The organism is Vibrio sp. Vb0937, from assembly GCF_033338855.1.
Genome location: NZ_JAWOTK010000004.1, coordinates 4,881 through 62,551, shown reverse-complemented (window position 1 = coordinate 62,551; position 57,671 = coordinate 4,881). Strand labels below are relative to the sequence as shown.

47 protein-coding genes and 5 tRNA genes are annotated in these 57,671 nt (G+C 45.1%); 19 read left to right on the top strand and 33 right to left on the bottom strand.

Features of this window, described 5'->3' with window-relative positions:
• Nucleotides 1-46: 46 nt before the first annotated feature.
• The 4 genes from acnB to hrpB all read right to left on the bottom strand — a co-directional run bounded on the left by acnB (nucleotide 47) and on the right by hrpB (nucleotide 10,199).
• A complete protein-coding gene (gene acnB, locus R7P67_RS08615) occupies nucleotides 47-2,644 on the bottom strand; it encodes a bifunctional aconitate hydratase 2/2-methylisocitrate dehydratase (protein WP_005380009.1) in 2,598 nt (865 codons plus the stop codon).
• 268 nt (nucleotides 2,645-2,912) lie between these two features.
• On the bottom strand, nucleotides 2,913-5,243 hold the full coding sequence (locus tag R7P67_RS08610; protein WP_005380018.1) for a patatin-like phospholipase family protein: 2,331 nt from the start codon (nucleotides 5,241-5,243) through the stop codon (nucleotides 2,913-2,915).
• A 122-nt stretch (nucleotides 5,244-5,365) separates the two neighbouring features.
• Nucleotides 5,366-7,738, bottom strand: coding sequence for a penicillin-binding protein 1B (gene mrcB, locus R7P67_RS08605; protein ID WP_262653543.1), 2,373 nt, complete (start codon nucleotides 7,736-7,738; stop codon nucleotides 5,366-5,368).
• Complete coding sequence (hrpB, locus tag R7P67_RS08600; RefSeq protein WP_318085935.1) at nucleotides 7,731-10,199, bottom strand: ATP-dependent helicase HrpB; 2,469 nt, start codon at nucleotides 10,197-10,199, stop codon at nucleotides 7,731-7,733. The genes mrcB and hrpB overlap by 8 nt, the downstream gene beginning before the upstream one ends.
• 66 nt (nucleotides 10,200-10,265) lie before the next feature.
• On the opposite strand from hrpB, the gene sfsA reads away from it, so the two are divergent.
• The 7 genes from sfsA (at nucleotide 10,266) to panC (ending at nucleotide 16,212) form a co-directional block, all read left to right on the top strand.
• On the top strand, nucleotides 10,266-10,982 hold the full coding sequence (gene sfsA / locus R7P67_RS08595; protein WP_005380023.1) for a DNA/RNA nuclease SfsA: 717 nt from the start codon (nucleotides 10,266-10,268) through the stop codon (nucleotides 10,980-10,982).
• 136 nt (nucleotides 10,983-11,118) lie between these two features.
• Nucleotides 11,119-11,565, top strand: a complete 447-nt coding sequence (dksA, locus tag R7P67_RS08590; RefSeq protein WP_005386584.1) for an RNA polymerase-binding protein DksA — start codon at nucleotides 11,119-11,121, stop codon at nucleotides 11,563-11,565.
• Nucleotides 11,566-11,660: 95 nt separating this feature from the next.
• Nucleotides 11,661-12,524: a tRNA glutamyl-Q(34) synthetase GluQRS gene (gluQRS, locus tag R7P67_RS08585; RefSeq protein ID WP_149192419.1), complete on the top strand. Its 864-nt coding sequence runs from the start codon at nucleotides 11,661-11,663 to the stop codon at nucleotides 12,522-12,524.
• A 102-nt stretch (nucleotides 12,525-12,626) separates the two neighbouring features.
• The gene (gene pcnB / locus R7P67_RS08580) at nucleotides 12,627-13,994 is read left to right on the top strand and encodes a polynucleotide adenylyltransferase PcnB (protein ID WP_005386589.1); all 1,368 of its coding nucleotides are present in this window, start codon (nucleotides 12,627-12,629) and stop codon (nucleotides 13,992-13,994) included.
• A complete protein-coding gene (gene folK / locus R7P67_RS08575) occupies nucleotides 13,991-14,476 on the top strand; it encodes a 2-amino-4-hydroxy-6-hydroxymethyldihydropteridine diphosphokinase (protein WP_017635910.1) in 486 nt (161 codons plus the stop codon). The genes pcnB and folK overlap by 4 nt, the downstream gene beginning before the upstream one ends.
• Before the next feature lie 24 nt (nucleotides 14,477-14,500).
• On the top strand, nucleotides 14,501-15,295 hold the full coding sequence (gene panB, locus R7P67_RS08570; RefSeq protein ID WP_005386592.1) for a 3-methyl-2-oxobutanoate hydroxymethyltransferase: 795 nt from the start codon (nucleotides 14,501-14,503) through the stop codon (nucleotides 15,293-15,295).
• Between the two features lie 11 nt (nucleotides 15,296-15,306).
• Complete coding sequence (gene panC, locus R7P67_RS08565) at nucleotides 15,307-16,212, top strand: pantoate--beta-alanine ligase (protein WP_005380005.1); 906 nt, start codon at nucleotides 15,307-15,309, stop codon at nucleotides 16,210-16,212.
• Between the two features lie 53 nt (nucleotides 16,213-16,265).
• Here panC and R7P67_RS08560 read toward each other — a convergent pair whose 3' ends face one another.
• The 4 genes from R7P67_RS08560 to R7P67_RS08545 all read right to left on the bottom strand — a co-directional run bounded on the left by R7P67_RS08560 (nucleotide 16,266) and on the right by R7P67_RS08545 (nucleotide 20,931).
• Nucleotides 16,266-17,195 carry a Kdo(2)-lipid IV(A) acyltransferase gene (locus R7P67_RS08560; protein ID WP_151515104.1) on the bottom strand — a complete coding sequence of 310 codons (930 nt, stop codon included), beginning with the start codon at nucleotides 17,193-17,195 and terminating at the stop codon, nucleotides 16,266-16,268.
• A gap of 127 nt (nucleotides 17,196-17,322) precedes the next feature.
• Entirely contained in the window at nucleotides 17,323-18,093 is a 771-nt protein-coding gene (locus R7P67_RS08555) for an ABC transporter permease (RefSeq protein ID WP_005386598.1), read from the bottom strand.
• Nucleotides 18,094-19,011, bottom strand: a complete 918-nt coding sequence (locus R7P67_RS08550) for an ABC transporter ATP-binding protein (RefSeq protein ID WP_025768187.1) — start codon at nucleotides 19,009-19,011, stop codon at nucleotides 18,094-18,096.
• 249 nt (nucleotides 19,012-19,260) lie between these two features.
• Complete coding sequence (locus R7P67_RS08545) at nucleotides 19,261-20,931, bottom strand: SulP family inorganic anion transporter (protein ID WP_005379997.1); 1,671 nt, start codon at nucleotides 20,929-20,931, stop codon at nucleotides 19,261-19,263.
• A gap of 281 nt (nucleotides 20,932-21,212) precedes the next feature.
• Here R7P67_RS08545 and can point away from each other — a divergent pair, with 281 nt between their 5' ends.
• On the top strand, nucleotides 21,213-21,881 hold the full coding sequence (gene can / locus R7P67_RS08540) for a carbonate dehydratase (RefSeq protein WP_005379996.1): 669 nt from the start codon (nucleotides 21,213-21,215) through the stop codon (nucleotides 21,879-21,881).
• A 78-nt stretch (nucleotides 21,882-21,959) separates the two neighbouring features.
• Here can and hpt read toward each other — a convergent pair whose 3' ends face one another.
• On the bottom strand, nucleotides 21,960-22,490 hold the full coding sequence (gene hpt / locus R7P67_RS08535; RefSeq protein ID WP_005379995.1) for a hypoxanthine phosphoribosyltransferase: 531 nt from the start codon (nucleotides 22,488-22,490) through the stop codon (nucleotides 21,960-21,962).
• A gap of 319 nt (nucleotides 22,491-22,809) precedes the next feature.
• Between hpt and opaR the strand changes: the two genes are divergently transcribed.
• A complete protein-coding gene (opaR, locus tag R7P67_RS08530; protein ID WP_154205052.1) occupies nucleotides 22,810-23,424 on the top strand; it encodes a transcriptional regulator OpaR in 615 nt (204 codons plus the stop codon).
• Nucleotides 23,425-23,570: 146 nt separating this feature from the next.
• Here opaR and lpdA read toward each other — a convergent pair whose 3' ends face one another.
• From lpdA to ampD, 5 genes are all read right to left on the bottom strand, one after another.
• Nucleotides 23,571-24,998 carry a dihydrolipoyl dehydrogenase gene (gene lpdA / locus R7P67_RS08525; RefSeq protein WP_005379993.1) on the bottom strand — a complete coding sequence of 476 codons (1,428 nt, stop codon included), beginning with the start codon at nucleotides 24,996-24,998 and terminating at the stop codon, nucleotides 23,571-23,573.
• 267 nt (nucleotides 24,999-25,265) lie between these two features.
• Nucleotides 25,266-27,164 carry a pyruvate dehydrogenase complex dihydrolipoyllysine-residue acetyltransferase gene (gene aceF, locus R7P67_RS08520; RefSeq protein WP_005386611.1) on the bottom strand — a complete coding sequence of 633 codons (1,899 nt, stop codon included), beginning with the start codon at nucleotides 27,162-27,164 and terminating at the stop codon, nucleotides 25,266-25,268.
• 19 nt (nucleotides 27,165-27,183) lie between these two features.
• Entirely contained in the window at nucleotides 27,184-29,847 is a 2,664-nt protein-coding gene (gene aceE, locus R7P67_RS08515; RefSeq protein WP_005386612.1) for a pyruvate dehydrogenase (acetyl-transferring), homodimeric type, read from the bottom strand.
• A 48-nt stretch (nucleotides 29,848-29,895) separates the two neighbouring features.
• Entirely contained in the window at nucleotides 29,896-30,663 is a 768-nt protein-coding gene (gene pdhR, locus R7P67_RS08510; protein WP_005379989.1) for a pyruvate dehydrogenase complex transcriptional repressor PdhR, read from the bottom strand.
• Nucleotides 30,664-31,068: 405 nt separating this feature from the next.
• On the bottom strand, nucleotides 31,069-31,620 hold the full coding sequence (gene ampD / locus R7P67_RS08505; protein WP_167415436.1) for a 1,6-anhydro-N-acetylmuramyl-L-alanine amidase AmpD: 552 nt from the start codon (nucleotides 31,618-31,620) through the stop codon (nucleotides 31,069-31,071).
• Between the two features lie 92 nt (nucleotides 31,621-31,712).
• Between ampD and nadC the strand changes: the two genes are divergently transcribed.
• From nadC to yacG, 8 genes are all read left to right on the top strand, one after another.
• On the top strand, nucleotides 31,713-32,600 hold the full coding sequence (gene nadC, locus R7P67_RS08500) for a carboxylating nicotinate-nucleotide diphosphorylase (RefSeq protein WP_017820396.1): 888 nt from the start codon (nucleotides 31,713-31,715) through the stop codon (nucleotides 32,598-32,600).
• Nucleotides 32,601-32,861: 261 nt separating this feature from the next.
• Entirely contained in the window at nucleotides 32,862-33,320 is a 459-nt protein-coding gene (locus R7P67_RS08495; protein ID WP_064368760.1) for a prepilin-type N-terminal cleavage/methylation domain-containing protein, read from the top strand.
• Nucleotides 33,320-35,005, top strand: a complete 1,686-nt coding sequence (gene pilB / locus R7P67_RS08490) for a type IV-A pilus assembly ATPase PilB (protein ID WP_262653552.1) — start codon at nucleotides 33,320-33,322, stop codon at nucleotides 35,003-35,005. Before R7P67_RS08495 ends, pilB begins: the two co-directional genes overlap by 1 nt.
• 23 nt (nucleotides 35,006-35,028) lie before the next feature.
• Nucleotides 35,029-36,252 carry a type II secretion system F family protein gene (locus R7P67_RS08485; RefSeq protein WP_017635918.1) on the top strand — a complete coding sequence of 408 codons (1,224 nt, stop codon included), beginning with the start codon at nucleotides 35,029-35,031 and terminating at the stop codon, nucleotides 36,250-36,252.
• A 64-nt stretch (nucleotides 36,253-36,316) separates the two neighbouring features.
• On the top strand, nucleotides 36,317-37,186 hold the full coding sequence (locus tag R7P67_RS08480) for a prepilin peptidase (RefSeq protein ID WP_130545012.1): 870 nt from the start codon (nucleotides 36,317-36,319) through the stop codon (nucleotides 37,184-37,186).
• Nucleotides 37,187-37,801, top strand: coding sequence for a dephospho-CoA kinase (gene coaE, locus R7P67_RS08475; RefSeq protein ID WP_017635920.1), 615 nt, complete (start codon nucleotides 37,187-37,189; stop codon nucleotides 37,799-37,801).
• A 27-nt stretch (nucleotides 37,802-37,828) separates the two neighbouring features.
• Nucleotides 37,829-38,569 carry a cell division protein ZapD gene (gene zapD / locus R7P67_RS08470; RefSeq protein WP_005373086.1) on the top strand — a complete coding sequence of 247 codons (741 nt, stop codon included), beginning with the start codon at nucleotides 37,829-37,831 and terminating at the stop codon, nucleotides 38,567-38,569.
• Between the two features lie 158 nt (nucleotides 38,570-38,727).
• Nucleotides 38,728-38,922, top strand: a complete 195-nt coding sequence (gene yacG / locus R7P67_RS08465; protein WP_017635922.1) for a DNA gyrase inhibitor YacG — start codon at nucleotides 38,728-38,730, stop codon at nucleotides 38,920-38,922.
• Between the two features lie 825 nt (nucleotides 38,923-39,747).
• Here the strand turns inward: yacG and rplS are convergent.
• The 5 genes from rplS to ffh form a co-directional block, all read right to left on the bottom strand.
• Entirely contained in the window at nucleotides 39,748-40,101 is a 354-nt protein-coding gene (gene rplS, locus R7P67_RS08460; RefSeq protein ID WP_005379971.1) for a 50S ribosomal protein L19, read from the bottom strand.
• Nucleotides 40,102-40,142: 41 nt separating this feature from the next.
• The gene (gene trmD / locus R7P67_RS08455) at nucleotides 40,143-40,904 is read right to left on the bottom strand and encodes a tRNA (guanosine(37)-N1)-methyltransferase TrmD (RefSeq protein WP_005385420.1); all 762 of its coding nucleotides are present in this window, start codon (nucleotides 40,902-40,904) and stop codon (nucleotides 40,143-40,145) included.
• 27 nt (nucleotides 40,905-40,931) lie between these two features.
• Entirely contained in the window at nucleotides 40,932-41,480 is a 549-nt protein-coding gene (rimM, locus tag R7P67_RS08450; protein ID WP_005379964.1) for a ribosome maturation factor RimM, read from the bottom strand.
• Between the two features lie 29 nt (nucleotides 41,481-41,509).
• The gene (gene rpsP / locus R7P67_RS08445) at nucleotides 41,510-41,758 is read right to left on the bottom strand and encodes a 30S ribosomal protein S16 (RefSeq protein WP_005379962.1); all 249 of its coding nucleotides are present in this window, start codon (nucleotides 41,756-41,758) and stop codon (nucleotides 41,510-41,512) included.
• A gap of 209 nt (nucleotides 41,759-41,967) precedes the next feature.
• Complete coding sequence (gene ffh / locus R7P67_RS08440) at nucleotides 41,968-43,350, bottom strand: signal recognition particle protein (protein WP_005385423.1); 1,383 nt, start codon at nucleotides 43,348-43,350, stop codon at nucleotides 41,968-41,970.
• 224 nt (nucleotides 43,351-43,574) lie between these two features.
• On the opposite strand from ffh, the gene R7P67_RS08435 reads away from it, so the two are divergent.
• Both R7P67_RS08435 and R7P67_RS08430 read left to right on the top strand, forming a co-directional pair.
• On the top strand, nucleotides 43,575-44,369 hold the full coding sequence (locus tag R7P67_RS08435) for an inner membrane protein YpjD (RefSeq protein WP_005379950.1): 795 nt from the start codon (nucleotides 43,575-43,577) through the stop codon (nucleotides 44,367-44,369).
• A 124-nt stretch (nucleotides 44,370-44,493) separates the two neighbouring features.
• On the top strand, nucleotides 44,494-45,774 hold the full coding sequence (locus tag R7P67_RS08430; protein WP_005379948.1) for an HlyC/CorC family transporter: 1,281 nt from the start codon (nucleotides 44,494-44,496) through the stop codon (nucleotides 45,772-45,774).
• A 67-nt stretch (nucleotides 45,775-45,841) separates the two neighbouring features.
• Here R7P67_RS08430 and luxS read toward each other — a convergent pair whose 3' ends face one another.
• From luxS to R7P67_RS08360, 14 genes are all read right to left on the bottom strand, one after another.
• Complete coding sequence (luxS, locus tag R7P67_RS08425; protein ID WP_017820391.1) at nucleotides 45,842-46,360, bottom strand: S-ribosylhomocysteine lyase; 519 nt, start codon at nucleotides 46,358-46,360, stop codon at nucleotides 45,842-45,844.
• 84 nt (nucleotides 46,361-46,444) lie between these two features.
• Nucleotides 46,445-47,050, bottom strand: coding sequence for a hypothetical protein (locus tag R7P67_RS08420; RefSeq protein WP_005379943.1), 606 nt, complete (start codon nucleotides 47,048-47,050; stop codon nucleotides 46,445-46,447).
• Between the two features lie 23 nt (nucleotides 47,051-47,073).
• Entirely contained in the window at nucleotides 47,074-48,642 is a 1,569-nt protein-coding gene (gshA, locus tag R7P67_RS08415; protein ID WP_206970625.1) for a glutamate--cysteine ligase, read from the bottom strand.
• Between the two features lie 156 nt (nucleotides 48,643-48,798).
• Nucleotides 48,799-51,642 carry a M16 family metallopeptidase gene (locus R7P67_RS08410; protein ID WP_017820389.1) on the bottom strand — a complete coding sequence of 948 codons (2,844 nt, stop codon included), beginning with the start codon at nucleotides 51,640-51,642 and terminating at the stop codon, nucleotides 48,799-48,801.
• 9 nt (nucleotides 51,643-51,651) lie between these two features.
• Nucleotides 51,652-52,113 carry a YqaA family protein gene (locus R7P67_RS08405; protein ID WP_262653555.1) on the bottom strand — a complete coding sequence of 154 codons (462 nt, stop codon included), beginning with the start codon at nucleotides 52,111-52,113 and terminating at the stop codon, nucleotides 51,652-51,654.
• On the bottom strand, nucleotides 52,107-53,057 hold the full coding sequence (locus R7P67_RS08400; protein WP_262653558.1) for an NADP-dependent oxidoreductase: 951 nt from the start codon (nucleotides 53,055-53,057) through the stop codon (nucleotides 52,107-52,109). Before R7P67_RS08400 ends, R7P67_RS08405 begins: the two co-directional genes overlap by 7 nt.
• Nucleotides 53,058-53,180: 123 nt before the next feature.
• Complete coding sequence (locus R7P67_RS08395; RefSeq protein ID WP_005379935.1) at nucleotides 53,181-54,311, bottom strand: sodium ion-translocating decarboxylase subunit beta; 1,131 nt, start codon at nucleotides 54,309-54,311, stop codon at nucleotides 53,181-53,183.
• A gap of 9 nt (nucleotides 54,312-54,320) precedes the next feature.
• A complete protein-coding gene (gene oadA, locus R7P67_RS08390; RefSeq protein ID WP_225474072.1) occupies nucleotides 54,321-56,105 on the bottom strand; it encodes a sodium-extruding oxaloacetate decarboxylase subunit alpha in 1,785 nt (594 codons plus the stop codon).
• A 31-nt stretch (nucleotides 56,106-56,136) separates the two neighbouring features.
• The gene (locus tag R7P67_RS08385) at nucleotides 56,137-56,394 is read right to left on the bottom strand and encodes an oxaloacetate decarboxylase subunit gamma (protein WP_005379932.1); all 258 of its coding nucleotides are present in this window, start codon (nucleotides 56,392-56,394) and stop codon (nucleotides 56,137-56,139) included.
• Nucleotides 56,395-56,947: 553 nt separating this feature from the next.
• Nucleotides 56,948-57,024 (bottom strand) — tRNA-Arg (locus tag R7P67_RS08380).
• 52 nt (nucleotides 57,025-57,076) lie between these two features.
• A tRNA-Arg gene (locus R7P67_RS08375) sits at nucleotides 57,077-57,153 on the bottom strand.
• A 53-nt stretch (nucleotides 57,154-57,206) separates the two neighbouring features.
• Nucleotides 57,207-57,283, bottom strand: a tRNA-Arg gene (locus R7P67_RS08370).
• 85 nt (nucleotides 57,284-57,368) lie between these two features.
• A tRNA-Ser gene (locus R7P67_RS08365) sits at nucleotides 57,369-57,460 on the bottom strand.
• A gap of 29 nt (nucleotides 57,461-57,489) precedes the next feature.
• Nucleotides 57,490-57,566: transfer RNA gene (locus tag R7P67_RS08360), tRNA-Arg, on the bottom strand.
• Between the last annotated feature and the right edge of the window lie 105 nt (nucleotides 57,567-57,671).

The following is a 57,671-nucleotide window of genomic DNA, read 5'->3' as shown; positions in this document are numbered from 1 at the left end:
AAAAAAAGCACCTCATGTGAGGTGCTTTTGAATTGTGCATTTCTGATTATGCCGGTTCTTGGAAGATCACTTCGTCCGCTTTCTTGGTGTATTGATCCATTTTATGGAAGTTCAAGTAGCGGTACGTATCCGTTGCCGTAGCGTCGATTTGCTTCGCGTATTCTAGGTATTCTTCTTTGGTTGGAATCTTACCTAGGATTGCACCTACTGCAGCTAGCTCAGCTGACGATAGGTAAACATTCGCACCAGTACCCAGACGGTTCGGGAAGTTACGCGTTGAAGTCGACATTACTGTTGATTTATCTGCAACACGCGCTTGGTTACCCATACAAAGTGAACACCCTGGCGTTTCAATACGAACCCCTGCACGTCCGAAGATACCGTAGTAGCCTTCTTCAATCAGTTGGTCTTTATCCATCTTTGTTGGTGGCGCTACCCAAAGGCGCGTCGCTAACTGGCCATTGAACTTATCAAGCAATTTACCTGCTGCGCGGAAGTGACCGATGTTCGTCATACAAGAACCGATGAACACTTCATCAATCGCTGTGCCTTGTACTTCAGACAACAAACGAGCGTCATCTGGGTCATTCGGTGCACATAGTACTGGCTCATTGATTTCAGCCATATCGATTTCAATCACATGTGCGTATTCAGCGTCTTTATCTGCTTGCATCAGCTCAGGGTTTGCTAGCCACTCTTGCATTGCAGTAATACGGCGCTCGATAGTACGGCGATCACCGTAGCCTTCAGAGATCATCCACTTCAGCATCACGATGTTAGAGTTTAAGTACTCTTCGATCGACTCTTGAGACAATTTCACAGTACAACCTGCCGCCGAACGCTCTGCAGATGCATCAGAAAGCTCAAATGCTTGCTCAACCGTTAGCGTTTCTAAGCCTTCAATCTCAAGGATACGGCCAGAAAATTCGTTGATCTTGCCCGCTTTTTCTACCGTTAGTAGACCTTGCTGAATCGCGTAGTAAGGGATGGCATGAACAAGATCACGCAGTGTAATACCCGGTTGCATCTCACCTTTAAAACGAACCAAGATTGACTCTGGCATGTCTAGCGGCATAACGCCTGTCGCAGCTGCAAAGGCAACCAAGCCCGAGCCAGCTGGGAATGAAATACCCAGAGGGAAACGAGTATGTGAGTCACCACCCGTACCGACAGTATCCGGTAGTAGCATACGGTTCAGCCATGAGTGGATAATACCGTCACCAGGACGAAGAGATACACCACCGCGGTTCATAATAAAGTCCGGAAGTGTATGGTGAGTGTTAACGTCTACTGGTTTTGGATAAGCCGATGTGTGACAGAAAGACTGCATGACAAGATCAGCAGAGAAGCCGAGACACGCCAAGTCTTTAAGTTCATCACGAGTCATAGGGCCAGTAGTATCTTGCGAGCCTACTGTCGTCATCTTCGGCTCACAGTAGGTTCCAGGACGGATGCCTTCTACGCCACATGCTTTACCAACCATTTTCTGTGCAAGCGTGTAACCCTTGCCAGAATCTGCGATTTCACCAGGTTTACGGAATACATCCGAAGGCTCAAGACCTAGCGATTGACGCGCTTTGTCTGTCAAACCACGACCGATGATCAATGGGATACGACCACCAGCACGAACTTCATCAATCAGTACTTCTGTTTTTAGCGAGAACTCAGCTAGAACCTCACCAGTTTCGTGGTTGCAAACTTTACCTTCATATGGGTAAACATCGATAACATCGCCCATGTTGAGCTTAGTTACGTCAACTTCGATTGGTAGTGCGCCAGCATCTTCCATTGTGTTAAAGAAGATAGGGGCAATTTTGCCACCAAGCACATACCCACCAGCTCGTTTGTTTGGAACGTAAGGGATATCATCACCCATAAACCAAAGCACTGAGTTTGTTGCCGATTTACGTGAAGAGCCAGTACCAACAACATCACCAACGTAAACCAATTGATGACCTTTGTCTTTTAACTCTTCAATTTGCTTGATCGGGCCAATAGTACCCGGTTGATCAGGGTTTATTCCTTCACGCTCGTTTTTAAGCATCGCCAGTGCGTGTACTGGGATATCAGGGCGAGACCAAGCGTCAGGTGCAGGTGAAAGGTCATCCGTGTTCGTTTCACCTGTTACTTTAAATACGGTTAGAGTGACTTTTTCTTCAAGCTTAGGCTTAGAAAGGAACCACTCAGCATCAGCCCATGATTGAAGTACTTTCTGTGCATGCGCATTGCCTGCTTTTGCTTTCTCTTCGACGTCATAGAAAGCATCAAACATCAGCAGCGTATGAGACAGCGCTTTTACTGCGATCTCTGCCAGTGCTTCATCATCCAATAGCTCAACTAGCGGTTCGATGTTGTAACCACCTTGCATAGTGCCTAGCAGTTCAGCCGCTTTTTCACGACTCACTAATGGTGATTTAACTTCACCTTTTGCTACTGCTGTTAGGAAACCCGCTTTTACATAAGCAGCTTCATCAACACCTGGAGGGATACGGTTTTCAAGTAGGTCAAGAATGACTTCTTCTTCACCTTGCGGGGGATTTTTCAGAAGTTCTACAAGTCCAGCAACTTGTTCTGCGTCTAGCGGTTTAGGAACAACTCCTTCAGCAGCACGCTCTTCGACGTGTTTACGGTAGGCTTCAAGCACGACTTTTTCCTCTCATTGCGGTTCCTCCTCTATTATTACTATTGTTAAAGTAAAGGAGTGAACATCCTTGGAAACTTGGCTCTCCATTGCCCTTGTTTTCATTCAATTATGATTGAGAAACAGCGCCGTAGAGGCCAAACTGTGGGCAAAATAATAGCAAATTTAACCTTAAATTAAAATCTTATCATTTTGACCAACATAGCAACTTACGACTAAAGTTCTGCTAATTTTGACCAAATATGCCAAGTTTTTGCTTTCTCATACCCGATTAATTAAACGATGTTCCTACGATCAAATACACAGCATCCAAATCTTGCTCGGTACGACCGTATGCCAACATTATTGGTCCTATTGGTGAGTCAACACCAAAGAAGATGGAGCCAGCATTGTAAAGCGGCGCTTCGTTTAGTTTCAGATCATTATCAGACCAAACACCGCCATATTCGACCGATGCGCCCAGGTAGACTGGAGCTTCAAACAATCCGAAATCATTATCAAACCACTTATATCGGTACACCAAACTGCTGAAAAATAAGTTCTGTCCGATCAGGCTATTTCTTGGGATTCCCGATAGGCTTAAGAAGCCGCCCAACTCTCTGGGATCAAGCGGTAAAGATGAGTTTTTACTCTCTACAAAACTATATTCAGCATGTCCGACTAAAGTATGACGCTGATGACTCACTGCACCTTTAAATCGTGCAGAGATTTCATAAACGGTATCTTCAATAATTTTGTCAGTTTCTAAAAGGCTAACGCCTTGAGGACTTTGATCATGAGACACTAAATATTCGAGATCGACTAAAAGCCCACGAGTCGGAAATGCGAAATCATCGAGTGTATCTAGGCGATAATTGGCAAACAGGCCACGACGTTCAAAATCCAATTTACCAGCAGAAGCCAAAGTAGAAAGCTCAATATCTCCGGTTGAGTAGCGAGCGCCAAATCGAAGTTCTTGCCACAATGTGGGTTGGATACCTATCGCTAACTCTGTTGTAAAATCATCGTAAGTGACCGGAAAAAAATCATTTACTGACTCTAAATCTGGTGCTTGAGGCTCTGTTAAAGGTAAGTTTCGGCTCTCACTGCCATAGGAAATACGCCCCGATACAAAAAGTTCTTGGCTAGATAAAACAGGAGAATACAACTCAGCTTCAATCAGCTTATCCGTGCCCATTTCTACGTTGAACGCCAACTCCGCGCCATGAGAGTTCAAGTTGGTAAAGTTGGTTGATATCCCTATGCCGTACTGGCTATCTGTATCGAAGTCATCTTCAAGAAAAAATCGGAAGTTGAGATAATTAGGCCCCCACGACTTCTCGTTAACATCAAAAACCAACAATGTCTCACCATCCACCTCTTCAAAGTGATAAGTGATGAGCTCGAACCGATCTAACGCGTAGAGGTTTTCAACGGCTTTCTCAATTTCGGCCGTTGAAATACGACGTCCGGTTTCTAGTTCAATACGATTCGTCAACAGCACATCGCTGTAGTGCGTGTTATTAACAATCACTATGTCATCAACCACACGCTGATCGCCATAAATTAAAGTTTTACGAACTTCTTGTTTGCGATCGATGTATTTTTGATAGTCCGCATTGGACAAGCGCAACCCTTTCAGCTTGTCTTTTAACTGCTTGGTAATATCGTACCCAGCTTGAAAAGCCCAAGGCATTTTGTCGAACTCGACAGTTTCCATGGTGCCCACATTGGGACGAATATAGATATCTTGAGGTTCAAGCTCGTCCACTTGCTGTTGTGTACTACGACGAACGAGATAGTTAGAGAGTTGGTCCGCGACAGTAAACAGCCCCGTAAATTCATCTTCGGTTTTGTAGTCGGTGCTAATATCGACGGCAATAACGACATCAGCCCCCATGGCGCGAGCCACATCGACAGGCATGTTATTGACGACGCCGCCATCAACAAGCATATGGCCATTGAGCTTATAGGGAGGAAGCGCTCCTGGTACAGACATGCTAGCCATCATGGCGTCCACAAGGTAACCATTGCCCAGTACGACTTCTTCTAAGGCAAGAATATCTGTCGCAACAGAACGATAAGGAATGGCAAGATCATCAAAAGAATCGAATCGCCCTAAGTTCCCTGTAGTCTCACGCAATACTCGCAACATGTTCTGGCCTTGCACCACACCCGTTGGTGCTCGTACCTCACCGAACCTTAAGCCGAGGTCGGTATTAATTTGATAGCGGTCTTCATACTCTTTGTCACGAACTCGACGTTGGCTACGGTCAACACGATCTCGATAACCGCTGCCCCAATCGACGGTGTAGATAAAACTCTCGATTTCATCAGCACTCATCCCCGTGGCATAGAGCCCACCCACATAGGCGCCCATACTGGTACCGGTCACAATATCGACAGGGATCTGCATTTCTTCCAATGCTTTTAAAACTCCAATGTGTGCCGCCCCTTTCGCTCCGCCACCAGCGAGCACAACCGCCACCTTTGGTCGAGGTTCCAAGTCATCCGTTTTTGTTAGAGAGTTTGCGAGGGAAACAGAAGGAGTGATCATCAAAAAGGTACTAACCCAAAGCGCAAAGTTGCGAACCGATGGGCTTGATAACAGCTTTTTGAACATTCACTTCTTCCTTTATTGAATATCTGATCAAGTAGGGCGTGCTAGCAGTACTGTACTAACACGCCCTAATATGTACTAAGAATTAATCAGATAAACAAGCTAATGTTGTTGATTTGGCGATGCTACCAATCAAATATGCTATTTAACCAGTTTGATTTCTTCTCACACTGTTGCTTTATCTGACCGGTTTTATCCCAAACCGGCAGTTTGTAATCACTACGGCAGTTCATTTCTAAAGCTCCATCAGATGTAGGCTTGAACCCTAATGTGATGATTTCTCTTGGCCATGGGAGTTCTAAGCGCTCAGGAATACGCTGCTTCAAGTACTCTGCGTACACTCGTAATGCACCACTCGACCCCGTTAGATTCACGGGTTTATTATCGTCGCGGCCTAGCCAAATTGTCGTTACCTCACGACCATCAACACCGACAAACCAACTATCGCGGTTGTCATTACTAGTACCCGTTTTTCCTGCCAATGCAGCCCAACCAAACTGGCTTTGTAAGAAGCGGCCAGTGCCTTGAGCAACCCCTTGTTTCATCGCGTAGGTCGTTAGCCATGCTGCTTGTTCATCCACGGCTCTTGATGAACGAGGCAAGGATTGATACAGCACATTACCTTCCATATCCATGACTGAGCGCAGAGCGGTCAGTTTTGCACGCTTACCTGAATTCGTCAGAGTCTGATACATCTGTGCAACTTCGAATGGCGTCAAAGAAAACGAACCCAAAAACATCGAAGGCACTGGGCGAATTTCGTCTTTGTTCACGCCCAAACGCTCTAAAGTATTGGAGACTTCAGGAATGCCAAGTGCCATACCTAAGCGCACGGTTGGAACGTTGAGTGATTTCGCTAAAGCAATGTAAAGTGGTACATCACCACGATATTTTCTATCGTAGTTGCGCGGCGTCCACACGTTACCTTTACTGCTCTTCAGACTTAACGGCGTGTCGTGTAGCGTCGTGCCTAGGTTGTATTTATCCGGTTGTTCTAGAGCCGTTAAGTAAATCGCTGGTTTCACTAAAGAACCAATCGGACGACTGGCATTGAGCGCGCGGTTAAAGCCTTCATAACCGACACGTTTACCACCTACCATCGCACGGATTTCACCACTATGGCGATCAACGGCCACAGCAGCGGCTTCTAACTCTTTACCACCCCGTTTAGCTAGTTCTGGGATCTTTTTCGCGATAGCTTGTTCCATTTTGCTTTGCGATACTGGGTCCAGAGACGTAAATACGCGCAGTCCGGTCTCTGCTTTAAATCGCTCCCCAACTTTTTCTTTTAATTCAATACTCAATTGTTGGAAATAAGCTGGCTGACGGCTCGCGATACGTGGCTTGCTTTGCGTATCGAGTGGACGACTTACAGCTTGTTCATACTGCTCTGAAGTCAACATGTTTTGCTGCATTAACAGGCGCAGAACGAGATCACGACGCTCTTTCGTTCTCTCAGGGTAACGAATTGGGTTGTAGTAAGACGGTCCTTTTACCATCCCAACTAACATCGCCAGTTGATCGATTCGCAACTCCTGAATTGGCTGCCCAAAATAGTAACGCGACGCCAAGCCAAACCCGTGGATCGCTTCACCTCCACTTTGACCTAGGTACACTTCGTTTAGGTAGGCTTCTAAGATACGATCTTTGCTATAACGGTAATCCAAAATTAGCGCGATATACGCTTCTCGAACTTTACGCCACAGTGTTTTATCACGAGTCAAAAACAGGTTTTTTGCCAATTGCTGAGTCAGCGTACTACCACCTTGAACAGTACGACCCGCCTTAATGTTCGCAACCAATGCACGTGCAATCGCGAGCGGTGACACCCCGTCATGTTGATAAAAATCCCGGTCTTCGGTCGCAAGCAGTGCATCCACCAAAATTTCAGGGAACTGATCACGACGTAAGAAAAGGCGCTGTTCATCACGGTCTTTCTCCAGCATGCCCAACATCTTCGGTTCTAGGCGCAAGTAACCAAGGTCTCCTCGAGATTCTAAAGACTGAATACGTTGCAAGCCGGAATCAGAGAAATGCAGCATAATGTGACGATCCGGCTCGGGACCATCGGCAAACTCGAATGGACGGCGAATCAATTCAATCCGAGTGGAAGAAGAGGAATATTCGCCTGGGTAACGAGGTTGACTCACTTTACGGTAATTCAACACATCTAGCTCGTTGCGCAGTTCTTGGATGGTGATATTCTCACCAGGGCTTAGATTCAAGATACGGGCATAAACTACCGTTGGCAGCTCAAACAGCTGGCCTTCAAAGCGTTCTTTCACCACACTATCTAAGTAAATCCCAACAAACAGCAAAACAGCGGCAAGTGCAACGCCAGCTTTCCAGCTAAACGACCACAGAACTTTCAACCACGAACGTTTCTCGTTAGTCGGTTTTTTACTCGGCGTACGTCGAGTCTGTTTTGCGGTTCCTTTATTGGTTGTACTTTTCTTCGCTGGCGCTTTTTTCGCGCTAGGCTTCTTGCTGTCAGTCATTATTCAATTGTCTTTTTGTTTTCGTTGTTGCTACATGATTGGCAGGATCATCTGGCCAAACGTGTTTTGGGTAGCGCCCTTTCATCTCTTTTTGAACGTCTTTGTAGCTTCCGTTCCAGAAAGCCGCCAAGTCCGACGTTACTTGCAATGGACGTTGTGCCGGTGAAAGCAGTTCAAGCACCAAACGCTTGCGGCCAAGAGCCACCGTTGGGGAACCACTCTCCCCAAATACTTCTTGCATACGCACCGATAATATCGGCTCATGGCCATATTGGTAACGGATACGCTTCTTTGAACCTGTGGGCAGTTGGTAATGCTCAGGTAACCATTCATCCAGTTGTTGATTGAGTGGCCAACCTAATCGAGCATTAAGTGCTTCGACCAAGTTTATCTTGCTCAGGTCTTTAACCGAACTGACAGACGTCATGTATGGTTCTAACCACTCCTCTAATGAATCCAGCAAACTGGCTTCATCAAACATTGGCCATGACTGCTCAGGTAACCATTCCACCGCACAACGAATCCGAGCCAACAAGCTCTCCGCTGCCGGTGTCCAGTTTAGACTCTGTAAGCCCTGGCGGCGGACATACGTGAGTAAAGCTTGTGTCATTTTTTCTTTGCCCGGGCTTGGCAACGGCTCGCGTTCAACGACCAGCAGACCGAGTTTTGTTTGTCGCTCAGCTATTAGACGGCCTCTTTTTTCATCCCAGTCCACTACTTCTTCAGACGAAAATAGCGTATCAAAGGTCGTTCGCAATATATTGACATCCAATTCACATGCCGAATGAATTTGACTTGAATTAGAATGAGAACGCATTAAGTCAACGGCAACCAAATACTCACAGCCACCTAGCATGTCTTCCTGACGACATTCTGCACCATGACCATTAGCCAAAGTAAATCGCCCAAATTGATTTGTGCGCTGCTGTGCAATGCGATCTGGAAATGCCAAACTTAACACCAGCGGTAATGCATCTTCATCCACGCCTTTCAGGTCAAATACCGTATCCAATTTGTACGCCAGAGATTGAGCACGCTTGAACAACATCGACTTTTTTGGATGAGTACCAACAAGCCAACGATGCAAGCTATAAGCGATATTGGTAACATTTCTCTCTGGCTCTTCAATCAGTGCGACCGCCGCCAAAGCAGCATTTAACATCTTATCACTGTAAGATTGCGCTTTAATTAGCATCGCAGCCGCACGAGGCTCAACGCCTAGTTCATGCGCCTGTTTTCCTTCGGACGTTAATTGCCCTTTTTCCGTCAGTAGTCCCAATGACACCAATAGCTGCTTCGCTTGTTCCAATGACGCATTAGCGGGAACATCAAGCCACTTTAGATCGTGGATATCACTCGCTCCCCAAAAGGCAAGCTCCATAACTGAACTAGCTAAATCGGAATGCAAAATTTCGGGTTGGGGAACCAGCGGTTGCTGCTTGAACTGGTTTTCAGAATAAAGACGAACACAAATGCCCTCTTCTATTCGTCCCGCTCGTCCTGTACGCTGAATCGCTGAAGACTGTGCAATGCGTGTTTGCTCTAAGCGTGTTAAACCGTTTTTCAAATCAAAGCGGGCAATACGCTCTAACCCAGAATCAACGACGAGGCGAATGCCTTCAATCGTTAGTGAAGTTTCTGCAATGTTGGTCGCTAGAACGACTTTACGCTTACCTTGTTCTGCTGGCGTAATCGCTTTTTGTTGATCTGCAAAGCTCAGTTGACCATAAAGTGGGCATACGTCGATATCATCCGCTAAATGAGACAACCGCTCTTCAACTTGTTTTATGGCACCAACACCCGGTAGGAAAGCTAACAAAGATCCAGACTCTTTGTTCATAAGACTTTCTATTGTTTTTGCCATACTCGTAGGTAAATGCTCGTTCACACCTAACGGCTGGTAGCGCATTGCCACATCAAAGCTGCGCCCTTCAGATTCAATGTAACTGGCTTCCGGCAACAACGATTGTAATGCTTGTTGGTCAAGCGTTGCCGACATTACCACCAGCTTGAGATCGTCTCGCAATGCCTCTTGAACTTCTAAACTGAATGCCAAAGCGGTATCGGCATGAATGCTGCGTTCATGAAACTCATCAAAGATCAGTAGATCAACCCCATCCAGTTCAGGGTCAGTTTGGATCATCCTGGTCATGATCCCTTCGGTCACGATCTCCAGCTGCGTTGCAGAACTTACCTTTGCCTCGCCACGAACTCGATAACCCACGCGTTGACCAACTTGTTCTCCCAATTGCTCAGCAAGATAACGGGCAATGTTACGCGCCGCGAGTCGTCTTGGCTCAAGCATGATGATTTTTCCAGCAACCGAATGATTTAAGAGTAACTGCAAAGGGAAGTAAGTCGACTTACCGGCACCAGGCGCCGCTTTTACGATCACTTGATGTTGATTTTTGACCGCCGTCAGCAACTCAGGCATCACGGCTTCAATCGGCAATTGTGACAAAGGAAATACCTTATGGTGTAATGATGGCAACATTGTACATAAAAAATTTTTTGTCTAAATAAGCAAATGCATTTCACACCCGCTTTAGAGTCCGCCACTCTACTCAAACGCTATAAACGCTTTCTTGCCGATATCGAGCTCGATACTGGTGAAATCCGTACAATCCACTGCGCAAATACAGGTGCAATGACGGGTTGTGCAACACCCGGAAACAAAGTTTGGTTTTCTACTTCCGACAACCCGAAACGAAAATACCCCAATAGTTGGGAGTTGAGTGAGACCGAACAAGGCCACCGTATTTGCATCAACACCGCGCGTGCCAATCAATTAGCCGTAGAGGCTATTGAAAATAATGTCATTTCAGAGCTTTATGGTTATGACACACTTCAAACTGAGGTGAAATACGGTAATGAAAATAGCCGAATTGATATCTTGCTCAGCGCAGACGACAAGCCAAAGTGCTATATAGAAGTGAAAAGCGTCACTCTTCTTGATGAGACCGACTCTACTGGACAAGGATACTTCCCAGATGCGGTCACGACTCGGGGACAAAAACACCTGAGAGAGCTCACAGAAATGGCACAAAATGGAAGTAGGGCCATACTTTTATTCACTGTTTTACATTCAGGTATTGAAAAAGTATCCGCGGCGCACCATATAGACGCGAAATATTCACTATTACTCAAACAAGCACAAGACGCTGGAGTGGAAGTTCTCTGCTACAAAGCTGAACTGAGCGATACTGGAATGAAGCTGATTTCCGCTATTGATTTTATCAATTAAGAGAAAAAATGATGTCGTCTTCACATTGACGATAACTTTGCGATTCAGTATTTGCTTGCACCGCCTCTTTTTGCTATAGATACCCGCCTTAAATTGACTGCGTAGCAGTTGACTAGGTGTAAGTAGGAGATGCTGTATGCCAGAATCAAAGAAGAAAACGATAGGCATCCTAGCCATTGCCGGCGTGGAGCCATATCAGGAAAAACCTGGTGAAGAGTACATGTCACCAGAGCAGGTTGAACACTTTACGAAAATCTTAACAGCTTGGCGCGACCAGCTAAGAGCTGAAGTGGATCGTACTGTTCACCACATGCAGGACGAAGCAGCAAACTTCCCAGATCCAGTTGACCGCGCCTCTCAAGAGGAGGAGTTCAGCCTAGAACTGCGTAACCGTGACCGCGAACGCCGTTTGATCAAGAAGATTGAAAAGACTTTGGATAAAATCAAAGAAGACGATTTTGGCTTCTGTGAGTCTTGTGGCGTAGAGATTGGCGTTCGCCGTCTTGAAGCACGTCCAACCGCTGACCTTTGTATTGACTGTAAAACACTTGCAGAAATCAAAGAGAAGCAAATGCAAGGTTAATCACCCAGCATTATGATTGTTGAAGGGAGCTCAGGCTCCCTTTTTGTTTTGGCTATCTTCGCACCCTATTTGTTTACTAAATTCGAGATACACGCATGACACGCTATGTAGGTCGATTCGCCCCATCTCCTTCTGGTCCACTGCATTTTGGTTCACTGATTGCCGCTCTTGGCAGTTATTTTCAAGCGAAAGCACAAAACGGAGCTTGGTTAGTACGTATTGAGGACTTAGACCCACCAAGAGAAATGCCAGGTGCAGCGCAACTTATCCTAGAGGCACTCAAGGCCTATCAGCTGCATTGGGATGGAGAAGTGGTATACCAGAGCGAACGTCACGACCTTTACCAAGCTCAAATAAACAAATGGCTCGAAAATGGAGAAGCCTATTATTGCCAATGTACTCGTAAGCAAATTAAAGAGCATGGCGGTTTTTATCCTGGCACTTGCCGCGATAAAAACTTGAAAGAAGGCGCGATTCGCCTAAAAATGACCAAGTCTGTCGCTCATTTCCTCGACCAAAAGCGGGGAACCATTACTATTCCAGAGCAACTCGTTAATGAAGATTTCATTATTAAACGTCGAGATGGATTATTTGCTTATAATCTTGCGGTAGTATTGGACGACATCGACCAAGGCGTCACAGAAGTCGTGCGAGGTGCAGACTTAATCGAGCCGACAGGGCGTCAAATTAGCCTGTACCAAATACTTGGTCAGCCTGAAGTTAGCTACTTGCATTTACCATTGGCGATGGACAACAACGGCAATAAATTGTCGAAACAAAATCACGCGACGGCTATTGATATAGATACACCAAAACCTACTCTATTGCGCGCCATGACATTTTTAGGTTTCGAGATACCTGAAACCGTAAGGGCGGCCAACATAGAAGATATTCTTCGTTGGGGCTGCGAAAACTGGCGGTTGGAACAGCTTCCAGCAGAGATCGAGATCACACCGTGATTCTCAAATGGCATTGTGTAGGCTATCATTAGCCGCAAATTAGGCCCTAGAGGCGTATAAAACTAACCAAAGCAAGATTGGATTAAACCCAGTTATTGCCAGATGCACATGAATACAAACGACTATACACCAAGCGAACCTGCCACAATTCCAGAGCTCGCTCTCAATGTAATAACTCGTGAAGAGCACAACATTTCGCGTAAGCAGATCAGTGATAATGCGCTGAAGGTACTGTACCGCCTAAATGGTGCTGGTTTCGATGCTTTTCTTGTGGGTGGCGGGGTTCGAGACTTACTGCTTGGACAAAAACCAAAAGATTTTGACATTGCGACCAACGCAACGCCGGAACAGATCAAACAGCTATTTCGTAACTGCCGTTTGATTGGTCGCCGCTTCCGCTTGGCTCATATTATGTTTGGCCGAGACATCATTGAGGTTGCGACATTCCGTGGTCACCACCAAGAGCAAAAGAATAAGAGCATTTCTCAGCAATCAAAAGAGGGTATGCTGCTGCGTGACAACGTCTACGGCACCATCGATGAAGATGCTGAGCGCCGTGATTTCACGATTAACTCGATGTACTACAACATCGCAGATTACTCGATTCACGACTACGCACGTGGTATTGAAGATTTAGAAGATCGCCTAATTCGACTTATTGGTGATCCAGAAACACGCTACCGTGAAGACCCTGTGCGCATGCTGCGTGCGGTTCGTTTCGCGGTAAAACTAGACTTTGATATTGAAGAAGACACCGCAGCGCCAATCGAACACATGGCACCGTTGCTCGGTGACATTCCGTCAGCGCGTCTTTTTGAAGAGTCACTCAAATTATTGCAATCCGGTCATGGCTTAGAAACCTACCACCTACTGCGTGAGTACAACCTATTCCAGCAACTATTCCCGACGATTGCAGCGCACTTTACAGAAGATTACTCCTCTCACACTGAGCAGATGTTGGATCTTGTCCTAGATTCTACCGACATGCGCATCGAAGATGGGAAACGCATCAATCCAGCATTTATGTTTGCTGCAATGCTGTGGTACCCACTGTGTGCGAAAGCCGATGAACTGATGGAAGAGCGCAACTTAGGCCATTACGACGCCATTATGGAAGCGAGCAACATCATTCTTGACGAGCAAGTTCGCACAATTGCCATTCCAAGACGCCACACCGCAACCATTCGCGAGATTTGGCAGTTACAGCTTCGTCTTCCACGACGTAACGGTAAACGTGCATTCCGTCTTATGGAGCTCAATAAATTTAGAGCTGGCTTTGATTTTCTTGAAATGCGCGGTGAAATTGAAGGTGGTGACACTCAGAAGCTTGCCAAGTGGTGGGAAACTTTTCAAAATGCAGGCCGAGAAATGCGTCAAGCAATGGCTGCCGACTTAGACGGTCAATCACCGAAAACAGGCCAGCGCCGCCGTAAAACTTATCGCAAGAAAAAGAGTAAGCCCAAATCATGATTACAGCGTACATTGCGGTAGGCAGTAACTTGGCTGATCCTGTCAGCCAAGCGAAGCAAGCGATTGAAGCATTAAAAACGCTGCCTAAATCAGAGTTTGTTCAAGCTTCTTCGCTATACAGCAGCACGCCAATGGGGCCACAAAACCAACCGGATTACATCAATGCGGTTGTGTCTATTAACACCAGTTTGACGCCTATTGAATTGCTCAATTGCACACAAGCTATAGAGCAAGAACAAGGGCGTGTCCGTAAAGACGAACGCTGGGGACCAAGAACCTTGGACCTCGACATTGTGCTTTATGGCAATGAGGTGATTAATTCCGAGAGGCTGATCGTTCCTCATTATGGAATGAAAGAGCGTGAATTCGTACTCTACCCTCTTGCGGAAATTGCACCAAGTTTACAACTCCCTGATGGGACCGAGGTCTCTGAACTACTGGAACAAGTAGATAGAAACGGCCTCAGTATCTGGCAGTCATAGCCAACTCCTAGTAAGGATAAAACCATGAAAAAAATGACCATCAACGACCTAATCAAGTGGAAGCAAGAAGGTCGTAAATTTGCTACTTCAACCGCTTATGATGCGAGCTTTGCCCAACTGTTTGAAAGCCAAGAAATGCCAGTACTTCTTGTTGGTGATTCTCTAGGTATGGTTTTGCAAGGTCACAACGATACTCTGCCAGTAACGGTCGATGATATCGCTTACCATACTCGTTGCGTACGCGCTGGTAGCCCAAATTGTTTGTTGATGGCAGACATGCCATTCATGAGCTACACCACCCCAGAGCAAGCTTGCGAAAATGCGGCTAAACTGATGCGTGCTGGTGCCAATATGGTAAAAATTGAAGGTGGTGACTGGCTTGTCGACACGGTGAAAATGCTCACTGAACGATCAGTTCCAGTTTGTGCTCATCTTGGTTTAACTCCTCAAGCTGTTAATATTTTTGGTGGTTACAAAATCCAAGGTCGCGATCAAGAAAAAGCAGACCGCATGGTAAAAGACGCATTAGCACTGCAAGAAGCAGGCGCTCAAATCGTCTTACTAGAATGCGTACCAGCTGAGCTTGCTGAACGTATTACGCAAGTGCTTGACGTTCCTGTTATCGGTATTGGTGCAGGTAACGTAACAGATGGTCAAATTCTCGTAATGCATGATATGTTTGGTATTTCTGCCAACTACATGCCGAAATTCTCCAAAAACTTTCTTGCTGAAACAGGTGATATGCGCAAAGCCGTTACTAAATACATTGAAGATGTAGCCAACGGTGTATTCCCAGACGACGCTCATACCATTGCCTAGAGGATAAATGCATGCAAACTTTTGCGGAAATCTCAGCAGTTCGTGAACACCTTAAAACCTTTAAACGTGAAGGTCGTAAAGTGGCGTTTGTCCCTACCATGGGCAACCTTCACGAAGGCCACTTAACTTTAGTGCGTAAAGCACGCGAATACGCTGATATCGTTGTCGTAAGCATCTTTGTTAATCCGATGCAGTTTGATCGTGCAGACGATTTAAATAATTACCCACGCACGCTAGAGGAAGACTTAAGCAAGTTAACCTCTGAAGGGGTCGATGTGGTATTTACGCCAACACCAGAAGTTATCTACCCTGAAGGTCTGGATAAGCAAACCTTCGTCGATGTCCCTGGCCTATCAACAATTCTCGAAGGCGCGTCTCGACCAGGTCATTTCCGTGGCGTGACGACGATTGTGAATAAGCTGTTTAACATCGTACAACCGGATGTCGCGTGCTTCGGCGAGAAGGACTTCCAACAACTTGCTGTTATCCGCAAGATGGTTGATGACCTAGCAATGGACATTGAAATCATCGGTGTACCAACCGTACGTGAAATGGACGGTTTAGCAATGAGTTCACGCAATGGCTTGCTTACGCTGGACGAGCGTCAACGTGCGCCTGTACTTGCTCGTACAATGCGTTGGATCAGTAGTGCCATTCGCGGTGGCCGCGATGACTACGCATCGATCATCGAAGATGCAAGCGACCAACTTCGAGCTGCAGGTCTGCACCCTGATGAGATCTTCATTCGTGATGCTCGTACATTACAAGTGATCACACCAGAAACGACACAAGCTGTCATTCTGATGTCTGCGTTCCTAGGCAAAGCTCGTCTTATCGATAACCAAACGGTAGATATGGTTGTCGAAGCGAAGGAAGAAGCTGAATCTAACAATACAAACTCAGAGAGCGCAGAGTAAGCTCTGAGTCATAAAAGTAAAAAGGTCGACTCTTAGTCGACCTTTTTTATACTCTACGTATAGACGCAATCTAACCCTTCAGGGCGAGTTTTAAACCGCTTGTGCAGCCACATCCAAGCTGGAATATCACGTTTTATCATTTTCTCAAGCTCTTGGTTCAAGATGCTTGCCGCTTTAACCGCATTACGTCTCTCGAAACGCTCGCTAATGTCTTTTCCAATGTACAGCGTGTAATGGTGATTTTTACTCACTGTAACGCCAGATATAACCGCGCACTTTGTTGCATCAATGAGAACACTAGACCCGACGGTACTCGCCGCTTGTTCAACAGCAAAAAACGGCGCAAAAACAGAATGGTTAACGCCATAATCATGGTCGGGCAAATACCAAAGTCGATGACCACTCTTCAGAACTTTGATCATTGATTTCACGTCTTTTCGATCAATCATTTGATGTCCAAAACGAGTTCGACCTCGATGTTGAATAAACTCATAAGCAGGATTCGAATTTGGGCGATAAACGCCATAACCTTGGGCAAACCGGCTAAAAATACGAGCGGTTATCTCCAAGTTTAAATGGTGACTGCACACCACCAACACACCACGTCCATTCTTTTCCTCAGCGAGTAAACGATCTTTTCCAACAATAGAGGTTATCCGACGTATCCGCCAATCTGGCCAAAACCAGGCGATACCGGTTTCGATGATCGCCATTCCAGTATATTGAAAGTTTTTTCGTACTACGTCCTTACATTGCCAATCCGTAAAATCAGGGAAACACAGCTGGAGATTACGCAGAGCGATCTTGTGTCGGCGCTTCATTACATGCATCGCAATACAGCCGATGCTTCTACCTAAGATTCGTAATACTACGTATGGCAGTACATTAACAAGAATCGCTAAAGATCCAAATGCCAGCCATACAGACCAATATTTGGGCTTAAGTAATTGATAGGAGAAAGGCGGCGGCGGGACAATATTCATAGGATCACTCATTTATTACAAATGATTGAAACCTACCATGATAAAAACCGAAAAATTGTATGGGTATGTATTGTTATGCACGCGAAAGAGCAGCATGAGTCGCTGCTCTTTGCTTTATGAGAATGGCTTAGCTTCTTAGGCCAATCCCTTTGGTTACTAGGTAATGCGCAATGGCATACAGTGCAACAACAAACACTGCAAGTACACTAAATGAAGTGACAATGCCCACATCCGAGACACCTAAAAAGCCGTAGCGGAACGCATTCACCATGTAGACGATTGGGTTGATCTTAGAAACGCCTTGCCAAAATTCAGGCAGAAGACTAATCGAATAAAAGACACCTCCCAAGTAAGTTAGAGGAGTCAATACAAACGTAGGGATGATCGAAATATCATCAAATGTTTTTGCGTAAACCGCATTGATCAAGCCACCGAGAGCAAATACCACCGACGTCATGAAGACAGTCGCGACAATAATGCCCCAGTGCTCCACTTGCAAATCAACGAACAAAAGTGACACACAAGTAACAATTGCACCGACCAACAAACCTCGAGTCACGCCGCCCATCACATAGCCAGCAATAATCACATAGTTTGGTACCGGTGCCACCAGCAGTTCTTCAATATTCTTCTGTAGCTTTGCACTAAAGAATGACGACGCCACGTTCGAGTATGAGTTAGTGATCACCGACATCATGATCAAACCTGGAACAATGTACTCCATGTAACTAAAGCCGCTCATCTCACCAATTCGAGAGCCAATAAGATTGCCGAAAATGATGAAGTACAACGTCATCGTAATGGCTGGCGGCACTAAGGTTTGCACCCAAATACGTGTAAAACGAGTGACTTCTTTGCTCAGCAAGCTGCGAAATGCCGTCCAATATAAACCGTACATTTAATTACTCCCCTCTCTTACAATGCTGACAAACAACTCTTCAAGTCGGTTGGCTTTGTTACGCATTGAGAGAACTTTAATGCCATGCTCTGTTAACTGACTGAATACCGAATTCAATCCTTGGCTCTTATCTAGTTCTATCTCTAAAGAGCCATCAACAATACTTTGTCGATTAACACCTTCAAGCTCAGGCACCTCGACTTCTGACTCAACATCCAAGATAAATGTTTCGACGCGTAGCTTACCTAGTAACGTCTTCATGGTGGTATTTTCGATCAGCTCACCACGATTAATAATGCCGATATTTCGACACAGCATCTCCGCTTCTTCTAGGTAGTGTGTCGTTAAAATAATCGTAATTCCTTGCTCTTGGTTGATCTCTTTCAGAAACCCCCACATTGAGCGGCGTAGTTCAATATCCACTCCAGCCGTTGGTTCATCTAAAATGAGTAACTGCGGCTCGTGCATCAAAGCTCTTGCGATCATTAAACGACGCTTCATCCCACCGGATAGGTTACGAGCACGCTCTTGGCGTTTTTCCCATAAATCCAATTTTTTCAGGTATTTTTCTGCTCTTTCTTTGGCTAATACTTTAGACACACCGTAATAGCCAGCTTGCTGCATCACAATTTGCTCAACGGTTTCAAACTGGTTGAAGTTGAACTCTTGTGGCACCAAGCCTAAATTCTGCTTGGCCAATTCGAGGTCGGTATCAATGTCATAACCGAAAACTTTCGTCGTTCCGGAGGTTTTATTCACTAAGGAGGAAATGATGCCAATCGTGGTCGATTTTCCTGCACCATTGGGACCCAGAAGCGCGTAGAAGTCACCCTTTTTCACTTGGAGACTTATACCTTTTAACGCCTCAAAGCCACCTGCATACGTCTTGCGCAGTTGTTCAATTTCTAATGCGTACATAAGGTCTTGATTGCCGTTTGTTTGTGATTACTAATACCGACTCATATTTAGCAGCGGTTTACTACAAAATCGCCTTGGGTATCGTACTGGAGGTCCATCAGTTTATCGTTGAATAACGATGATTACAAATAAACCTTTCGATAATGTTGGAAATATAACCCTTACCTCGTAAAGGTTATCTCTAAGTAAGACAAAATAGAGCATAAAAAACGCAACAGGACACTGTTGCGTTTTTAACTGTCAGAATGATTACGCCGTTATGCGCTGATACTGGTCTGCCTCAACATGTGCCACCGCCGCATTCAATGCTTCATAACGGAATTGGTACATATTTTCATCAGGCACAAGGTCAATCACATGGAATTTCTCTAGCTGTTCTCGTGTTCGCTCATTCGGGCATAATAAATACACGGCACAATTGGCATCGAGAGCATCCTTAATCGCATTCTCTAACGCCAAACCGACGGTCACATCAATCATTGGTACATCCGTAAGATCGAGAATCATCACGTCATAGTCCGAAATACTAGAGTGCTGACGTGAAATGGCTTTAGAAACACTAAAGATCATCGGACCGGAAAGATAAAAGAACAGCACTTTTCCATTCGCACGATCCAACAAACCACGCTCGCTGTCAGTCAGCGGCACATCATCTTCATCCGCGTCGCTGATCGCTTTTACTTGTCGCGCCTGCTCTCGGCTCAAACGCTCGATGATGATAATGTTCGAGATAAAGACGCCTAAACCCACCGCAACGATAAGATCAACGAAGACTGTAAGCAACATAACGCCATACATCACCGCCATTCCGGAAAAGCTTACCTTATGTGCCCTCTGAATAAAGCTCCAGTCTAGGATGTTAAAGCCAACATACACCGCAATGCCTGCTAACACAGCCATCGGGATTGGCTCTGTTAACCCGCCAGCAACCAGTACAACCAACGCCAACATTAGTGCACGAATCACACCAGATAATGGCGAACGAGCCCCAACTTGGATATTCGTTACCGTCCCCATGGTAGCCCCCGCCCCCGGCAGCGCACCAAACAAGCCTGAGATCATGTTAGCTAACCCTTGACCTCGCAGCTCTTTATCTGAGTCGTGTTCTTTACGAGTTAATGAGTCACCGATAACCGCCGTTAACAAAGTATCAATACAACCTAATGTGCCGAGCACTAATGCATCAATGACCATCTCGACAAACATATCTGTGTCAATATAAGGGGCGACGAGAGAAGGTAACCCAGCAGGAATTTCACCGATACGACGAATATCTTCTGTATCAAAGAGAATCACAGACAATAAAGTCACCGCGACCAATGCCACGAGCTGTGCAGGAACGTATTTACGATATTGCTTAGGGAAGAAAAAAAGAATCCCCAAAGTCAGTAGTCCCAAAAACAACTCACTGAACTTAAGGTTAGAAATGGTCTCCGGCAAAGCAGATAACGTTCCGAGTACTCCCCCTGAAGGCGCAGCATGCCCCATCAAAGGCGATAACTGCAGAATGATAAGAATCACACCAATGCCAGACATAAACCCGGAAATAACGCTGTAAGGCATCAAGGTAACATATTTACCCAGTTTTAATGTCCCCAATAGGATTTGGAACGCGCCAGCCATCATGACAACCGTGAAAGTCATAGCCATGCCCGTTTCTGGGTATTTCGCCATCATACTGGTTAATACTGCGGTCATGATTACCGTCATTGGCCCTGTCGGTTCTGATATTAACGTATTAGAACCACCAAATAACGAGGCAAACAAACCGACCATTATTGCCCCCCAAAGGCCGGCCTCAGCACCGGCTCCGGATGCAACACCAAACGCTAACGCCAGAGGGAGAGAGATAATCGCCGTGGTTACCCCGCCAAATACATCCCCTTTGAAATTGATATCTTCAAAACGACTACCGAACACTGCTGATTTTCCCTGCATTCAATTTTAAAAAGTAAAATATCACTACTTTAACGAGCTAGGCGAAAATTTAAACCATAAATAGATTAAGGCTAAATTCACACCACAAATAGTTTCACCAGATTTTACTTTTTTCTTAATGAAAACTAGTCAGATGAGTCCTATCTGACGAATATTTAACGAGATCGAAATTGTAACATTGTGTATAGTTACAACACTGATCGCTTGCATGTGCACACAAACAGCGGCAGCGATTTTGTCTTTTAAGGGAAGTAGTTTGCAAAATGCCGGAAATAAAACAGTTATTTGAAAACAATTCGAAATGGTCTCAAGAGATCAAATCTGATCGACCTGAATACTTCGCAAAACTCGCTGAGGGGCAAAAGCCTGATTTTCTTTGGATTGGCTGCTCTGATAGCCGCGTCCCTGCCGAGCGACTAACCGGACTATACTCAGGTGAACTCTTTGTTCATCGGAATGTTGCAAACCAAGTTATCCATACTGATCTCAACTGTCTATCGGTCGTCCAGTACGCTGTAGACGTTCTTAAGGTTAAACACATCATTGTCTGTGGACACTATGGATGTGGTGGCGTAAACGCAGCCATTGATAACCCTAAGCTAGGTCTTATTAATAATTGGCTGTTACATATCAGAGATATCTATTTCAAACACCGCACTTACCTAGATCAAATGCCGCAACAAGATCGAGCGGATAAACTAGGCGAGCTTAATGTTGCAGAGCAAGTGTACAACTTGGGTAACTCAACCATCCTGCAAAACGCTTGGGAGCGTGGGCAAGATGTTGAAATTCATGGTGTGGTATACGGAATTGAAGATGGTCGCTTAGAGTACTTAGGCATTCGTTCTAACTCTAAGGAAACCGTAGAAGCGTCTTACCAGAAAGCTCTTTCGACGATTCTAAATACAGATAACAAGCTGCTTTGTCGCTAAGTCATATCTAAAAGTTGAACAAAAAACGCCCATCTTAGATGGGCGTTTTTTTTATATTTTTAATGCTGCTCTCAATGATTATTCTTGAGGTACAACTTTACCGATGTATGGTAAGTGGCGGTATTTCTGCGCGTAATCAATACCCACACCAACGACAAACTCATCTGGGATTTCGAAACCAATCCAATCCACAGGAACATTCACTTCACGACGAGATGGTTTATCTAGGAGCGTACAAATCGCGATAGACTTCGGCTCACGTAGCGAAAGAATCTCACGGATTTTATTTAGTGTGTTACCAGTGTCAATGATGTCTTCAACAAGCAGAATATCTTTACCTTTGATGTCATCATCCAAATCTTTCAAGATACGAACGTCACGTGAGCTTTCCATCGTATTGCCGTAGCTTGACGCAGTCATAAAATCAACTTGGTGAGTCAGTTCGATAGCACGTGCCAAGTCTGCCATAAATACAAATGAGCCTCGCAATAAGCCTACCAACACAAGATCTTCACTACCTTGATAACGCTCTGTAATTTGTTTGCCTAATTCACGAACTCGCTCCTGAACTTCTTGCTCAGAAATCATGACTTCTATTGTATGTTTCATACTGTGCTCAATCTAAATTTGTGGGTTGAGGTAAGTCGCACGCAAACGATCACCTAATCTTACGGCGTGTAGTGTATCACCACGTTCATTGGGTTGAAAGTCGCATCCTGTTGCCAAAAAATCTTGGAAGAAGGTCTTAGTTTTATAAAGTTCATAGCTAAATTTATCAATAATAATGACATTACTGTATATAAATTGTTCTACAGATGTTGACCTTGTGCATATGCACCATTACACTCATCACTGCTTTAAGCAACTATTAAAATAATCAATTAGGGGGTTACCCCCAATATCAACTCAAATGGCAAGGAAAATGGATATGGACTCAATTGCAAAGAGACCTAGAACTAGGCTTTCTCCAATTAAGCGTAAGCAACAGTTAATGGAAATCGCATTGGAAGTATTTGCGCGCCGCGGCATCGGTCGTGGTGGTCACGCAGATATCGCAGAAATTGCTCAAGTTTCTGTAGCGACTGTTTTTAACTACTTCCCTACACGCGAAGACTTGGTGGATGAAGTTCTCAATCACGTCGTACGTCAGTTCTCAAACTTCCTATCGGATAACATAGACCTAGACTTACATGCACGTGAAAACATCGCCAATATTACTAATGCGATGATCGAGCTTGTCAGCCAAGATTGTCACTGGCTAAAAGTATGGTTCGAGTGGAGTGCGTCAACACGTGACGAAGTATGGCCATTGTTTGTTTCAACTAACCGTACTAACCAGTTGCTGGTACAAAACATGTTCATTAAAGCAATTGAACGTGGCGAAGTGTGTGACCAGCACGATTCAGAACACTTGGCAAACCTGTTCCACGGTATTTGTTACTCACTGTTTGTCCAAGCGAACCGCGCTAAAAGTGAAGCGGAACTGAAACATCTAGTGAATTCATACTTAGATATGCTTTGCATTTACAACCGTGAACACTAAAGCTTAACTCGTGATATATGTCAGCCCACCGTTTGGTGGGCTTTTTATTGTCTGCTGTCAGATCAGCACACATTTATATTTCTATATAACAAGCATAAAAAAACCGCTGCACTGCAGCGGCTTCTATCATTCAGTCAGAAAAAAACTTACTTCTTCTTAACTGCTTTTTTGTTTGGCAGGTCAGTGATTGAACCTTCAAATACTTCAGCAGCTAGACCTACAGACTCGTGTAGAGTTGGGTGAGCGTGGATAGTCAGAGCGATATCTTCTGCATCACAGCCCATCTCAATTGCAAGGCCAATTTCACCAAGTAGTTCACCACCGTTAGTACCAACGATAGCACCACCGATTACGCGGTGAGTTTCTTTGTCGAAGATTAGCTTAGTCATACCGTCTGCACAGTCAGATGCGATTGCACGACCTGATGCTGCCCATGGGAATGTTGCTACTTCGTACTTGATGCCTTCTTCTTTCGCTTCTTTTTCAGTCTTACCAACCCAAGCCACTTCTGGCTCAGTGTACGCAATTGAAGGGATAACTTTAGGGTCGAAGTAGTGCTTCTTACCAGAGATAACTTCAGCAGCTACGTGACCTTCATGCACACCTTTGTGAGCAAGCATTGGTTGACCAACGATATCACCGATCGCGAAGATGTGAGGAACGTTAGTACGCATTTGCTTATCAACGTTGATGAAGCCGCGCTCGTCAATTTCTAGACCCGCTTTTTCACCGTCGATTAGCTTACCATTTGGTACACGACCGATAGCAACTAGAACCGCATCGTAACGCTCAGCTTCAGCTGGCGCTTTCTTGCCTTCCATTGAAACGTAGATACCGTCTTCTTTTGCTTCAACTGCTGTTACTTTCGTTTCTAGCATTAGCTTGAACTTGTCTTTGATACGCTTAGTAAATACTTTCACGATATCTTTGTCTGCTGCAGGAATTACCTGGTCAAACATTTCAACAACTTCAACTTTAGAACCTAGAGAGTGGTAAACCGTACCCATTTCTAGACCGATGATACCACCGCCCATGATAAGCAGTTTTTCTGGCACTTCTTTTAGTTCAAGAGCGTCAGTAGAGTCCCAAATACGTGGGTCTTCATGCGGGATAAATGGCAGTTTGATTGGACGAGAACCAGCCGCAACGATTGCGTTGTCAAAGTTAACAACTGTTGGCTCACCTTCGCCTTCTACAAGGATAGAGTTAGGGCCAGTGAACTTACCGTAACCGTTAACTACTGTTACGTTACGCATCTTAGCCATACCGCTTAGGCCGCCAGTTAGTTGGTTAACAACTTTTTCTTTCCAGATGCGGATTTTGCTGATGTCTGTTTGAGGCTCACCGAACACAACGCCGTGGTCAGCCATCGCTTTCGCTTCTTCAATTACTTTAGAAACGTGAAGCAGTGCTTTAGATGGGATACAACCCACGTTCAGACATACACCGCCAAGCGTGCTGTAACGTTCAACTAGTACAGTTTCAAGACCTAAGTCCGCACAACGGAATGCAGCGGAGTAACCAGCAGGACCAGAACCAAGTACAACAACTTGGGCTTTAATTTCTTTGCTCATTTTGACCTCTTGTAGTCATTATCCCTAACAGGCTGAGTGGGTATCGATTTTTTATGTTTAAGAGAGATTTGTTTTAAACAGTTATTTTCAGACCGCTAACAGTTTACAGAGATGTTAATGGTGTGAAAAGTAAATCAATTTAGCCTGTGAGCTAGACAACAATTCGATTGTGAAAACCCTGAACGAAGCAAGGCTGATAACCAAATTGTCGGTAATTATGATTAGCAGAGGCGGCTAAGTTGCCGCCTCTCATTCATCTAATTTCTATTACAGAACTAGACGACGAATGTCAGATAGACATGAGTTTAGGTAAGTGATGAAGCGCGCACCTTCAGCACCATCGATCACACGGTGGTCGTATGATAGAGACAGTGGAAGTTGTAGACGCGGTTCGAACTCTTTACCGTTCCATACCGGTTTCATTTCTGACTTAGACACACCTAGGATACCAACTTCTGGTGCGTTTACGATTGGAGTAAACGCTGTACCGCCGATACCGCCTAGGCTAGAGATAGTGAAACAGCCACCTTGCATGTCAGCCGCAGTTAGCTTACCAGCACGTGCTTTCTTAGAAACCGCCATTAGCTCTTCAGATAGCTCGTAGATGCCTTTCTTGTTCACGTCTTTAAATACAGGAACAACTAGACCGTTTGGTGTATCTACCGCGATACCAACATTCACGTATTTCTTCAGAATTAGGCTCTCACCGTCTTCTGATAGAGAAGAGTTGAACGCTGGGAACGCTTCAAGCGCTTTAGCTACCGCTTTCATGATGAACACAAGTGGTGTGATCTTCATGCCAGTGTCTTTCTTCGCTTCAATCGCGTTTTGCTCTTTACGGAATGCTTCAAGAGCCGTGATGTCTGCGTTATCCCACTGTGTAACGTGCGGGATCATTACCCAGTTACGGTGTAGGTTTGCGCCAGAGATCTTCTTAATGCGAGATAGCGGTTGAACTTCTGTCTCACCAAACTTGCTGAAGTCCACTTTTGGCCATGGTAGTAGACCAAGAGCCGCGCCGTCGCCTTTGCCAGATGCTGCTGCACCTGCGCCAGACTCAAGACGCTTAAGTGCATCTTTCACGTAAGCTTGAACGTCTTCTTTTAGGATACGGCTCTTACGACCAGAACCTTTAACCTTAGAAAGATTAACGCCAAATTCACGCGCTAGACGACGAACAACTGGAGACGCGTGAGCGTACTCATCGTTTTCTTTGAAATCGCCAGTCGCTGCTGGAGCTGCTGCCGCTGGAGCTTCTGCTTTAGGAGCTGGAGCTGCAGGTGCTGCCGCTTGAGCTGGAGCTGGAGCTGCTGCAGGAGCAGGTGCTGCGCCCGCCACTTCGAATACCATGATTAGTGAGCCAGTAGACACTTTGTCGCCAGCTGCAATCTTGATTTCTTTAACTGTGCCAGCGAATGGTGCAGGAACTTCCATAGAAGCTTTGTCACCTTCAACAGTGATTAGAGATTGCTCTTCTTCCACTGTGTCGCCAACCGCAACCATGATCTCAGTAACTTCAACTTCGTCGCCGCCGATATCTGGTACGTTCACTTCTTTTGCCGCAGACGCTGCTGGAGCTGCTGCCGCAGGAGCTTCAGCTGCCGCTGGTGCTGCTGGAGCGCCTGAACCTGCGGTTTCGAATACCATGATAAGTGAGCCAGTCGATACTTTATCGCCTGCTGCAACTTTGATCTCTTTTAGAGTACCTGCGAATGGCGCTGGAACTTCCATAGAAGCTTTGTCGCCTTCAACAGTTAGAAGAGATTGCTCTTCTTCGATGCTGTCGCCAACGGCAACCATGATTTCAGTAACTTCTACTTCATCACCACCGATGTCTGGTACGTGAACTTCTTTTAGTTCTGCCGCTGCTGCTGGAGCTGGAGCTGCTGCTGGAGCTGCTTCTGCCGCAGGAGCAGGTGCAGCGTCAGCTGCACCCTCGGCTTCGAAAATCATGATTAGAGAACCAGTAGAAACCTTGTCGCCTTCTGCAACTTTGATTTCTTTAACGATACCCGCTTGAGAAGCAGGAACTTCCATAGAAGCTTTATCGCCTTCAACTGTGATCAGAGACTGCTCTTCTTCAACCTTGTCGCCAACGCTTACAAGAATCTCAGTAACTTCAACCTCATCCGCACCGATGTCTGGTACATTAATTTCGATTGCCATTTCTTATCTACCTTCTTAATTAAGCGTATAGCGGGTTTGTTTTCTCTGTGTCGATGTCGAATTTCTTAATTGCTTCTGCAACTACAGATTTCTCAACTTCGCCACGTTTCGCTAGTTCAGTTAGCGCTGCTACTACTACGTAACCTGCGTTCACTTCGAAGTGACGACGTAGGTTTTCACGGCTGTCTGAACGACCGAAGCCATCAGTACCAAGAACTTTGAAAGACTCAGCAGGAATGTATGCACGAACCTGCTCTGCGTAGTTCTTCATGTAGTCAGTTGCTGCGATAGCAGGTTCAGTACCCATTACTGTTTGGATGTAAGGTACTTTCGCTTCCGCTTCTGGGTGAAGCATGTTGAAACGCTCTGCATCTTGGCCATCGCGAGTTAGTTCGTTGAATGACGTTACAGAGTAAACATCAGAAGCAACACCGTAATCTTCGCTTAGGATTTGAGCTGCTTTACGTACTTCATTCATGATAGTACCAGAGCTCATTAGCTGAACTTTCGCTTTGTCGCCCGTGTAAGTTTCTAGCTTGTAGATACCTTTACGGATGCCTTCTTCAGCGCCTTCTGGCATTGCTGGCATTGCGTAGTTTTCGTTCATTAGCGTTAGGTAGTAGAACACGTTTTCTTGTTCTGGACCGTACATGCGACGGATACCGTCTTGCATGATTACTGCTACTTCGTACGCGAATGTTGGGTCGTAAGAAATACAGTTAGGAACCGTACCCGCCAAAATGTGCGAGTGGCCGTCTTCGTGCTGTAGACCCTCACCGTTCAACGTTGTACGACCCGCAGTTGCACCTAGTAGGAAACCACGTGCTTGTTGGTCACCAGCCATCCACGCCATGTCGCCAACACGTTGGAAGCCGAACATTGAGTAGTAGATGTAGAACGGGATCATTGGTAGGTCGTTTGTCGAGTATGAAGTCGCAGCAGCAACCCATGAAGACATAGCACCTAGCTCGTTGATACCTTCTTGTAGAACCTGACCTGAAGTCGCTTCTTTGTAGTAAGAAACAACGCCACGGTCTTCTGGTGTGTAAGTTTGGCCGTGCGGGTTGTAGATACCGATTTGACGGAACAGACCTTCCATACCGAATGTACGTGCTTCGTCAGCAATGATAGGAACGATGTTCTTACCAATGTTCTTGTTCTTAAGTAGAACGTTTAGCGCACGTACGAATGCCATAGTAGAAGAGATATCACGCTTCTGTTCTTCTAGTAGTGGCTTGAATTCTTCTAGCTCAGGAACGATGAATTCTTGAGTGAATTTTGGTAGACGCTGTGGCGTGTAGCCGTGTAGCGCTTTACGACGAGCGTGTAGGTATTCGTACTCTTTTGAACCTTCTTCAAGTTTCAGGTACGGAAGTTCTTTCACTGCTTCGTCAGTTAGGATGTCTTGAAGGCCTAGACGATCACGTAGGTGTAGTACGTGAGTCATATCCATCTTCTTAACTTGGTGCGCGATGTTCTTACCTTCAGCCGCTTCACCCATGCCGTAACCTTTAACAGTCTTAGCTAGGATTACTGTTGGACGACCTTTAGTTTCTGCCGCGTTTTTGTATGCCGCGTATAGCTTAGAAGACTCGTGACCACCACGCTTAAGTGCGAAGATTTCGTCATCAGTCATGTCAGCAACAAGTGCAGCTGTCTCTGGGTACTTACCAAAGAAGTGCTCACGTACGTACGCGCCATCTTTTGATTTGAATGTTTGGTAGTCGCCGTCGATCGTTTCATTCATAAGCTGTAGAAGCTTACCAGTCGTATCTTTAGCTAGTAGTGAATCCCAGTTGTTACCCCAGATTACCTTCACTACGTTCCAACCAGCACCTTTGAACAGACCTTCAAGTTCTTGAATGATCTTACCGTTACCCATTACAGGGCCATCTAGACGCTGTAGGTTACAGTTGATTAGGAAGCATAGGTTGTCTAGTTTCTCACGCGCAGCGAAAGAGATAGCACCACGTGATTCTGGCTCATCCATCTCACCGTCACCTAGGAACGCGTAAACGCGCTGTTCTGAAGTATCTTTAAGACCACGGCCTTCTAGGTACTTAAGGAAACGAGCTTGGTAGATAGAAGCGATTGGACCTAGGCCCATCGATACTGTCGGGAACTGCCAGAATTCAGGCATCAGTTTAGGGTGCGGGTATGAAGGAATACCTTTGCCGTCTACTTCTTGACGGAAGTTGTCTAGCTGCTCTTCAGTTAGACGACCTTCAACGAATGCACGTGAGTAGATACCTGGTGAAATGTGACCTTGGTAGTAAACTAGGTCGCCACCATCCTTCTCGTTTGGTGCACGGAAGAAGTGGTTGAAACATGTCTCGTAGAACGCTGCAGAAGACTGGAAAGACGCCATGTGGCCGCCTAGCTCTAGGTCTTTCTTAGATGCACGTAGAACGATCATGATAGCGTTCCAACGAATAATTGAGCGAATACGACGCTCAAGTGTTGTGTCACCTGGGTATGCTGGTTCTTGGTCTGCAGGAATCGTGTTGATGTAGTTAGTTGTGATACCTGTTGGCATATCAACACCGTCTAGACGTGCTTTATCTAGAACTTGCTCTAATAGGAATTGAGCACGCTCTAGACCTTCTTCACGTACAACTGACTCAAGCGCTTGTAGCCATTCTTGAGTTTCCAGTGCATCTACGTCATGCTTCATATCAGACATGGCGATCTATCCTTCTGTTGGTTGGATCTACTTATTTAAGTAACGCTCTTACGAGTCATTACCCTGCTGAATTCGACGTAGAGAACGCTCTCGTCGAGACTCTTCTCGAGTCAAATCCAACAATGTTTCTTCGATGTAAGCCAAGTGCGAGTGGGACATTTCTCGCGCCTTTTCAGGCTGACCAGAAACAATCGCATCCACGATATTGGCTCGGTGTTTACTGACTTTCTCGACCGCTTCTGGGCGGCGACGTAGTAATTTAAAATTTTGTAGAATATTTTGCTCAAGCAAAGGTGCTAAGCTTCGAACAATGTGCAACAAAACCACGTTGTGCGCGGCCTCTGTCAAAGCGATCAAAAATTGCATTACTTCCGCAGATTCAGCTTCGATATCGTTGTTTGCTTGCTCTTGACTAATGCGCTCAAGGCAACCTTGAATACGCGCAAAATCTTCTTCGGTACCACGTAAAGCTGCAAAGTAGGCTGAAATTCCTTCCATCGCATGACGAGACTCAAGCACATCAAGCTGGGTTTCAGAATGACTAGACAACAAATTCAACAAGGGATCTGAAAAGCTCTTCCAGATATTCTCACTTACGAATGTTCCGCCACCTTGGCGACGAGTCAACAAACGCTTCGCTTCCAAACGTTGAATGGCTTCTCGGACTGAAGGACGAGACACATCGAACTGTTTTGCCAGTTCACGCTCTGGAGGCAGTTGTTGCCCCGGAGACAATGTTCCTTCCACTATCAACCTTTCTAACTCTTGTTCTATAACATCAGAGAGTTTTGGCTGACGAATCCTTTGATAAGCCATAATTTATTGTTCTTCTACTCTTGCAGGTAATTGGTAATACCAATTTTAAGTTGGTGCAGAAATTAACATAATTAAAACGCCACTGTCCAGCCGAAAATTGACCTAAATCATAGAACGAGCTTACTTCCAACACTCTGATAACAATCGACTGTTAAAACAGCAATAGAATTGGTATGACCAATTACATAAAGCATACAAATGGGAAGTCGACGTGCTAGCAGTTTTGGAAAAGAAATACAGAAAATGACAAAATTATCAGTCTATTTATTCACCAAAACGGCATGTGCGAGCGTAAAAATGTAGTTAACTTTTAACAATCATTAATATTTCTGGTATCAAAAAAAGGCATACCTGATCGTATGCCTTATTTATTTCGCTTTTTTGAATTTACACTTTCGCTACAAATCAACGCTGTATAAGCAGTCTATATTTCACCCAATCAAAGCTTAGACCAGGATCGCTTTTTCTCAAGGGCGCAATATATTGATGACCGGTAATTCGTGGCGGGGTGATTTGAGGATAAGACTGCATAATCACCTCAGTGATCTCTGCAAGTGATTGATATTGCGCTTCTGTGTAGGCAGTAAATTCTGTCCCTTCAAGCTCGATACCAATGGAATAGTCATTACAACGCTCCCTGCCCGCGAAACTGGATTGACCGGCATGCCATGCTCTATCGAGAAAAGAAACAAATTGAACAACCTCGCCGTTTCTTTTAATCAAGCAATGTGCAGAAACGCCCATTTTGTGAATAACTTCAAAAAATGGATGTGCATTTGGGTCTAGCTTGCCAGTGAAGAAGTCCTCAATATACGGTCCACCAAACTGCCCAGGAGGCAAACTGATGTTGTGTACCACCAGCAGAGAGATGTCGTTTGTATCAGAGCGAGCATCAAAAAATGGTGACGGAACATGCTTTGCCTGTGTCAGCCAGCCATTCTCGATAATTGGGCGCATATCAACCTCTCTACTTTGCAAATTAACTGCTGAAATTATTGACACCGGAGAGTATCATTCGTTGCCATCTCCCTTTCAAGACAAGATTTGCGATGAAGAACACACACAACATTCAAGAACGCCTAGAATACCTTAAACAACAACTCCCTTTAGAGATCACTCGCTCTGTCGCTGATACCTTAAAAGAAGATCTAGGTGGCAGTGTCGACGCAGATAACGACATTACTGCATCTTTGATCCCTGCCGATGCGGTTAATACCGCAACGATTATTACTCGTGAGCATGGTGTGTTCTGTGGTCAAGCATGGGCTGATGAAGTTTTTAAACAGCTCGGTGGCAAGGTCAGCATTGAATGGCACGTAAAGGACGGCGATAAAGTCAAACCTAACCAAACCCTTTGCACGCTGACAGGCCCTGCTCGTGACCTGTTGACTGGTGAGCGTAACGCAATGAATTTCATCCAAACGCTGTCTGGCTGCGCAACAGTTACCGCAGAGTACGCTGAAAAAATCGCGCATACTGAGTGCCGTCTACTAGACACACGCAAAACCATTCCTGGTCTGCGTAGCGCACTAAAATACGCCGTGACCTGCGGTGGTGGCTTTAACCATCGCATCGGTGTGTTCGACGCTTACCTTATTAAAGAAAATCACATTATTGCTTGTGGTGGCATCACTCAAGCTATCCAAAAAGCGAAAGAGCTCAACCCAGGCAAACCGGTAGAAGTCGAAACGGAAAGCTTAGAAGAGTTGAAACAAGCGATAGAGGCTGGTGCCGACATCATCATGCTTGATAACTTCACAAAAGAAATGATGCGTGAAGCCGTAGCGATTAACGCAGGTCGTGCCGCTTTAGAAAACTCCGGCAACATTACGCTAGAGACCATCGCAGAATACGCAGAAACCGGTGTCGATTACATTTCGGTAGGCGCGTTGACTAAGCATTTAAAAGCGATGGATCTTTCGATGCGCTTCAAATAATAAAAGCAACAAATCTCAATTACTTCAACTAACTCAGTGAGTTGTGAGTAACTCATCATTTAAAAGGGCCAATTGGCCCTTTCTTTTTATCCACTAAAAAAATAGTACTACTCGCAAAACTCTGCATGCGATATGCAACTTTTCACCAAAGAGTTTTATCTCACTCGAGAGCCCATCTCTTCCCCATTTTCAACCCACCTTAACTCTCCATAATCTTTCGCTAATGCAAGAGCATTATTAATTTTTAAGAAAGGGTTAAAAATGAAAAACAGTAAACATAAAAAACAACAGGGTTTTACTCTGATTGAATTGATGATTGTGGTGGCGATTATCGGTATTTTGGCTGCATTTGCCGTGCCTGCCTACTCAGACTACACACAACGAACTCGTGTTGCGGGTGCAGCAGCAGGGATCAGTGGCTTTAAAACAGCCATTGCCATGTGTGCTCAAGAGCGTGGCCAGCTTAACGGTTGCAACAACGCCGCCAATGACATCCCAGCAGCAATTGCAGCAAATAACGCTGGTGCGACCATTGCTTATGTGGACGAGTTAGCGGTTACAAATGGCATTATCACCATGACCACTACCGGTGTTGATGATCAAGGTGCTAACCTGACTTTAACATTGACCCCTCAGATTGGTAATGGTGTTGTACAATGGGACCTAACAGGTACTGGCTGTACAACCGCTGGACGTAGCATAGATTGTTCTGGTAACTAATGCTAACCAACCTCTCAACAATTCTTCGCCAAAACGGGTTACTGACTTTTCCCCAAGAAGAATCGTTAGCAGAGCAAGTCAAAGCTTCTGGCATCTCGATGCCGGAAGCTTTACTCATTTCTGGATTTTTTACATCAAGTGAACTGGTAGAGCACTTAAGTTCTCTCTTTGGTTTAAATCAGCCCGAGCTATCTCAGTACGAGTATGCTTCGCTTTGTCAACAGCTCGGTCTACGTGAATTAATCACTCGACATAACGCACTCCCACTCCAGCGTACGACTTCAACGTTGTTATTAGCGGTTGCCGACCCCACGAACCAACAAGCAGAAGATGACTTTCGTTTTGCGACAGGATTGCAAGTAGAACTTGTTCTGGCTGATTTTCGCGAACTGACCGCTGCGATTCGGCGCTTATATGGCCGCGCACTTGGGCAAGAAAAGTCTGGGTTAAAAGAGATCAACCAAGAAGAGTTAGCCAACCTAGTTGACGTGGGCGCAGATGAAATCGACAACATTGAAGACTTGAGCCAAGATAAGTCTCCTGTTAGCCGTTACATCAACCAAATTCTATTGGACGCTGTGCGCAAAGGCGCATCCGATATCCACTTTGAGCCTTATGAAAAGATGTACCGCGTGCGCCTGCGCTGTGATGGCATCTTAATTGAAACACAGCAGCCACCAAGCCACTTGAGTCGCCGCTTATCCGCTCGTATCAAAATCCTCTCTAAGCTTGATATTGCAGAGCGACGTTTACCACAAGATGGGCGTATTAAGCTCAAGTTGAATCAAGACACCGCAATTGATATGCGTGTATCCACGCTGCCTACTCTATTTGGAGAGAAAATTGTACTACGACTGCTCGACAGCAGCTCTGCGTCATTGGATATCGACAAGCTTGGTTATAGCGAACAACAAAAACAATTGTACTTGGATGCGCTGCGTCGCCCACAAGGCATGATTCTGATGACAGGCCCAACCGGGAGCGGAAAAACCGTATCTCTGTACACTGGGCTGAGTATACTCAATAAGCCAGAAATCAACATTTCCACAGCAGAAGATCCGGTAGAAATTAACTTATCGGGCATTAACCAAGTACAAGTACAGCCCAAGATCGGCTTTGGCTTCGCAGAGGCATTACGCTCTTTTCTTCGTCAAGACCCCGATGTGGTAATGGTCGGTGAGATTCGTGACTTAGACACTGCGGAAATAGCCATAAAAGCATCGCAAACCGGTCACTTAGTACTTTCAACCTTGCATACCAATTCTGCGGCTGAAACGGTTATTCGTTTATCAAACATGGGCGTAGAAAGCTTTAACTTGGCCTCATCTCTTAGTTTGATTATTGCCCAGCGCTTGGCCCGTAAACTGTGCTCGCACTGTAAACAATCACAAGAGCTTACCGTTCAGCTACAACATCTTGGAATTCAAGCAAGCGACAACATTTTTAAAGCCAATCCCGATGGATGTAATGAGTGTACCCATGGCTATTCCGGCCGGACGGGGATTTATGAAGTGATGCGCTTTGATGAATTTCTTTCCGAAGCGCTTATTAAAGGCGCCTCGGTACATGAACTAGAAAAACTCGCCATCGCAAATGGTATGAGCACGTTACAAATGTCGGGCATAGAAAAACTCAAACAAGGGATCACAAGTTTTAGTGAACTACAGCGCGTACTTTATTTTTAATCCTTTAATCAGCAGTCACATCCATGAAAAGCACTACACCACAACTTAAAAACTTCCGCTGGAAAGGCATCAACAGTTCAGGCAAAAAGACATCTGGGCAAACCCTCGCGATGACAGAAATTGAAGTACGCGAGCGTCTAGACGCACAGCACATCAAGATCAAGAAGTTAAAGAAAAGCAGTATCTCATTTCTCACTAAACTCAGCCATCGCGTGAAAGGCAGAGACATCACGGTGTTTACCCGTCAGATTTCGACGATGTTGATAACCGGTGTGCCCTTGGTTCAGGCTTTAAAATTGGTATCAGAGAATCACAAAAAAGCAGAGATGAAATCCATTTTGATGAGCGTGACACGCGCCGTTGAAGCAGGGACGCCCATGTCAAAAGCCATGCGCACTGCAAGTGAACACTTTGACCCACTCTATACCGATCTTATCGCCACAGGTGAGCAATCCGGTAACTTAGCAGAAGTGTTCGAGCGCTTAGCCACCTACCGAGAAAAAAATGAACAACTCCGTGCGAAAGTGATCAAAGCACTGATCTACCCAGCCATGGTAGTGCTAGTAGCGTTAGGCGTGTCGTTTATCATGCTCACCAAAGTCATTCCCGAGTTTGAAAAAATGTTTGTTGGTTTTGGTGCTGACTTACCGTGGTTTACCAGGCAAGTATTAGATCTTTCCGCCTGGACACAAAACTGGAGTCCGTTTATCGCACTAGGCTCCATTAGTTTATTCATTTCGGCGAGAATCCTCTCTAAGCGTTCAGATTCTTTTCGCTTAATGCTCAACCGCTCTGTGCTTAAATTTCCTGTCCTGGGCCCTGTATTATCAAAAGCCGCTATCGCCAAATTTAGTCGAACACTCGCCACAAGCTTTACAGCGGGTATTCCAATTCTAACCAGTTTAAAAACCACATCAAAAACCTCAGGAAACTTACACTATCAACTCGCCATAGAAGAAGTTTACCGTGATACCGCCGCAGGTATGCCAATGTATGTTGCCATGCGTAACTGTAATGTGTTCCCTGAATTAGTGTTACAAATGGTCATGATCGGTGAAGAGTCTGGTCGACTTGACGATATGCTCAATAAAGTTGCAACGATCTACGAGTTTGAAGTCGACAACACCGTCGACAACCTTAGTAAAATTCTAGAGCCACTAATTATCGTATTTTTAGGTATCGTTGTTGGCGGATTAGTGACAGCAATGTACTTGCCAATCTTTAACTTAATGAGTGTATTGGGCTAGAATGAGCTGTTAACTCCTTTAAAACAGCATCTTGCTGATTTCACTCATCGCTCAAGAGACAAATATGGAAGTATTCCAGTACTACCCTTGGCTATTCGTTGTGTTTGCCACCATCTTCGGTCTGATCGTGGGTAGCTTCCTCAATGTGGTTATTTATCGACTACCTAAAATCATGGAACTAGAATGGCGACGCGAATGTGCCGAGTCATTTCCTGAATACAAAATAGAACCTCCTAAAGAAGTGCTGACCTTGAGCGTCCCACGCTCCTCCTGCCAGAAATGCGCAACACCGATACGTATTCGCGACAACATTCCTGTGATTAGCTGGCTGCTTTTAAAAGGCAAATGTCACAACTGTCAGGCAACCATTAGTGCACGCTATCCACTGATTGAACTGCTCACTGCATTCTGCTCAGGCTTTGTCGCTTACCACTTTGGTTTTAGTTACTTTACCGTTGCCCTACTCTTTTTTACTTTTATCTTAATCGCCGCAACATTTATCGATCTCGATACTATGTTGTTACCTGACCAATTAACATTACCATTAACTTGGGCTGGCATTGCCTTAGCATTAGTCGAAATAAGTCCTGTTACTCTACAAGATTCTGTCATTGGTGCTATTGCTGGTTACCTATGTCTCTGGTCCGTTTACTGGGGCTTTAAGTTACTTACCGGTAAAGAAGGAATGGGGTATGGTGATTTTAAACTACTAGCAGCACTAGGGGCTTGGCTGGGCTGGCAGTCACTGCCGATGATCATTCTACTTTCTTCTGTGGTTGGCATCGTATTTGGCATCATTCAACTACGCTTGCAAAAGCAGGGAATTGAAAAAGCTTTCCCTTTCGGTCCTTACTTAGCAATTGCTGGTTGGATAAGCTTAATTTGGGGCGACCAGATTTTAAACTGGTACTTTACTTCAGTTCTAGGAGTGTAAATGGCTTTGGTTATTGGTTTAACAGGCGGTATCGCTAGTGGAAAAACAACCGTCGCGAATCTGTTCAAACAACAATTTAAAATCGATATCGTCGATGCCGACATTGTAGCAAGAGAAGTTGTCGAGCCAGGTACTCCCGGCCTAAACGCGATTATTGAACACTTTGGTCACGATATCGTTCGTGAAGACCAAACTTTAGATCGCGCAAAGCTGAGAGAAAAAATCTTTTCGAATTCAGATGAAAAAGCATGGCTCAACGCACTGTTGCACCCGATAATTCGTGAAAAGATGATCGAAGATTTGCAGCAAGTCACTTCAGAGTATGCGTTACTTGTGGTGCCGTTGCTCGTAGAAAACAAGCTAGATAGTTTGTGTGATCGCGTTCTTGTCGTCGATGTAGAACCGAATACACAGATATCTCGCACGATGAAACGAGACAATGTGAGTGAAGATCAAGTTCGCGCCATCCTTGCCTCTCAAGCATCAAGAGAGCAAAGGCTCGCGCTTGCAGACGATGTGGTTAAGAATAATCCAAGTGACCCTGATCTTTTGCTTCAAATCACAGATTTGCACGAAAAGTACCTAGCCATGTGTAAGAAAAATCTGCGAAAATAGGAACGAAACTCACAAAGGCTTATGTCGATGACCACGCACAAATTTGAACATCCGTTAAATGAGAAAACTCGTATTTATCTAAGAGTGGAGTCTCTGCTGCGTCAGGCTCACTTGGCCTCTGGGTTTAGCGAAAATCATCAGTATCAACTGTTTTTCCGTGCGTTATTCGATATGGTTGAGATCTTCGAACAAATCCAACTGAAAAGTGAACTGGCTAAAGATCTTGAGAAGCAGCGGCTGTCGTACCGCCATTGGCTCAATGTTGATGGTGTCGATCAAGACGCATTAAATACCTTGCTACAAGAGATAGATGTCGTTCATAGCCAACTAATGGGTGCTGAACGTTTTGGCCAAGCATTAAAAGAAGATCGCTTCCTAAGCTCTATCCGTCAACGCTTTAATCTACCGGGTGGTTCATGCTGTTTTGATCTGCCAGCATTACACTACTGGCTTCATCTACCTATTGAACGTAAAAAGCGTGATGCACAACAGTGGCAAGCAAGCTTAAAGCCCTTATCTGATGCGCTTTCGTTATGGTTAAAGCTCACTAGAGAAACCGGACATTTCAAAGCTCAAATCGGTCGTGCAGGTTTCTTCCAAAGTGACGCTGATGAAGCCAACATTCTAAGACTTCACATCCCAATGGAATATGGCGTTTATCCTATGATTTCAGGCCATAAAAACCGCTTTGCGATCAAGTTCATGTCGTTTGAAAACGGTCAAGCGTGCACACAAGATATTGAATTTGAACTTGCTGTGTGCAGCTAAGACGACACTACGCCTCGCCTCCATAATCTAAAATTCAACGCTTTATTGCGCTTATATTTGATAAAATTTCGTAGCAGCAATAGCGCGTTGAATAAGCCATCTTTAATTCGTTTAGGTATACTACCCTTTAACACCAATTAGTAATGGGACGCTCAACTATGTCTAAAGTTACCATCGTTCAATGCCCACAATGTGGCGCCGACGTAGAATGGGGAGAACAAAGTCCTCATCGCCCTTTCTGCAGTAAACAATGCCAAATGATTGATTTTGGTGAATGGGCAGATGAAGAAAACACCATCCCAGGCGCACCCGATATGTCCGACAGTGATGGCTGGTCTGAAGACCAGTATTAAATTGAGACCTAGGGTAAAGGAATACCCTAGGTTCCTTCTTGGGGAATCTGAATCACGCTCCTTCGTCGCTGTCCAGAATGACGAATTTTAACCTCGGTGCTATATAATCTTTAACCATCATTTTCCGTCATTCCGAGGAGCCATAGCGACATCAGGAATCTACTCACAGTAAGGATGAAGCTAACAACTTAAACACTTGCATGCTCGACTAGTAGATTCTGAATCACGCTCCTTCGTCGCTGTCCAGAATGACGAATTTTAACCACGGTACTCTATAATCTTTGACCATCATTTCCTGTCATTCCGAGGAGCCATAGCGGCATCAGGAATCTACTCATAGCAAGGATGAAGCTAACAACTTAAACACTTACACTCTCAACTAGTAGATTCTGAATCACGCTCCTTCGTCGCTGTCCAGAATGACGGATTTTAACCACGGTACTCTGTAATCTTTGACCATCATTTCCTGTCATTCCGAGGAGCCATAGCGACATTAAGAATCAACTAACAGCAAGGATGAAGCTAACAACTTAAACACTTACATTCTCAACTAGTAGATTCTGAATCACGGTCCTTCGTCGCTATCCAGAATGACGAATTTTAACCACAGTACCCAGTAATATTTGATCATCATTTCCCGTCATTCCGAGGAGCCATAGCGACATCAGGAATCTATTCACAACAAGACAGAGGCGTGGAGTGTACGTCAGTGCATGAGCATCGACAGTGCAGGTCGGGTGAAAAGAAACGAGCAAGCTAATTACACAAATAAAAAAACGGAGCCCTAAAAGGACTCCGTTTAAGATGAGAACGCTAGTTATAGCATTACTTCTTAGCAAGTTTCTCTTTGATACGAGCAGACTTACCAGAACGCTCACGTAGGTAGTACAACTTGGCACGACGTACTGCACCACGGCGTTTAACTTCGATGCTATCAACGATTGGAGAGTGTGTTTGGAACGTACGCTCAACACCTTCACCGTTAGAGATCTTACGTACAGTGAAAGCAGAGTGTAGACCACGGTTACGGATTGCGATTACAACGCCTTCGAAAGCCTGTAGACGCTCACGGTCACCTTCTTTTACCTTAACTTGAACTACAACAGTGTCACCTGGTGCAAATTTAGGTAGGTCTGATTTCATTTGCTCTTCTTCAAGAGCTTTGATGATGTTACTCATTTTTTAAATTCCTAGAATAAACTGATACTAAATAAATTAGGTTACTTTGCGTTATGTTCTTTAATGGCTTTATGCTCATTAACAAACTCAGCAAGTAATTGTTCCTGTTCGTCAGTCAGAGCTAGGTTTTCCAGGAGCTCTGGTCTTCTTAGCCAAGTACGGCCCAACGACTGCTTGAGTCGCCATTGACGAATGTCCTTGTGATTGCCTGACATCAGTACAGCTGGTACCTCTTTGTCATCCAATACTTCTGGACGCGTATAGTGAGGGCAATCTAACAAGCCATTTGCAAAAGAGTCTTCTTCTGCTGACGCGAAATCCCCTAGTACACCCGGAACAAACCGAGAGACAGAGTCGATTAACGTCATGGCTGGTATCTCACCACCCGTCATCACAAAATCACCAATCGACCATTCTTCGTCGACTTCAGATTGAATGATGCGCTCATCTACCCCTTCATAACGACCACAAATCAGAAGCAAGTTCTCATTCGTTGCCAGTTCTTCCACTCCTTTCTGGTCGAGCTTGCGACCTTGAGGAGAAAGGTAGATGACTTTCGTCTTGCCCGGTGAGGCTGCTTTCGCGGTATGAATGGCATCGCGCAAAGGCTGAACCATCATTAACATACCAGGGCCACCACCGTAAGGTCGGTCATCGACTGTGCGATGTTTGTCGTGAGTGAAATCTCTAGGATTCCAAGTCTCAATCGACAAAAGACCTTTTTTAACCGCTTGACCTGTTACTCCAAAATCAGTAACAGAACGGAACATTTCTGGAAAAAGGCTAATAACGCCAACCCACATGTTTATCTCGCTCTGTAATTTTGGAGATTAGAATCCAGGATCCCAGTCAACTTCGATCCGTTGAGCTTCGCGATCAACATTAATGATCACTTGCTCTTCAAGGAACGGGATTAATCGTTCCTTCTGCCCGAAAGCATCTTTAAGATTTGCTTTAACAACCAGAACATCGTTTGAGCCAGTTTCTAGCATGTCAGTAACGACACCTAGATCGTAACCTTTAGTAGTTACAACTTGCATCCCAAACAATTCGCGCCAGTAGAACTCATCTTCTGACAATTCAGGAAGTACCGCAGGGTCAATAGCAATTTCAAAGTTCGTCATTAGATGCGCGTCTTCACGAACATCCATGCCTTCCAGCTTAGCCACCATACCTTTGTTATGGCGCTTCCAGCTTTCTACTTTGTACTCAACCCACTTGCCCTTTTGGTTAATGTACCAAGGGCTGTAATCGAAAATGCTTTCAGCATTGTCTGTGTAGGAAAAAACCTTAAGCCAACCACGAATGCCGTAAGTAGCACCAAACTTGCCTACAACAATCTTTTCGTTGCTCATTGTTTCTTTACCTTTCATCGACATAAACTAGTTTCTACTTTTCAAGTAAAAAATTAAGCCGCTTTTTGAGCGTCTTTAACTAGCTTAGCAACACGGTCAGATACTGACGCGCCTTGACCAACCCAGTGGTTAACGCGGTCTAGGTCTAGACGTAGACCTTCTTCTTGACCTTTAGCAGTTGGGTTGAAGAAACCAACTTTCTCGATGAAACGGCCAGTTGCAGCGTTGCGGCTGTCCGCTACTACGATTTGATAAAATGGACGCTTTTTAGCGCCGTGACGTGCCAAACGAATGGTTACCATGTCGTCCTCTTTGCTTTCTCAAAAATAAAATTAACCCCAAAAACCATTCAAGAAATTAAACAGTTTGGGGTCTCGTGCCAAAATAAAGCTCCGGAATTTTACTCTTCTCCCGGAGCAATGCAAGGAGTTTAGTTACTTTTTCACCAACATAAATTGAATTTAAAGTTTGTGACGTACCTAACACCCTGAATCTATGCGTGATCGATTAATTAACGACCAAATGGGTTGAAGCCACCGCCACCTCCCATGCCGCCCATCATGCCTTGCATGTTGCGCATCATGCCTTTCATGCCACCTTTTTGCATCTTTTTCATCATTTTCTGCATTTGGGTGAACTGTTTTAGTAAGCGGTTTACATCTTGAACCTGCACACCAGAACCAGCCGCGATACGCTTCTTGCGCGAGCCCTTGATAATTTCTGGGCGTTGACGTTCTTTCATTGTCATGGAGCTGATGATCGCTTCCATCTGTTTGAACATCTTGTCATCGACTTTATCTTTCACATTGTCTGGTAGCTGGGACATTCCTGGAAGCTTATCCATCATCCCCATCATGCCGCCCATGTTTTGCATCTGGCCTAGCTGTTCACGGAAATCTTCAAGGTCGAAACCTTTCTTCTCTTTGAACTTCTTCGCTAACTTTTCTGCCTTTTCTTGGTCAACGTTGCGTTGTAGGTCTTCAATCAAAGACAGAACGTCACCCATGCCAAGAATACGTGAAGCAACACGATCTGGGTGGAACGGTTCTAGCGCGTCAGTTTTTTCACCGACACCCAAGAATTTGATTGGTTTGCCCGTGACATGGCGTACTGAAAGTGCCGCACCACCACGAGCATCACCATCAACCTTAGTTAGAACTACACCGGTAAGAGGTAGCGCATCGCCAAAGGCTTTTGCTGTATTTGCTGCGTCTTGACCCGTCATGGCGTCAACAACAAATAGCGTTTCTACTGGGTTGATAGCTGCGTGAAGATCTTTGATCTCCCCCATCATCTCTTCATCAATTGCCAAACGACCTGCGGTATCGACAATAAGTACGTCGTAGAACTTTTTCTTCGCATGGTCAATCGCTGCATTGGCGATATCAATAGGCTTTTGGTCTGGTGATGATGGGAAGAAGTCAACACCGATGTCTGATGCCAGTGTTTCAAGCTGCTTGATTGCCGCAGGACGGTAAACGTCGGCAGACACAACCAAGACTTTCTTCTTGTCACGTTCTTTTAGAAGCTTAGATAACTTACCTACCGATGTGGTTTTACCCGCACCTTGTAGACCAGCCATAAGAAGCACAGCAGGTGGTTGAGCAGCAAGGTTTAGCGCCTCATTCGACTCACCCATTACGGCTTCAAGTTCTGTTTGAACGATCTTGATAAATTCCTGACCTGGAGTCAGAGATTTAGAAACTTCTACGCCCACCGCTTTTTCTTTAACGCGGTTCACAAATTCACGAACGACCGGAAGCGCAACGTCAGCTTCAAGTAGAGCCATTCGGACTTCACGTAGGGTTTCTTTAATGTTGTCTTCGGTCAGACGACCTTTACCACTGATATTTTTCAGCGTTTTGGATAATCGATCCGTTAAATTCTCAAACATCTTTGTCTCTTCGCTAAAATGGCGATTAATTAGTGTGAGTATACATTAGCCAAGGTCTGAGTCATACCCGTACCGCTGTCCTATTCTTGTCTCTATTTATATATGGTGCGGTAACTTATTAATTTCAATATCTCATCTCTCACGATTGATGTCGGATATAACGTAGCCCCAAAGTGTAATGCAAGGTATAATTTCTCCATCGTGCACAATAATATTTAGGATTCATGGATAGCTTAATAGCCATCGCGGCCGCCATACTTTATGTCTTGGCGATTGCGACCATCATACCCGGACTCTCACAACAGTCAGGAATCAAAGCAAAAACAGTGTTTGCTAGTGCTGCCTGTGCGCTTGTTTTTCATGCGTGGATTTTGAGTGATCTGATCTTTGATGGTTCAGGTCAAAACCTGAGTATTCTCAACGTGGCTTCTTTGATCAGTTTTATTATTTCTCTGGTCATGAGCCTTGCTATGTTGAAAAACCGACTGTGGTTTTTATTGCCTGTCGTTTATAGCTTTGCTGCCATCAATTTATCTGCTGCCACATTTTTGCCAAGCACGTTTATAAAGCACCTAGAGAATGACCCTAAGCTACTCATTCATATTTCATTTGCGCTCTTCTCATACGCGACTTTAACTATCGGGGCACTCTATGCGCTTCAGTTGGCTTGGCTGGATCACAAACTGAAAGCAAAAAAATCTTTGGCGATTAACCCAAACCTGCCGCCTCTATTAATGGTGGAGCGTCAACTCTTCAAAATTATTTTGATCGGTAACTTATTGTTAACTGCCACGCTCATTACTGGCTTTGTCTTTGTGCAGGATATGTTTGCCCAAGGTAAGGCACATAAGGGCATTCTTTCTTTCATCGCTTGGGTGGTGTACTCAATACTGCTTTGGGGTCACTATCAAAAAGGCTGGCGTGGTAGAAAAGTCACATGGTTCGCTGTTGCAGGAGCAACACTGTTAACTCTGGCATATTTTGGCAGTCGCTTTGTAAAAGAAATCATCTTGAATTAAGGAGCTCTAGGGCTCCTATCCTTTATATTTTAGGCTAGATAAAATACAGTACGCCTTAACTCTTTGACTTAACGGACTTACTCAACCGTTATATAACCCAATACTTACAAGGAACAGCAACGTTTTGGACGACATCTCTACGGGTATCTTGTTTGCGCTACTCGCGTGTCTTATCGTCATATCAGGTTACTTTTCCGGTTCAGAAACAGGGATGATGTCTCTGAATCGTTATCGCTTAAAACACTTAGCCAAAAACGGGCATAAGGGTGCTAAGCGAGTCGAAAGACTATTAGACCGTCCAGATCGTTTGATTGGTCTTATTCTTATCGGCAACAACCTCGTTAATATTCTCGCGTCTGCTATCGCAACCATTATTGGTATGCGTTTGTATGGTGATTTAGGTGTCGCTATCGCAACCGGTGCACTAACTATGGTTGTACTGGTTTTTGCCGAGGTTACCCCTAAAACAATTGCAGCGCTTTACCCTGAACGCGTGTCCTACGCGAGCAGTATATTATTGACCATACTGATGAAGTTACTGTCGCCTTTAGTGATGCTTGTTAACTTTATTACGAATGGCTTTATCCGCTTACTTGGCGTAAGAGCGGATCACTCAGCAGAAGATCATCTTAGCTCCGATGAGCTGCGTACGGTGGTAAATGAAGCTGGCGGTTTGATTCCTCGCCGACACCAAGACATGCTGGTGTCGATTTTGGATCTTGAGCACGTCACCGTGAACGACATTATGGTCCCACGCAATGAAATTACTGGTATCGATATTAATGACGACTGGAAATCCATTGTTCGTCAGCTAACCCACTCACCACATGGACGCATAGTTTTCTATCGTGACCAAATTGATGAAGTGGTTGGCATGCTGCGCTTGCGCGAGGCTTATCGTCTGATGTTGGAAAAGAACGAATTCAACAAAGAAACGCTATTACGTGCTGCTGATGAGGTCTATTACATCCCAGAAGGCACACCACTGAACGTGCAAATGTTGAAATTCCAACGTAACAAGCAACGTATCGGTCTGATCGTGGATGAGTACGGTGATATCATCGGTCTAATCACTCTTGAAGATATTCTGGAAGAGATCATTGGTGAGTTCACGACGTCCATTTCTCCAAGCCTCTCTGATGAAATCAGTCCTCAAGGTGACGGAAGCTTTCTTATTGAAGGCAGCACCAATATCCGAGATATCAACAAAGGCCTGAAATGGGATTTACCAACGGATGGCCCGAGAACGCTAAACGGGCTCATTTTAGAACACTTGGAAGATATTCCTGAGAGCCATCTAAGTGTGAGAGTAGCGGGTCACCCAATGGAACTTGTTGAGATTGAAGAGAACCGAATCAAGCTCGTTCGTGTTTATCCGAAGAAGAAAAAATCGACATCCAAATAACCAAAAGAAAAGCCTGACTCATGTCAGGCTTTTTACTTATTGGGGCAATATGCTTCTTAATGAGCACCTAGTCGATGCGCAACTCTTTTAACATCGACTCAGGCAAAGCAAGTTCATCATTTTTGTTCACCGAAACACCAGCATCCAAAATGTTCTTTGCGATCTGTTGTGCTTCTTTTAAAGAGTGCATTGCTGCCGTGCCGCATTGGTATTCGTTAAGTTCAGGGATCTTATTCTGACTTTCTACCTTCAGCACATCTTCCATTGCTGCAATCCAAGCATCTGCGACTTGCTGCTCTGATGGTGTGCCAATCAGGCTCATGTAAAAACCTGTGCGGCAACCCATAGGCGAAATATCGATGATCTCAACAGAATCACCGTTTAGGTGATTACGCATAAAGCCTGCATAAAGGTGCTCTAGGGTGTGAATACCTTTTTCAGAAAGAATGTCTTTGTTTGGCGCAGTAAAGCGTAAGTCGAAAACAGTAATCGTATCCCCTTTTGGGGTCTGCATGGTTTTCGCCACTCGTACAGCGGGTGCGTTCATACGAGTGTGGTCCACGGTAAAACTATCGAGTAAAGGCATTACATCTCTCCTGATTGTAACTCCAGTACCTTTCGGTAATGGATAAATGTCATTCATCCCTACAGCACATGAACTGACTGTGGGCTAAAAGAACCAGCTGCTGTTGTCTTCTAATTCCTGACGACATTGCTTCAGCTGCCAGCCATAAGTTTTCGCTGTTTGTTCAACACGTCGAGCGACTTTGATTAAACTAGGCTTTCGATTATAAGTACCTCGCTTATACCCACCTCGCCCTTCATGATAAGCCAGATACTGGTTATAGGGATCCCATAATGAAATCCCTAGCTGACGCCGTGTTTCATGAGTATACCAACCGACAAACATCATAGAATCATCGAAGTTGGTACGAGAGCCACCCTGACCTGTGGCATCTTGGAAGTCTTCCCAAGCAGGGTCTTGAGCTTGAGCGTAACCATACGCACTGCTGACTCGTCCCCAAGGAATAAACCCTAGCAAATAATCTTTAGGTGGTTTTGCATCGTGCCGAAAGCTGCTTTCTTGTTTAATGATGGCCATAGCGACATGAATAGGGGTCCCCCATTCATCTTCCATATCTTTGGCATCATCGTACCAACCGGATTTCTCTCGGAATATCTCGCATAAGTTATTCTGCTGCTTTGGCGGTGCCGTAGCACAACCTGCAAGTAACACGCTTCCAAGTACCGCTACTACTGACGACTTAATGTTCAACCGCACCAATCCTTAGTTAGTCATTACTGCTTCAGGTAAGCAAAGTAATCTTCCAAAAAATCATCAAAAGAAAGCGTATCACTCTGCTCTGCTTGCTTTTGTTTTTCCACGGACGACGCTACTTCCGTTTCCATCGTATCTTGTGAATAGTACTGATAACCGTGAGCTAGGTTTTCATCACGGTACTTCATACCAAGAGTACAACCAACTTTACCTAGCCCACCCAGCTCTTTCGTTAGCTCTAATAGTTGACCAGAGATCGTTAGTTCTGGGTTATCAATCCATGTCTCGAGTTGATTACACACATCTTGGTATGCACTGCCACCAGCGGTCATATCCATTTGCTGTGCTATTTGACGTAACTCGACGAAAACTCGGTGTGCCCAATCTTGTAGAGATAGACGCTCACCTTGGCAACCAATTTGCAGCATTAGACCTTTTTCACGGCCAGAAACAATGACTTTATTCCAGTTATCGCGCCAACACTCTAATTCACAGTTATCCATAGGGTCTGAGTCTGACAAGGCCGCCCAGGTAAGGAAGAGATCCAAGAATCGTACTTGCTCTTCATTTAAACCCACTGCGCTGAATGGGTTAACATCTAGAGAACGAACTTCAATGTATTCGACACCACCGCGTCGTAACGCATCTGAAGGCTTCTCACCACTTTTCGATACACGTTTTGGACGAATCGGAGCGTACAGTTCATTCTCAATTTGTAAGATATTGGAATTAAGCTGGCGGTATTCACCATCAACTTTTACCCCAATTTTCGCAAACTCTTCTGATGGGTGGCGAATCGCATCACTCAAACCATCGAGGTATTGGTCAATGCTGTTAAAACCAATTTTCAGCACACTTTGAGCACTATTGGTATAGCCAAGATCGCTCAAACGCAAAGACGTCGACTTCGGCAAATATAATGTCCCGCCAATCTTCTCGAATGGCAGATCGGTTTCACGACCTTGAATAAAAGAGCCACATAACGCTGGTGATGCACCAAAGAAGTAGGGAATCATCCAGCCAAAGCGGTAGTAATTACGGATCAACGCAAAGTACGCATCAGACTTAGCATCTTGGCGGGCTTGTTCATCTTGCTCGCCATAGAGCGCATCCCAAAATGTTTCAGGAAACGAGAAGTTAAAGTGGACACCTGAAATAATTTGCATCAGGCTGCCATAACGACGCTTTAGGCCTTCTCGGTACAACGTTTTCATTTTCGCTGCATTCGAAGAGCCATACTGGGCTAACTGAATATCATCCTCTGAGTCTACGTAGCACGGCATTGATAGTGGCCACATTTTCTCTTCACCCATTTTGGTTTGAGTGAAATGATGGATATCTTTCAGCTGTGCCATCAGTTCTGGAATTTCATGTGACACAGGCGTAATGAACTCTAACAATGATTCCGAAAAATCCGTTGTGATCCATTGATTTGTGAACGCAGAGCCTAACCCTTCAGGATGAGGAGTTGTAGCTAGATGTCCATCCTGACGATAGCGCAAAGTTTCTCGCTCAACACCGCGTCCAAACTGCTTAAATACTTCGGGGTTTGATGCAACTTTTTTTAGTCGCGCAGCAAAATCAGTCAAAATGAGGTTCGCTTATATTGGGAGCAGGACACTTGTTACATAACACAAGTGTAAGCTAAGTTATTGATAGTTAATGCATCTAGATAAATAACCCACGAAAAGTTGCTTATCTAGATGAATAGCGGAGAAACGTTTCTCCGCTATTAAATGTGTACTCTATCGAATGATTTCAAGCTCTTCTACGTCTTTCCCCAACTTTTCTAATTGAGGACGCAACGATTTAGCATCACCAACGACGATAATTTGATAGTCATTTGGATCAAACCATTTCTGAGCCAGCGCATTCAACGTCTGCTTATCAACTTTTTCTACGATAGCGTTTCTTTGCTGCAAGTAATCATGATCGAGGTTGTACTTAAGAATATCACTGATGAGCTCCGCTTTTTGTGTTGGCGTTTCATATTTCAGTGCATCTTTTTGACCGACCGCTTGACGCATAAATTTCATCTCTTCATCAGTAATACCTGACTGCGAGTATTCATTTAGCTCATTTTCCATCTCAATGATCGAAGCAACCGTTGCATCCGCTCGTACTTGCGCGGTGAAAACCACCGAGCCTGTTTCTGGATTACCAGAGAAATAGCCGTAAGCACCGTATGTGTAACCCTTGTCTTCACGTAGATTTTGGTTAATGCGGCTATTGAAGTTCCCAGCTAAGTTGAAGTTTGCCAGTTGGCTTAGGTAAAAATCGCCCGTTGCGTCGTAAGGCATACCTTGACGAACCATCATGACCACACTTTGCGGCGCTCCTGGTTTATCAACAAGATGGATCTTTTGCTCACCTAATGCAGCAATGCTTTGCGGTGCATACAATGGCGCAGCTTCATCTTGCCAGTTTTTCCAGAACGTCAGTTGCTGCTCAATTTCCTGTTTATTGATGTCACCAACAACGACGATTTGCGCACTTTGTGGCGTGTAATGCTTCGAGTAGAATTCACGGACATCATCCAACGTTAATGCACTGACACCTGCTTGCGTGCCGTCTTTTGGTCGAGCAAAAACCGAATCCCCATAGAGCACCTGGCGACTCGCTTGTGACGCCATCCAACTTGGATTTTGGTGCTCATATACCAGGCCTTCTAGCGCTTGCATTTTTACACGCTCGAAATCATCTTGATTAAATGCAGGAGACAGCAACATCTCTTCGACAATTTTTAACGTCGGCTCTAAGTTCTTTTCTAGAGCAGAAACACTGATGTTTGTTGTATAACCTGTGGCATTAACAGAGATAACACTACCCAGTTTATCAAGCTCAGCTTGAATCTCTTCGACACTGCGTTTCGTTGTGCCTTCTTGCAACATCGCAGCGGTCAATTGGGCAAGACCTTCTTTACCCTTTTCAACAAAACGTGTCCCGGCAGGTAGACTAAATTGCATCATCACCGTCGGCGTTTCATCGCTAACTGCACCAAGCAGCTCTGAGCCATTCTTGAAATGTAACTCGTACAGCTCTGGCATCGTCGCTTTCACTGGTTCTCCTACTGGCGGTTGCACTGAGCGATCGAAGTTATCGGTCGCACGACGATACGCCAATTGGTCATCGGAAATCTTCTCATATTCTGGCAACGTACGCTTTGGTGTCACAAAGGTCGCAGGTTTTACGACAAGGTCTGTTTTTCCTTTTGGGACCACGCTTAGGGTCACTTTGTTCTTACCTTGGATAAAGTCCGTATACGCTTTTTCTACCGAAGTCGGCGTAACTGCACGGATTTGTTCAAGCTGTTGCTCAAGACGATCAGGATCGCCGAAAAATGTCTCGTTGGAAGCCAACTGAGTCACTTTACCTTTAACGCTTTCTAGCGCAAAAATAGCATCCGCTTCCGCTTTACCCTTCAACTGCTCAAGGCGATCTTCTGTCACGCCTTTTTCCGCAAACTGATTCAGTGATTGTAAAAGCTCGTCGTACAGTTTTGATAGGTCGCCTTTGTCTCCAGAATCACCCATTGCGTAAACGTAAAAGTTACACGCCAGTTCAGCACAGTCATGGAATGAACCAGCATCGACCGCTTTTTGAGTCTTCACTAGGTCTTGATAGAGCACGCTGTTGGTACCGCCACCCAATACTTCTGATAACGTGTCGAGAGACGCTTGGCTTTCTTCGCCGTTGTAGGTTGTTGGCCACGCGATCATCACCATAGGTTGTTGAATACGATCTTCTAGCGTGATGTATTTGTCTTCTTGCAGTTTTGCAGGTTGTTTCGGCGCATTTTCAACCTCAGGACCACGAGGAATCGAACCGAAGTACTTATTTACCCACTCTAGAGTCTGTTCAACGTCTAAGTCACCACCGATCGTGATAGTCGCATTGTTTGGGCCATACCAACGCAAGAAAAACGCTTTGAGGTCGTTCACATCAACACGATCAAGATCTTCAACATAACCAATGGTTTGCCACGAATACGGATGACCTTCAGGATATAGCGCTTCGGACATGCGCTCCCAAATCAAGCCATAAGGACGATTATCGTAACGCTGAGCTCGCTCATTTTTTACAGTCGAACGCTGAATTTCAAATTTGCGTTGAGAAACCGCATCCAGCAAAAAGCCCATACGGTCAGACTCTAACCACAGCATTTTCTCGAGCTGGTTAGCAGGGACAGTTTCAAAGTAGTTAGTACGATCGCGGTTTGTTGTACCATTTAACGTGCCGCCAGCCTCTGTGATGATTCTGAAGTGCTCTTGGTCACCAACGTTCTCTGAGCCTTGGAACATCATGTGCTCAAAGAAATGCGCAAAACCAGACTTACCCACTTCTTCACGAGCTGAACCAACATGGTAAGTCACATCCACATGGACCAATGGGTCAGAATCTTCAGGAGCTAAGATCACCGTTAAACCATTATCGAGTTTGTACTTTTGGTATGGAATCTTAACTTTGCCTTCTTCAGCTTTCGATGACTCAACGAAAGTTACCCCTTTCGGCAGTGATGAAACTGGCGTATTTGATGCACAGCCCGTGATCACCAACAGTGAACACGCGCCAACCCAAAACATCTTCATGTACTTTCCTTAAAATAATCCGAGATAGATGGCCGCAAGTAAGCTATACCTAGCAGCCTTTCCTAAAAATATTAAAATCACGCAAGGCAGAAACTTCATTCTTAGCCACCCTGCGGCTAAACACAGCGGGTCTCCTATTACAGGTAACCAGCTAAAAAACAACCCCCAATAGCCATACTTAGAGAGCCACTTTAATGCGGTATGACCATGCTTTTCCTCTTGTGCTTTGTTGGGAATCCACAAGCCAAGCCAATAATTTGTTAAGCCACCAAGCATATTACCGATAGTAGCGACCATAACAATTGAAGAAACGGAGTATTGATTTAATGAGAGAGTGGCAACTAAGCCCGCCTCAGAACCACCAGGCAACAACGTGGCACTGAGAAAACCGGTCATGAAAAGCACCCATAATGCTGAATCTGAAAACCAAAGCGCTAAACTTTCAAAACTCGTGTTAAATGCTTCTAGCATGTCATATCAAGCAACACCTTGCCTCTGGTTCTTCCTGATTCGACCTGCTGGTGAGCACCAATGACATCACTCATAGGATAAACCTGTTGAATTTCAGTCTTCAGTAAGCCAACGCCGACCATGTACAACAAGGTATCTAACTGCGTAGGGTCTGGTTCAACCAACATGCCACTAGCCTCAAAGCCTAGGAGTTTGGCTTTTTCACAAATCAGCTCAGCAGTTATGGTTGGAACGGTGATGACTCTCGCATTGTCTTTCAGGCATTTAAGCGCATCTAACGCAGCATCTCCGCCTACTAAATCAATCAAAACATCAACATCTTCAACACGTTCTGACACTGGTGCAAATTGATAGTTCACTGCATGAGCACCGAGCGTCGCAAGGTAATCTAGATTTCGTTCACTGCAGGTTGTAAAGACTTCCGCTTTCGTCGCGATCGCAATTTGTACCGCGAGGTGTCCAACACCACCGGCTCCAGCGAGGATAAGTACGCGATCGTTTTCATTCACATTAGCCTTACTGAGAGCTTGTGCCGCAGTTTGTCCCGCCAACGGTAATGCAGCAGCTGCCTCTAAAGTGACAGAGCTAGGAACATGACTTAACTCAGTTTCTGGAACACATATGTATTGGCTGTAACCACCGCCTCGAACTGGGAAACCAATAAATCCAGCCACCTCATCACCTTCATTAAAACGTGATGCCCCCTCTCCACAAGACATCACTTTTCCTGAGATGTCGTAACCTGGCACCCAAGGTAAATTATCCTTATTCTGCGCTGCCGCCCAACCGAGCCCAGCTCGAATTTTGACATCAATAGGATTTATGCCTGAAAAAGCGACTTTTACTAAGACTTCACCAAGCTGTGGTGATGGTGTAGAAGCATGTTGAATCGCGAGTACATTGGCATCACCAAACTCAGTGATAACGATCTGTTTGTGTTCCATAAACCATTCCCTGTAAGAAAACAAAAAGGGATGCGAAAGCATCCCTTTGACTATAAACCATTTTGTTAACCTAAGTTAATCGTGATTTTGTAAATTGGTTGATCATTCCATTTTCAATAATGTCTAACCAACAAGTGCTAACAATATACCAGCCGCAACGGCTGAACCCAGCACACCAGCAACGTTTGGTCCCATCGCATGCATTAACAAGAAGTTTTGCGGGTTAGCTTGTAAACCAACTTTGTTTACGACTCGCGCGGCCATTGGTACCGCAGAAACGCCAGCCGCACCAATAAGTGGGTTGATGTCTTCTTTCGAGAACTTGTTAAGCAGTTTCGCCATCAGGACGCCCGCACCAGTACCGATACTAAATGCAACTGCGCCTAACCCCAAGATACCTAAGGTTTCTAGGTTCAAGAACTGCTCAGCTTGCAGCTTAGAACCAACACCAAGACCTAAAAAGATAGTCACTATGTTGATCAATTCATTTTGAGCAGTTTTCGATAAACGATCGACCACACCAGCTTCACGCATCAAGTTACCCAAACAGAACATACCAACCAATGGCGTAGCTGAAGGTAAGAACAGAATCGTCATCAGTAATACAGCAAGCGGGAAGATGACTTTCTCCCATTTACCAACATGACGAAGCTGAGCCATCTTAATTTGACGTTCTTCCTTGGTTGTCAGTGCTTTCATGATTGGTGGCTGGATGATCGGCACCAATGCCATATAGCTGTATGCCGCGACTGCAATCGCACCTAGCAGATCTGGAGAGAGCTTACTCGCTAAGAAAATCGCTGTCGGCCCATCAGCACCACCGATGATCGCGATAGACGAAGCATCTGCCATGGAGAACTCCATGCCAGGTACATAGTTGAGCAAAATAGCGCCAAACAGTGTTGCAAAAATACCAAACTGCGCAGCCGCACCTAACCACAACGTTTTTGGGTTTGCGATCAAAGCACCAAAGTCGGTCATCGCGCCCACACCCATGAAGATCAATAGCGGGAACACACCCGATTCAATCCCAATGTAGTAAACGTAGTAGAGCAAGCCACCAGGCTCAGTAAAGCCAGCATTTGGAATATTCGCCAAAATAGCACCGAAACCAATCGGCAATAACAGTAAAGGTTCAAATCCTTTTTTAATTGCCAAAAACAGCAAAGTACAACCAACCAGCATCATACAGATTTGGCCGAACTCGAAGTTAGCGATCCCTGTTTCTGCCCAAAGGGTTAACAATCCGTCCATGATACTCCCTTACGCCAGGCTCAACAGAGGCGCACCTACTGTGACAGCATCGCCTTCTTTAACGTTCAGCTCTTGAACCACACCACCACGCGCCGCTCGTACTTCAGTTTCCATTTTCATCGCTTCAAGGATGAGCAATACATCGCCTTCAGCTACCTCAGCACCAGGCTGAACATTCACTTTGAAGATGTTACCTGCAAGAGGAGCAGGCACCGCTTCAGCTGAAGCATTAGAAGGTGTGCTAGGTGTAGCCGATTTTGCCGGTGCATTAGAAGGAGCAACAGATGTCAGTTCACCTTTAGGACCAACTTCCACCTCATACACCTGCCCGTCAACACGTACACTATAAGTTTCTACACCGCCAGTTGCTGGTTGAGCCGCAGGTACAGCAGGCTTTGCAGCTTCTAGCGTTGGTGCAGGCTCAAATGCTTCTGGGTTTTCACGATTCTTAAGGAACTTAAGCCCAACTTGAGGGAAAAGTGCATAAGTGAGTACGTCATCAACACGCTCACTTGCTAGCTTAATGCCTTCTGATTTCGCTTTCTCCATCAGATCAACCGTAAGCGTCTCCATTTCAGGCTCAAGTAAATCGGCAGGACGACAGGTAATTGGCTCTTTACCATCAAGCACTTTCGCTTGCAGTTCTGCATTTAACTCGGCTGGCGCTTGACCGTACTCACCTTTCAATAGACCAGCGGTTTCCTTGGTAATACTCTTATAGCGCTCGCCAGTAAGAACGTTAATCACCGCTTGCGTACCGACGATCTGTGAAGTTGGAGTCACCAATGGAATGAAACCAAGATCTTCACGTACACGAGGGATCTCTTCTAATACTTCATCAATGCGATCCGCAGCGCCCTGCTCTTTCAACTGGCCTTCCATATTGGTCAGCATACCACCAGGCACTTGAGCAATCAGGATGCGTGAATCGACTCCTTTTAACTGGCCTTCCCACTTCGCATACTTCTTACGTACCTCACGGAAATATGCGGCGATAGGTTCCAGTTGCTCGAGTTTCAAATTGGTATCTCGCTCGGTGCCTTCTAGCATAGCGACTACCGTTTCAGTCGGTGTATGACCGTAAGTACAACTCATTGAAGAAATCGCAGTATCGAGAATATCAATACCGGCTTCTACTGCTTTTACTGCTGTTGCTGTAGACAGCCCCGTTGTTGCATGACAATGAAGTGCCAATGGCACATCACAAGACGCTTTGATACGCGTGATAAGCTCTTCCGCTTCATAAGGCTTAAGTAAGCCAGACATATCTTTAATACACAGCGAATGACAACCTAAATCCTCTAGGCGTTTTGCCAAGTCAACCCAAGTGTCTGCGTTATGCACTGGGCTCGTAGTGTAAGACAACGTACCTTGAGCATGCGCACCAACATCAACCGTTGCTTTAACGGCTTTCTGGAAGTTTCGCACGTCATTCATTGCATCAAAAATACGGAATACATCCATGCCGTTAGCATGCGCGCGTTCAACAAACTTCTCTACTACGTCGTCGGCATAATGGCGGTATCCTAAAAGGTTTTGACCACGCAGTAGCATTTGCATTGGTGTATTAGGCATCGCTTTTTTTAGTTCACGTAAACGCTCCCAAGGGTCTTCCCCTAAGAATCGAATACAAGAATCAAATGTTGCACCACCCCAAGTCTCTAGAGACCAGTAACCAACCTTATCCAACTCAGCTGCGATAGGCAGCATATCCTCAATACGCATACGCGTAGCAAATAGTGATTGATGGGCATCACGAAGGACCACATCAGTAATAGCTAGTGGTTTAGACATGATCTTAAACTCCTTTTTAATCCTAGTTCGGCTACTTCGCGAATGAGGCGCGATGTTTATGAATCGCAGCCGAGATCGCCGCCACTACTTGTGGACTAACAGCTGAAGAGGTTGATTGAATATTAGTGTTTGTTTTTGGTGCTGCGATCGGCTCTGGTACTTCTTCTGGTACCAATTTCGACATTAACCGAACGAGATAAACAAGAATAGTGAGGAAAATAAATACGACCGCCATCCCCGTTAGCATCAGGGTGGCCGCATCTACTAGCAGGCTTCCTATATTAGTCATGTTGCTTCCTTTCTTTGTCATCCTGACAACGTGCAGGACTTTAATAGTGTCAAATCCCGACCCATGGATTATCTCGATTGGTTAAATTTTGTCAATTTTGTTTAAGGAAGGTTTGTAGTAATCCTGATAAATGATTATTTATTCACTACCCAGATCACAGTTCATGACAAAATAATCACTTCAAATCGCTACCACCTTATGAACAGAGTAAAGGAGGACATAAATAAAAACTGCGATTTAGATTTCAAAATCAAATCGGTACTCACGCAGTAAAAACCAACAAAAACAAAAAGATGAATAAAATTAACAATTAATAAACAAATAACAAACAAAGTAACTACATAAGAGTAATTGAAATGAAAAATGGAAGTCAGTGTATAGGAGGGATAATCAGGATGATTTCACACGATGCGACAGAAGCTTGATAGTAAATTGCTTAGATACGCACATATTCGCTTTTAAAAAAGAGGAACATAGGCTCTAGTGATCCTACGCCATATTTCAGATGTCTAGATACAAAAAAGCCTCGCAATTGCGAGGCTGTTTCAATGAGTGGCGCGTCCTGGAGGATTCGAACCTCCGACCGCCTGGTTCGTAGCCAGGTACTCTATCCAGCTGAGCTAAGGACGCGCAGTTTTCGATATCGACTTTCGTCAACATCAGGGCATTACCCTTTAATAAGTGGCGCGTCCTGGAGGATTCGAACCTCCGACCGCCTGGTTCGTAGCCAGGTACTCTATCCAGCTGAGCTAAGGACGCGCAAGTTTTCGATATCGACTTTCGTCAACATCAGGGCATTACCCTTTAATAAGTGGCGCGTCCTGGAGGATTCGAACCTCCGACCGCCTGGTTCGTAGCCAGGTACTCTATCCAGCTGAGCTAAGGACGCGCAGATCTTCTTGCTAAGAAGTTGTGAAGTAAATCACATTCATTTCTTACAAAACAAAAAAAAGGCCATCGGGCCAGTCAATGAATGGCGGTGAAGGAGGGATTCGAACCCTCGATACGGGATAAACCGTATACTCCCTTAGCAGGGGAGCGCCTTCAGCCTCTCGGCCACCTCACCGTTTTCATTGTTATATCTCAAAAGAGATATGGCGCGTCCTGGAGGATTCGAACCTCCGACCGCCTGGTTCGTAGCCAGGTACTCTATCCAGCTGAGCTAAGGACGCACTTTTTGTTGATAAATCAACGTTGCAAGAATGGCGGTGAAGGAGGGATTCGAACCCTCGATACGGGATAAACCGTATACTCCCTTAGCAGGGGAGCGCCTTCAG

Excerpts from the sequence above, each read along its gene's own strand:
- R7P67_RS08410 (WP_017820389.1), bottom strand. The coding sequence starts at position 51,642 with ATGAAGATGTTTTGGGTTGGCGCGTGTTCACTGTTGGTGATCACGGGC.
- panC (WP_005380005.1), top strand. The coding sequence starts at position 15,307 with ATGCAAACTTTTGCGGAAATCTCAGCAGTTCGTGAACACCTTAAAACC.
- pilB (WP_262653552.1), top strand. The coding sequence starts at position 33,320 with ATGCTAACCAACCTCTCAACAATTCTTCGCCAAAACGGGTTACTGACT.
- R7P67_RS08610 (WP_005380018.1), bottom strand. The coding sequence starts at position 5,243 with ATGTTCAAAAAGCTGTTATCAAGCCCATCGGTTCGCAACTTTGCGCTT.
- aceF (WP_005386611.1), bottom strand. The coding sequence starts at position 27,164 with ATGGCAATCGAAATTAATGTACCAGACATCGGTGCGGATGAGGTTGAA.
- pdhR (WP_005379989.1), bottom strand. The coding sequence starts at position 30,663 with ATGGCTTATCAAAGGATTCGTCAGCCAAAACTCTCTGATGTTATAGAA.
- nadC (WP_017820396.1), top strand. The coding sequence starts at position 31,713 with ATGAAGAACACACACAACATTCAAGAACGCCTAGAATACCTTAAACAA.
- coaE (WP_017635920.1), top strand. The coding sequence starts at position 37,187 with ATGGCTTTGGTTATTGGTTTAACAGGCGGTATCGCTAGTGGAAAAACA.
- yacG (WP_017635922.1), top strand. The coding sequence starts at position 38,728 with ATGTCTAAAGTTACCATCGTTCAATGCCCACAATGTGGCGCCGACGTA.
- zapD (WP_005373086.1), top strand. The coding sequence starts at position 37,829 with ATGACCACGCACAAATTTGAACATCCGTTAAATGAGAAAACTCGTATT.
- sfsA (WP_005380023.1), top strand. The coding sequence starts at position 10,266 with ATGCATTTCACACCCGCTTTAGAGTCCGCCACTCTACTCAAACGCTAT.
- trmD (WP_005385420.1), bottom strand. The coding sequence starts at position 40,904 with ATGTGGGTTGGCGTTATTAGCCTTTTTCCAGAAATGTTCCGTTCTGTT.
- rpsP (WP_005379962.1), bottom strand. The coding sequence starts at position 41,758 with ATGGTAACCATTCGTTTGGCACGTCACGGCGCTAAAAAGCGTCCATTT.
- R7P67_RS08395 (WP_005379935.1), bottom strand. The coding sequence starts at position 54,311 with ATGGACGGATTGTTAACCCTTTGGGCAGAAACAGGGATCGCTAACTTC.
- R7P67_RS08550 (WP_025768187.1), bottom strand. The coding sequence starts at position 19,011 with ATGTACGCATTAGAAATTGAACAACTGCGCAAGACGTATGCAGGTGGC.
- ffh (WP_005385423.1), bottom strand. The coding sequence starts at position 43,350 with ATGTTTGAGAATTTAACGGATCGATTATCCAAAACGCTGAAAAATATC.
- gluQRS (WP_149192419.1), top strand. The coding sequence starts at position 11,661 with ATGACACGCTATGTAGGTCGATTCGCCCCATCTCCTTCTGGTCCACTG.
- ampD (WP_167415436.1), bottom strand. The coding sequence starts at position 31,620 with ATGCGCCCAATTATCGAGAATGGCTGGCTGACACAGGCAAAGCATGTT.
- R7P67_RS08555 (WP_005386598.1), bottom strand. The coding sequence starts at position 18,093 with ATGTACGGTTTATATTGGACGGCATTTCGCAGCTTGCTGAGCAAAGAA.
- panB (WP_005386592.1), top strand. The coding sequence starts at position 14,501 with ATGAAAAAAATGACCATCAACGACCTAATCAAGTGGAAGCAAGAAGGT.
- aceE (WP_005386612.1), bottom strand. The coding sequence starts at position 29,847 with ATGTCTGATATGAAGCATGACGTAGATGCACTGGAAACTCAAGAATGG.
- rplS (WP_005379971.1), bottom strand. The coding sequence starts at position 40,101 with ATGAGTAACATCATCAAAGCTCTTGAAGAAGAGCAAATGAAATCAGAC.
- hpt (WP_005379995.1), bottom strand. The coding sequence starts at position 22,490 with ATGAAACATACAATAGAAGTCATGATTTCTGAGCAAGAAGTTCAGGAG.
- lpdA (WP_005379993.1), bottom strand. The coding sequence starts at position 24,998 with ATGAGCAAAGAAATTAAAGCCCAAGTTGTTGTACTTGGTTCTGGTCCT.
- R7P67_RS08480 (WP_130545012.1), top strand. The coding sequence starts at position 36,317 with ATGGAAGTATTCCAGTACTACCCTTGGCTATTCGTTGTGTTTGCCACC.
- dksA (WP_005386584.1), top strand. The coding sequence starts at position 11,119 with ATGCCAGAATCAAAGAAGAAAACGATAGGCATCCTAGCCATTGCCGGC.
- oadA (WP_225474072.1), bottom strand. The coding sequence starts at position 56,105 with ATGTCTAAACCACTAGCTATTACTGATGTGGTCCTTCGTGATGCCCAT.
- R7P67_RS08485 (WP_017635918.1), top strand. The coding sequence starts at position 35,029 with ATGAAAAGCACTACACCACAACTTAAAAACTTCCGCTGGAAAGGCATC.
- R7P67_RS08560 (WP_151515104.1), bottom strand. The coding sequence starts at position 17,195 with ATGAATATTGTCCCGCCGCCGCCTTTCTCCTATCAATTACTTAAGCCC.
- luxS (WP_017820391.1), bottom strand. The coding sequence starts at position 46,360 with ATGCCTTTACTCGATAGTTTTACCGTGGACCACACTCGTATGAACGCA.
- can (WP_005379996.1), top strand. The coding sequence starts at position 21,213 with ATGCCGGAAATAAAACAGTTATTTGAAAACAATTCGAAATGGTCTCAA.
- R7P67_RS08405 (WP_262653555.1), bottom strand. The coding sequence starts at position 52,113 with ATGCTAGAAGCATTTAACACGAGTTTTGAAAGTTTAGCGCTTTGGTTT.
- folK (WP_017635910.1), top strand. The coding sequence starts at position 13,991 with ATGATTACAGCGTACATTGCGGTAGGCAGTAACTTGGCTGATCCTGTC.
- R7P67_RS08400 (WP_262653558.1), bottom strand. The coding sequence starts at position 53,057 with ATGGAACACAAACAGATCGTTATCACTGAGTTTGGTGATGCCAATGTA.
- pcnB (WP_005386589.1), top strand. The coding sequence starts at position 12,627 with ATGCACATGAATACAAACGACTATACACCAAGCGAACCTGCCACAATT.
- R7P67_RS08435 (WP_005379950.1), top strand. The coding sequence starts at position 43,575 with ATGGATAGCTTAATAGCCATCGCGGCCGCCATACTTTATGTCTTGGCG.
- rimM (WP_005379964.1), bottom strand. The coding sequence starts at position 41,480 with ATGTCGATGAAAGGTAAAGAAACAATGAGCAACGAAAAGATTGTTGTA.
- R7P67_RS08385 (WP_005379932.1), bottom strand. The coding sequence starts at position 56,394 with ATGACTAATATAGGAAGCCTGCTAGTAGATGCGGCCACCCTGATGCTA.
- opaR (WP_154205052.1), top strand. The coding sequence starts at position 22,810 with ATGGACTCAATTGCAAAGAGACCTAGAACTAGGCTTTCTCCAATTAAG.
- R7P67_RS08495 (WP_064368760.1), top strand. The coding sequence starts at position 32,862 with ATGAAAAACAGTAAACATAAAAAACAACAGGGTTTTACTCTGATTGAA.
- mrcB (WP_262653543.1), bottom strand. The coding sequence starts at position 7,738 with ATGACTGACAGCAAGAAGCCTAGCGCGAAAAAAGCGCCAGCGAAGAAA.